The following is a 51,363-nucleotide window of genomic DNA, read 5'->3' as shown; positions in this document are numbered from 1 at the left end:
GCGGTACCACGATCACCACGGCGTCGGCCTGCGGGATCGCCTCGGCGTAGTCGGTCGTCGCCCGCAGCTGGCCCGCCGGGACCAGTTCGCTCAGCTTCTCCTGCAGCTGCGCCTCGCCCGGGAACGGCTCTCTCGCCTGGTTGATCAGCTCGACCTGGCGGGGATTGGTGTCCACGCCGATGACCTCGTGCCCTGCATCGGCGAACTGCACCGCCAACGGCAGCCCGATCTTCCCCAGAGCCACAACAGCAGTCTTCACGATGAACCTCTCGATCCGTGCAGTCGGTACGCACAAGCAATGCCAGCCCGACCATACTGTGTTCGCCCCGTTCCACTGCGCACAGGCGCCCATTGGCAGCAGTGGAGCGACACGATGATGCAGCTGCCGTTCCTGAGCGACGTGGGCCCTCGGGCCGCCGCGCGCCGACAACCGACCCGTTCCTGCGTGAGGGATCGAGCCGCCGCCCAGCGGTGCAGCCATCACGCCCCGCTAGGGTGAGGACGCGTGAACGACCTCTTCCCATCGCCAGGGCCTCGGCACGAGCCGGACACATCACCGGCTCCGGGGCGACGCGTTGTCGGACTGGCCGCGTACACCATCGCGGCGATCCTCGTCGCTGTCGTCGGGACACTCGCGGTCGACAGGCTCGTGGGCCAGGGCACCGGTGACCGGGCCGCCGGGATCGGCCCGTACGACTCATCCGGTGCTGCGGACCGGAGGCCGAGCGAGGTGCCTCTGACGTTCGGTGCGCAGGACGTCGTCGTCGATACGGTCACAGTTCCCGCCGCGGAGGCCGGCAGTTCGTCGCTGCTGTACTTCGATGTCGGTGTGGGCGCGGTTCCCTCATCGAGCGCGCTCGCGGCGTTCGTGTCATTCCGAGTCAGCTGCACGAGCGGAGGGGAGCCCGCCGAGATGCAGACGGACGGCAAGCTCGGCACGAACCTCTTCCTCGCCCGTGGCGGCGATGTCTCGGGCCAGGCGCTCGCACCGGGCACCGGCGAGGAGCTCGAGTGTTCGCTTCTCGCCTCGGCGCCTTTCCTCGAAGCCACTGACGACGGCGTGAAGGCACTTCCGCTCCAGGCCGATCTGCGGATCGAACCGACTGACGGGACTCATGTCCCCGCTCTGCACCGGCTGGATGACGCGACGCTGCTCAAGCCCCGCACGGTCACGAACGTCTTGAGCGTGCAGATCGATGATCCCGCCAGGCTGGACACGATGAGCACGACGGTGCGTCTGACCTCATGCACTGTCGTAGGTGGATCGCGGGATACCGGCGAGAACAAATGCCGGGCTTCGATGACCGGCAGGGAATCGTCCACCGTGCGCGTCCGCGTCATCGCCCGCTGGCTCGACGCCGAGGGGAGCATCATCTCCACGTCGACCTACTGGGACGAGACCCTCGCCGTCGACTACAACACCCATCACGTGCCCTGGACCCTGCGACAGCAGGGAATGGCAGAGAAGGTCCCGGGCGACGCGGAGGCCGTGGTGCTCGTCGTCCAGGTCGAGAACCTTGCGGGGACGCCGGCCGTCGTCCACGCCGACGGCACGGATTCCGTCATCACGACCCGTGCCCGATGAGCGGCCAGATCATCCGATACCGGCACGATAGTCTTCCCAGGACCGATTGCAGGGATGGGCGTCCTCCCCCAGAGAACGGCGAAAGAGAGCAATGGACCACGACTCCGTACCGTTCGACGTAGATGGCCCGACCAGTCACAGGATCGCCGACGTCCGTGCAGCTTACGAGAAGTTCGCCCGCCGAGGTCTCGACGTGATGAGCGAGAAGATCGCGAGCGAGCCGGCCTATGACTCCAACGAGCAGGGACACTTCGCCTGGGACGTCTCCTTGCTCATCCGTGCTGCGTGCCTCACCTGGCGGGTGACCGGGGACCCCGCGCACCTTCGTCAGGCCGCCACGTGGGCTCAGCACATGGTCGAGCGGACCGACCAGGCATTGGGACGCAAGAACTGGCGAAAAAGCACCGTCCCGGCATGGTCTGCAGGCCCCCGCTACACCGCGGGAACGTCAGCTATCGGCACTATCGGCGGTGCCACCATCAGCCTGCAAGCAGCTTCCGAGCGCGTCGTCATCGAGCGACCGACCGATACCACGGCGATCATCCATTCGATCAGAGATGACGGCAGGACTTGGTCGTCGCCTGAAGGTTCCCTCCTCCCACACGATGCGGACTATCTGCCCGACCTGCTGGCCCGACGGAGCTCGATCCATTCGGTCCTTATGCGCGGCCTTCCGGCACCAATCGATCTCACCTTTCTATCGGCCGGCGAGTTCGAGGTTCGCCACCAGTACGGTGCCCATCTCGTCCATACCGGCCTTATCGCCCGATCTCTGCTCGCTGCCGCCGAAGCGATCGAGGCGGCAGGCCCAGAGACCGTCAGCACCGGCATCGCGGCCGATGACCTTTACGAGGCTGCGCGGAACGCGCTATTCCTTCATGATGACGAGATCCGCACGCGCTCCGGACAGGCGTGGTATATCACGCTCGAAGACTTCCCGTCACGCCGACTGGGGCTAGAGGTCCCGCACAATCATGTTGTCGATGCCGCCACGTCGTTCCTCATTCTCGGAAGGCGAGACAAGGACAAAGGGCTCCTCGGCCTCGGGGCCTCATTAACCCGACGATTCCTCGGCGAGATCGACGCCTATGAGGCCGGAGAGCTGCGGCACCCTTGGTACTACTACCCTGTGGACAGCGACATCTTCTTCGGTGTGACCCGCGACGAGCCGATGGCTGAAAGATGCATTTCTCCCGTGCAACGCGGCGAAGACGCCTCGCATGCCACGATGCGCGTGCGGGCGCTCACCGAATGGAAGGCGATGGACTCTCGGCTAATCCCAGATAGGACACTGAGCACTGCCGCCCTGGCATTCAGGCGGTTCTACCTGGGCACGAAGCATGGGATCTCGTCGATCAGATGGCTTCCTGGCGACAACAACGACGCACCGAAGTTTGGTCAGGCGGATACATACTCCGGCGCATGGGGCTCACTCGCTCCGTGGGACTCCACCATTAAGCGTCGAGTCAACTCCCTGGCTTTCCGACATCCTCCGGAAGCGATTTTTGGCGCAACCGTGCTCTCCGCGGCGGAGATTCTTGCGATGAACACCGGTGGCTCTACTTATGCCGCTTCGGATCGAAGCGCTCCAGCGTGATTCGCGAGTCTGCATACTCGGACAGATCGGTCCATCGGGACGGGTATTGACGCCACTTGTCGCGGTAATAAGCGAGAAGGTCACTTCCGGTTTCCTCAACGATCTTCCCCAGCGTGTCCACATGGATCCAGTGATACTGATTGAACTGCCTATCCGCGATAGCCTTTCCGAAGCCTGTCGGATACGCGACAAGTTCCGCGTCGGTCCAGGGAACGGCCAATTCGATCTCATTCTCCCCCTCGTCCACAGGGAACGTACCGAGCTCGCGGAAGTACTCCACTGGCAGGTTCTTGGTCATGGGGGAGTACGGACCATCCCCTATCCCGAGGCTGACCGCGCCGCTCCCGGAAGCGCGAACGGAGAGAAGCACCTTGTTCGGTGCGGGCCACGTCAGGCGGCTCAAGGAGAGAACAAGAGTCTCTGCCGCCCCGTCCGAAATCTTCCGCGGTCCCGCCTTGAGCGCCTCGCCAGCGGGATCGCCCGCCACATTCGCTTTGTAAACGCCGCTACCGGGCATGTGCACCCGGCAATCCGTGATCTCAAGATCCGCGCCGACGGCCTTCGCCTGTATTGAGGCAACCCCTGTAAGGCGGTATCGCGAGTTCGCCAGTTCAGGCACATCATAGACCGGGATCAGCCGCTCGAGGCCGCGGACCGACCGATGGAAGATATCCCAACCTTCGTCGCTCTGCGTGCTCCGTGCATAATCGCGAAGAATGCAAGTGGCCGTCGTCCACCCATTCAAGGTGCAGTCCGGAGCCTGCGACGGGTACTCCTCGATGATCAGCCCGTCGTCATCGGTAGTCCTGGCAACGCCGCCCTCCTCGGCAGGGATCAGCAGACTGCGCACAATCGCGAGTAGCGGCGCCTTGAAGCGCTCCGTGCCTGGCAACGTCACAAGGTTGCGGAATCCTTCGATGTACCGCGACTGCGTCAGCCCACTATAGAACGTTCCACCTCTCGTCGAGACGGCAGTGCTCTTCGGGTTATACAAGAAAGCCAGTCCGTCACCTAGGGGCGTCATCTGCTCGACTGCTGCATCGGCCACCCGCTTCGCGGCATCAAGGAAGACATCGTCCTTCGTGCGGCGGTACTGCGCGATGTAGTCCGCGATAACGTAGGGGCCGTAAATTGGGTGGGCGTATAGAACGTCCCCGGTCCGACGCCCCGGGTAGCCGTTTCGCAGGAACTCAATTCGATAATAGTTCCACACCGTTCGGCGCGATGCCTGCAACGGAGGCAGGCCGACCTCGGCCTCGTTTGTGATGTACTCGACCTCAGCGGTCACACTTCCCCCTCGCTCTCGCGAAACCTCGCGGCGCCTCCCGCCCTTTCCGTCGACCATCGGGGGCCGACGTCACCGAGCTACTTCTCGGGACGCGCTGCACTGACGTTCGCTCGGACCTCCTTGACTCTGCGTAGAGTATCAGAAGCGAGCCGTGCAACTTCTTGAGCATATTCTCTGAAGCTCAGCTCCCACATCGCGCGCGAGAATACGAGCTCGAAGCGAACATTACCCTTGCCCGCCTCGGCATCCTCCACGAACTTTCTGACGGATGGCTCAGAAAAGGTATCCAGGCCCGAGACCCCGTCCAGGATCGTCTCAGAGAGTTCGCTCCAATCCTCGTTCTCCCACATCCACGGCGTTGCACGCGTTTTCGCCGACCCCTTGTAGAACGGGACCTGCGACCACTCCGGCAAAATCTCTCGCAAGATGTCCCGATGGAGCCGCCCGTATTCGATCGAAGGTTTGAACATCGCCGATATCACGCGAGGGATCATCTGCGGAGCGTAGAAGGGAAGCAGCGTGCTCTCGGTCGCCTGCGGCATCGACCAATACGGCATCTTACTGAAGTTGTAGAAGAAGTCGACGACCATGAACGACGTAGTCATCCCGAGACCCTCGGCCTCGTCGGCAAATCGCAAGGACGACTGGATCGAGTCGTCTATACCATCGCTTGTCACGCCAGGTCCGCCCGATTTGATCATGGCGGCGAGTCGCTCCCGACCAAGCTCAGGGCCCTTGCCCTCCAGTTTTTCTCGCCAACCTGGACTGAGAAGGGTCATGCCCTGGACGGCCTCGCCTCCGAGCCCGTTGATCCGTGGAGCGGAACTCGGCCTGAATCCCTCGAACTGATTGGTACGATACGCGGAACGCGCGTTGTATGCGCCTTCCCAGGCCCTTTGGAAGGATATATATCGATCGAGAACCCGGCCCTTTGGTTTCTTCGGCTCCAGGACCTGGTCGACGCGATGCTCCACCGGGAAGTCAGTCAGCCGCAACAGTTCACGAGCCGTTTCCACCTCGCCCGAGTCGGTATTGACCGTCCTGACGGCATCAATGACACCCGCGCGAAGGGCAGCTGCAGCGGTTACTCGCGAGTCCTTGCCCCCGGAGAGATCCGCGATCGGCTTTCCGGCCCACCATGATGCAGAGGCAAGTGAGCGCAACATGCCATGCGCTCCTTCTGCCAGGGTCGGGATGTCACCGCTGCCCGTCGAATGGATCCAGCGATCACGGTCGCTCGTCGTCGACGTGGTGCCATCAGGCGCGACGTGGATCCTCGTACTGGCGGTCAGCTGACGGCCGTTGCCGAGATGAGCGCGCCCCTCACTCGACCAACCGAGCGTCGCCATGTCGTTCCACGTCGATTGCTCGAACCTCGGTGCCAGCCCGCCGAAGACATGGGCGAGCCCTGGCCTGCTGCTCCAGACGTGACCAAATCCTGGCACGTCGAAGGAGTAGAGGCGCACCATTCCGAGTCGGTCGTTGACGATCTTCAAGCCGGCGGAGCGCGTCCAGTGGAACGCGGCGCAGGGGGCGCCCATCTCGACCGGATCCGCGGTCCCGTCCGCGAAGTTGCGTGCGAGCATTATCGGATCCACGGCGCTATCGGCGCCGCCCGCAGCGACAGGTACATGCAGCCAGGCGGCAGCTTCGTCACTGCGTGACGCGACCATTGCCCAGTCAATCCTGGGCGCACGATGCTGCCAGACCAGGAACCCTGTGCGGCCGTCTCCGATATCGACTCGGTCGAGCGGCCCAGCGGCCACGTCTTGAATGAATCGGGTCGCGGAGTCACGCCTTACCCGGAGCTCATCCAGCGACATCGCATCATGGCGATCACAGGCATAAGCGAGAATAAATTGGCTGCTGGACAATGTCGGTCACCGCCTTCGGAAGAATCGGACGAGGTTGTTCCTGAACGAGGCTGGTTCGGGTTTGACGATGCCGAATTCCTCGGCAAGCTTCAGATGCAGACCGGTGAGGCGTGCCTCGTAGTTCTGCCAGTTCTCCGCAGCGGCATAGGTTCCACAGTTGAGTCTCATCTGTTGCAGATCTGCGTCAGAAAGAGCGTTGACGGCTTCGGCAATCTCCTCTGGGTCGAGGCGACGGTTAACCGTCAAGCCGATTTGGTATTGCTCAATCTTCTTCTTCATCTCCGGCATGTTGCTGGCCAGGATCGGCACGCCAGCCGCAGGATACTCCCACAGCTTGTTCGGCGAACAGTAGAGATGGTTGAGGCCGGTGTTCTCGTACGGGATGGTGCCGAGCGTAGCGCCGGCGGTCCACATCAAGAGCTCGTCGTGGGGAGCGCTCGGGACCATGGTCACTGCGGCGCGACCTGCGGGACGGTCCGCTCCGGTATCGAGGTACGCACGGATGTCGTCCTCGAGCTTCCCCCACCCCATGAACACCAATGACCAGTCCTCGCGGAGATGACGAGAGGCCTCGAGCAGCGCGGATATTCCTCGATGAGGGGAGTATCCGCCTTGGAACAGCAAAATTTTTTGATCCCGGTTCAAACCAGCCTTCTTGTGGAGACGACCGTCATAGGTTGTCTGCGCAACACGCTCGACCGCATTGGGCACCAAGACCGCGTCTGGCAAGGACGGGTACTTCTCCCGATAGAAATCGGAGATGCTCTGATTCAAAGTTATGAATCCGTTCACGTATCGGACATTCTCACGGATGATCCGGGCATTGACCGCAGCGCGGACGTCCTCAATGCTTGCCAGGTCTTCGTAGATTTCGTGGGCATCCCAGATCAATGGGCAACCGAAAGCTTCCTTGTATTTCGCTGCGGCCGCTAGTGCGAGATGGTCGTGCATATGAACGATATCCGGCTCGAAATCGTCTCTCACGCTCTCGAAGATCGTCTCGCCTTGAATGCGAAAAGAGGTCCAGATCGCGCTTTCGCGGCCGGGGGGGAGCTCTTCTCGTTCCATGCGTGGCTTCTGGTCCGAGAGATCCCGGTGCTGCAGGTGCACGGGTACCCCGTTCGGCAGGACGAAGTCCTCCGTCTCGTCCGCGGTGAGTCCGAACAGGCGCACGTCATGCCCCTGCGCCTTCAGTGACGCCGCGCCCTTGAGCACTCTCGCGTCGTGCTTGACCCCGTTATGGACGACGGCAGCAATGCGCATGGTGCTCCACTCCTCGTACGTTGTTCGGTCGCGAGCAGTCCGGACTCGGGTCAGCCCCCGTCATAGTAGCGACCTCCTGCGTCGCGCCGGGTACCGTCCGCGTCCCGCCAGGCCCGCCCAGCCCAAGGCAGCCGCCGAGCTGATCGCACCCGGCAATGGGGGGCTCACTTCGGCAGCTGCGAGCCCGCCAGGCGACGGATCTCCGATACCAGGATCTCCCGCTCGCTCGTCCACGTGTTCTCACGACCGAATCTCTCCGCATTGCACCGATACGTCCAGTGACGTGTCCGATCGAGCACTGTCCTCACCGCAGCGGCGAGCTGCTCCGGGTCGAAGGGGTCGTAGACCTCTCCGCAGCGCGCCGCCTCGACGATCCGGCGGAGCTCCGGCAAATCGGAGGCGACGAAGGGGACCCCGGCTCCCGTGTACTCGAACACCTTGTTGGGCAGGGCGTACCGGTTGTTGCGGGAGACCGGCTGATACGGGATGAGGCCGACGTCTGCGGCGGCCGTGTACGCGGGAAGCTGTCCCGGTTCGACGGCGGGGAGCCAATGCACCCTATCCGTGACGCCGAGGTCTCCGGCGAGCTGCTGCAGCTCCTCGAGGATCCGGCCCTTGCCGATGAACACCAGGTGGACCCCCTCAGGGAAGTGCTGGGCGGCCCGCACGCAGACGTCGAGGCCTCGCCCCGCCATCAGTCCGCCCTGGTACAGCACCACCTGCGAGCTCTGGGGGATTCCGGCCAAGGAGCGGATGTTCAAGGGGTTGGCTCGTACGTCCGCCGGGATGGCTGGCGCACAGTTCCGCAGCACCGTGCCGCGCACGCCGTAGCGCTTCTCGTACTCGTCCCGGATGGTCTCGTTGACGACCACCACGGAGTCCGCACGCCGCATGTACGTCTTCTCGACCGACCACAGGAGCCGGCGCTCGTAGGGGCGAAGCGTCGTGCTCTCGAGATAGAGCTCATGGCAGTCGTGCAGGTGCGGGACACCGAGCCTCTTCGCCGCGATGCTCGCTCCGACCAGCCCGGGCAGATCGGAGCTGACCACCAGATCCGGCTCGTGCGCTGCGATCCGCTCCGGGGAGAGCCGCCAGAACTCCACGAAGCGGTTGACGAGGTGGACCCGCTTCAACTGATCCCTGATTTGCAGGTCGCGCCGGTTCCGCGTGGTACGTGCGAACTTGGTGAGTCTCTTGTCGGCTCTCTCCCAGGTCTTTTGGATCCGCTGGCGCGCCTCCCGGGTCGAAGGGGCGGTCCACCCGCGGTGGATCATGGCCACGCCGGGAAGATTACCCGTCATCCACTCGGGCGCGTCCTTCACCGGCTGCCGTGCCTTCTCGGCGCGGTCCTGCTTCACCTGGTCCCACTTCGCCTGACGCTTGTTCTTCTGTCTCGTCATCCGAGCCTGGTACCGGACCGCGAGCGAGCGGACCTCGACGAAGTCCGCGGACAGGTTCGGGTGGTCGATGCCCTGGAAGAAGTCGTCACGGGGCGTCGTGTTCACCACGGTGACCTGCGCACCCAGCTCGAGGAGTGTCAGGATGTTGCGGCGGATGCGGCCGGCGATCTGGGGCTTCATGGCGACCACGACGACGCGGAATGGCTTGTCAGCACCGGTCGCCGTATCCGGAGGAGGGAGTACGGCGCGTTGTCCGCCCTCCGATGGCGAGGAGTCCGTGCGGGATGCCTCCCGGGATGCGGCGCGGGCGCGCTGGGACGGGACCGCCTGGGCTCCCGTCTCACGGGCGCGCCGTTCGAGCTCCGCGCCGACCACACGGTCTGCGGGTCCTCGGTATCCGAGCTGTCGATAGACGCGGTAGTACTCGGTGACGTTCGCATCCCAGGTGCGCTGGGCACGGACCCAGCGGGCGGCGCGCACTCCGAGGTCACGCCGCTTCAGCGGGTCCTTCACGAGCTCCACGAGCTTGCGCCCGAGGTCGCGGTGGTACCCGGCGCGGAACGTCTCGGCGACGCCGGACTCGTCCGCGATCTCCTGCAGGGCATCGACATCCGAGAGGACGACCGCACGACCGGTGGCGAAGGCCTCGAAGGGCTTGAGGGGGGTGACGAGATCCGTGACCGCGGACTCCTTCCGAGCGACGACGAAGATGTCGATCAGTCCGTAGTAGCGGACGATGTCCTCGTGCGGGACCGCACCGGTGAAGATGACGTTCGCGATGCCGGCCTTCTCGACTCGCTGCTTCAGCACCGGCAGATGGCTTCCGTCGCCCACCAGGAGCAGGTGGAGGGGCACGGTGACTCGTCCCGATGCCAAGTGGAAGGCATCGATGAGGGTGTCGATGCCCTCGTATTCGACCATCGAAGAGATGTACCCGATCGTCACGGCATCCTCGGGCAGGCCGAGGTGTGCCGCGAGATCGGGGTCCCGGTCCTGCATGGGGAAGTCCTCCGCGCTCACGGCGTTGGGGACGATCGAGAGCTGATCGCTCGCGGCGCCGCCGGATTCCAGGATGTGGTCACGCATCACCCCCGCGAGCGTGAAGTTGTGGTCCGTGAGCGTGCGGGCGATCTCTTCGGCGTGCCGGCGCAGAGTGTAGGCGGCGGGGTGACCGTAGGTGGCGAAGATGCTCTGCGCATCGCGCTGCCAGTGCTGAGCGGTGATCACCCGGCTGAGGTAGGACTCCTCCCAGAACCCCCGTGTCTCGTACACGGTCGGGATTCCGTAGGCGGCGCCTACGGCGTGCACGATGCGCGCGTTGTAGAAGTCGGAGTGGGCGTGCAGGATGCTCGGCCGGAGCTCCCGGACGAGAGCGGCGAACTCGGCGATGTTGGTCCGGAGCCACTCGTCGACGAGGCCGTCACCCCGCGCGGGACCGGGCAACAGGTAGTAGTCGATACCCTGGTGCGTGTAGCGGGTGGTTTTCTTGACCTCGCCCTCGGTGATCCCGGACTGGCCCACGATGGCCACCGGCAGTCCTCGGTCCGCCTGCGCCCGCGCGGTGTAGTGCGTGCGCAGCGTGTACCCCGACTGGGTCTCGGGGAGAACCTTGCCGACCAGATGCAGAACGGGACCGGCCGGGTCGTGGGCCGGGGACCGCGGCAGGTCCACCCTCACGGACGTCGGATTCCTGAAAACGGCGATCTCGTGCTCGAGCTTCACGACAGCGCTGCGATCGCTGGCCAGGCGTGACTTCTCCGCGATCTTTCGCAGCACCAGGACGGCCTGATCCCAGTATCCCGAGGCCCGGTAGAAGCGATAGAGCTTCCGCAGCGTGCCCAGGTCCAGGCGCTTGAGCAGGTCGTAGCGCATGATCAGGGGCGCGATCTCAAGGAGCTGGTCGTGTTCGAGGTAGTGGTCCAAGAGGTCCGCGGCCTGCTGGATGGTGAGGAACGAGCGGGGGTGCCGTCCGAGCTGGATCGCGGACTCCGTGCTGAGATGCCAGGCGCCCTGCGCTACCCGATCGATGCGGGCGAGGTCGGCCTCCACTGGCTTGAGGAAGCCCTCCGGCACCCGGCGACGGAGGATGCTAGTCGTCCTCTGCAGCGTCTTCAGCTCGTCCTCGATCGCCGTCAGTTGCCCCTCGCGCACCCGCCGATTCAGCACGGTGATGCTCTTGCGCATCCCGGCGAGATCCGCCTGCAGTGCCGCGATCTCCGCCGCTTGCGTGCGGTCGGCTTCCGCGATCTCCGCCGTCTGTATGCGGTCGGCTTCAGCGCGTTCCGCCGCCTCGCGAGCGCCTTCTGACACGCGCCGCTCGAGAGTGCTCACGCGGGTCGCCGCCGCAGCATTCGCCCGGACGAACCGGTCGGCGACGCGGAGCGCGGCGACCGCGAAGACCGCCACGAGAGCGACACCGGCGACCGCGGTGACCCCGGCAGCGATCCACGAGCGGGTCACCGCCGTCACGACGAGCAGCAGGAGGACGACGACCATCGCTCCCCCGCCGAGAATCACTGCTGTCCGCATCGTCGCGCGCATCGGTGCATCCCTTCCTGTTCCTCCCGTGGCCGTGGTCCTCACCCGGCACGGTGTGTCGGATGATCAGTCGGCGAAGTCGTCCGGTCGGTCGCCTTCGGTGAACTTCCACTTGATGGCACCGATCGTCCGCTCTGCGGCTCGTCCGTCCCCGTACGGGTTCACGGCGTTCGCCATCCCGGCGTACGCCTCCTGCGAGTCCAGGAGCAGCGAGACCTCATCCACCAGGCGCTGGCGGTGGGTGCCGATGAGCTTCACGGTGCCGGCGACGACGGCTTCGGGACGCTCCGTGTTCTCCCGCATCACCAGCACCGGCTTCCCGAGGCTCGGTGCCTCCTCCTGCACCCCGCCGGAGTCCGTCAGGACGATGTCCGCCAGGCTGAGGGCGCGTGTGAACTCGGCATAGGCGAGCGGCTCGATGAGGATGACGTTGCCGAGCCCCTCCACGGCCGGCTGGATCGATGCGCGGACCTTGGGGTTCTTGTGGATGGGGAAGACGACCGTGAGGTCCGGGTACTTCCGGGCGAGATCGGCGACGGCCGCGCCGATGTCCTCCATCGCCGTGCCCAGGTTTTCGCGGCGATGCGCCGTCACGAGCAGCACCCGGCCGGGCTCACCGGCGTCCATCGCCCGCTGGAGTTCCTCGAGCCGGGGGTCGTCGAAGGTCACCTCGAGATGATTCGTCGCGAACAGGAGCGTGTCGATCACGCTGTTGCCGGTGACGACGATGTCATTCTCGCTGACGTCCTCGCGGGTCAGGTTCGCTTTGCTGGTCACGGTCGGAGCGAGATGCAGAGTCGCGATCTGGCTGGTGAGCTTGCGGTTCGCCTCCTCGGGGAACGGCGAGTTGATGTCACCGGATCGCAAGCCCGCTTCGAGGTGGATGACGGGCACCTGCCGGTTGAAGGCGGCCACGGCCGCTCCCATCACAGTCGAGGTATCGCCCTGGACGATCACCGCGTCCGGCTCCTCGCTCTCCAGGAGTCCGTCCACGCCGGTGATGACCTTGGCGATGATCCCGTTCAACGTCTGGCCTGCGCTCATGATGTCGAGATCGTGATCGGGAACGATCTGGAAGATGGTGTTGACCTGGTCGAGCATATCCCGATGCTGACCGGTCACAGCGACGACGCTCTCGAGGCCGGGGTCCGTCTCGATCGCCTTGATGATTGGGGCGACCTTGATGGCCTCGGGCCGGGTGCCGTAGATCGTCATGATGCGCAGAGTCAACGCGTGCTCCTCGATGTGCTGGTGGTCATATCAGTCCCGCTCATCGACGGATGAGACCGCGGGGAAGGGTTTCTTCGGGGATTGCGAGTTTCGATCGTAGACCCTGGTGAAGGGATCGGGCTCCAGCTCAGGGGCGTCTCGCCTACCGCCGCGAGCCTTTTCGTCGGTCCGCTCGGACGGAAGGGTGAGCTGCGCGGCCTGGCGCTGCTCCTCCCCCTCCTGCACGGCGTCGCGGAGGAGTCCCGCGGCTTTCTCGTCCTGGCCTTGGGCGAGGTTGTGGGCGAACCAGCGATACTTGCGTGCGACTTCCACCGCGTCCCCGTCGAGGACCACCTGCCCGCGCTCCATCCAGATGGCGCGCGAGCACATGTTCTCGATGGTCTGGGCAGCGTGGTTAACCAAGAAGACCGTGCCGGCCTTCTCAAGCATCTCGTCCATTGCTCGACGCGAACGCTCTGCGAACGTGGCATCACCGGTCGAGAGCGCCTCGTCGATCATGAGGATGGACGGGTCCGCCGCGAGGGAGATCGCGAACTTGAGCCGCGCCCCCATGCCGGAGGAGTACGTGCGCATCGGCAGATCGATGGCGTCGCCGAGAGCGGAGAGCTCGACCACGTCGTCGAAAATCTCCTCGGCGCGCTCCGGCGTGAGCCCCATGGCCAGGGCACCCAGTTTGACGTTCTCAGCCCCGGTGAGGTCCGGGAGGAGCGCGGCGCCCACACCGAGGAGCATCGGCTTCGCGGACGTCATGACGAGCCCGGAGCTCGGCGGCTCGAGCCCCGCCAGGATCCGCAGCAGGGTCGACTTCCCGGACCCGTTGCGGCCGATGATCCCGATGAACTCGCCGGACCTCGCCGTGAACGAGACGCCTCTCAGGGCCGACACGGAGACCATCTGCTTCCTGCGGAACTTCCCGAAAAGGTCCTTCCGCGGCCCGCGGTCCGTGCGCAGCACCTTGTACCGCACCCGGAGATTGTGGGCGACGACGGTCAGCGGCGACTCGACCGGGGCGACCCAGCGCTCGCTCTCAGTTCTGCTCTCCGCCATAGGTCTCCTCCCCTCGCCAGAAGAAGACGAACCCGAAGACCGACAGGCCGAGCGCCCACGCCCCGAGGATCAGCCAGTGCTCGGCGGACGGCACGACGCCGTCCATGAGCACTTCTCGATAGAGGACGAGCATGTGGTAGATCGGGTTCGCCTGGATGAGCATCATGGCCACCGGATGCTCGAGGAACCGCTCGATCGGGAAGATGACGCCCGAGCCGTACATCAACAGACGTCCGGCGAATGACATCATCTGGGTCAGGTCGGGGAAGTGGAAGCCGACGCGCGCCATCACGCACGAGATGCCGAGGTTCAGGAAGAACTGCAGGAGGAATATGACCGGGACCAGCAACCAGGCGAGCTCCGGGAGCTCGTGTTCGGGCACGACCATGATCATGATGACGACCATGGCCACCGTGTAGACCATCTGCAAGGCGTCGCGGATCTCCGCCGATATCGGAAGCGCCGCTCGCGGGAACGCGAATGCCCTGATCATCGCCTTTCCGGAGTGCAGGACACTTGGGCCTTGACTGATCGCTCGCATCGTCGAGCGGAACATCAGCACCCCAATGATGATGAACGCGGCGTAGTTTTCCATGCCCCGGTCCACCTGCAGGATCAGCGCGAAGATGACGTAGTACATCGCGGCATCGAGGAGCGGGCGGAGCACCAGCCAGAGGCTGCCCAGGCGGTTGCGACTGTTCTGCGTCGCCACCCGGTGCCGGGCATCCATCCAGATGAAATGGCGCCGCTCCCACAGCTGTCCTGCGTAGTCGGAGAGGGACGGACGGACGCCGACCGGCTTCAGGTCATCGGGCTGCAGCCCACGACTCTCGAGAGCCTGGCGGACCTGGTGCACGGACTCAGCGCTCTGCGTCATCCTGTCCTCCTCTCGTCTCGTCTCGTCATCGCCCGCGCGTACGCGTCCGAGTACCGGCGGACGAGGCTCGGCCACGTGCGCTCGGCTGCCAGACATCTTCCGGCCTCTACGAGGCCGACCGTCATGCCGGGATCGTCGTGAAGCCGGGCGATGGCCCCGGCGAGTGCCACGTGATCGTCCGGCGGCACCACTATGCCGCATGACGTGCCGTCTTCGGCCGTGATGGTCTCCCGGAGCGCAGGAAGATCCGAGATAATCACAGGACGTCCCAGCGCCAATGCCTCCACCGGCTTCTGAGGTGTGACGAACCGCGCCACCTCGACGTCACGACGAGGGACGACCACGGCGTCAAGGGCTTGCACCCAGTCACGCGCGCTGCGTCGCGGGACGCGTCCAGGCAACACCACGCGGTCGCTGATGCCGAGGGAGCGCGCCAATGAGCTCAGGCCAGGGGCTGCCGTGCCGTCTCCCGCCAGAACCACCACAAGCTTCTCCCACAATTCGGGTCGACCGCAGCGCCCGTGCACGATCTCAGCGGCAGCCCGGAGAAGCGTGTCGAAGCCCTCGTAATCGACTAGAGCGCTCACGGCGCCCACAACAAATGCATCGGATCTATCAAGCGCCACGGAACGACGTGCTTCAGCAGGGCTCAGATGCCGCTCCAGCAGTTCTGCATCCACACCGTTGGGGATGATCGTGATCGCCCCCGGCTCCACTCCCCGCGCCACGAACTCACCGGCCATCGTCCGACTTAGCGTGACGACGGCATCTGCGGAACGGGCGAGCTCGCCTTCCCGTGCCGCGATCAGGCGTGCCCGTTGCGACCGCTTCGCCTCCGCGCGTGCGGACTCAGAGAATTGGGATGCGACCCAAGTCTTCTCCATGAGTCCGCGGGCTTCTAGGATCCACGGCAGGCCTGTGGCCCGAGCGACGGCCTGCCCTACCAATGCATTGCGATAGTCTGTTGTCGTGTGGATTATGTCCGGACGGAACTCGCGGACCACAGCCAACGCCTCATGCACTTGCTGCAGCAAGCGCTGCTCGGGAGTTCGCGCAAGGAATAAAGGCAGCGTCCGTCGGTAATTAATTCCGTCAACGGAGTCCTCGCGTGCGGCACCAACTTTACCAACCATTACCGGATACCCCGTCCGGGTGAGCGCCATCGATCGCACTCCGGCATCGGTGAGCGCGCGAAGTATGCGATGAGTACGCAACGTGTACCCGGACTGGGTGTGGGGCAGCGAGTTGGTGACCACGTGCAGAACGCGCAGTCCCTCGAACGGAGCCGGCTTGGCATTCGTCGAGGACCGATCGGGCAGACTCAATCCCGCCGCCAGCGGCAACCGACGGCCCGTTCGGAGCAAGTCCAGCTCGCTACGCAATAGGAGGGCATAACCGTCGCCATTCAGGCAGGCATCCCGCAAGATCTGGAGGGCGCCTTCAAGGTCTCCCCGCGACCAAGCCGCGCGCGCCCGGGTACGCGCGGGCGCGGTGTCACCCACCAAGTCGGTGCGATTCAGCAGGATGGCGATCTCGCCCGCAAGACGCGATGGTCGGCCTGCCTCGAGGACTTCACCGACGAGCCGACGTGCATTCAACATGTCTCCGGCCATGACCGCGCCGAGGGCTGCAACACTCGGCAACGCGGCTGATGCACTCTCCAGCACTCCACCCATCAGCATGCGCGCCCCGAGCGGCAATCGCCGACTTATCTGGACGGCAAGCAACGCGGGATCGGCGAAGGCGTGTTCCACCATCGACTGACCCACGATCACAACGTTTCGGGCGACATCGCCACACCGTTGCCACATACGGCCCCGCGCACGGGGCATGGACAGTGTCTTCACTGTTTCACAACTTCATTCCGCAGCACTCGCGGCCGCTTTACACAATTGGCGACACCTTCTGTCCATAGTCCCGACGCGAAGCTGTGCCGCCAGAAATGATCGTGAGCGAAGTGTGGAACCCCACCGCCGCCGACGCTTCCTCGCCCCATACTAGCGAGTCGTCACGGGCGAGCGCTCCAGTGGCGCTCACGGCGACGCTCAAGTTTTGCGGCGTGTTCCGGAATGGCGTCGACAACGAAGGCCTTGTTGAGGGTCGACTCATGCATCGTCGCGGCAGTTTCAGCGTGCACTTCCTGCTCCAGCTCGAGCATTTTACCTTCATCAAAAGCGCCCTTCCACTCGTCCCTTTCATGAAGAAGGTACTCCATGGAGCCCGGGGAGGTGTTCCAAATTCTGTTCGCCTGGACGATCTCTGAGTTCTTGAAGTCCGAGACACCGCCTTTGAAGTACGGCATATCCGACCATTGTGGCACCAGAGCTACGGTCAACGCGTCCTGCAATTCGCGGTTAACCCTCTGTTCGGGCGTCATGTCGATTGCCGCACGCACGAATACCGGATTGAGGAGCAGCACGAACGCGCTCCCGACGAGCTGTGAATTCGGCCAACGTCGGAATTTCGCCATCATCTGGAACACATTGAGAGCGGTAGCATCCAACTGACCGATCGAGCACATGACGTCGACCTGCCCGTCGATGTAGCGATTCGTGCTCTCGGCAGCACGTACCGTGTTCCACTTCGGAGGTAGCGCTTGCGGCACCCGTCGGAGCGGATGCTCCATAGCTCGTACGCTTTTTAGAATGTGGGGAGTCGAGTAATAGAGGGGATGCATTACTTCACCATTCCCACCTCCTACACTGAAGGCGCTTCGGCGGGGCGGTCGCACAATGGGCGACTTCAGATTCAGGTGGGCAAAATCGCCATCCCACTGCCTCATAGCTGCTTCGATCCGCTCTTCGATGGAGAAACCCGCGGCCCGGCGCGGATCCGAGCGGACAACCTGATGCTTGAGTCCTCTCCCTTCGAGAAACTCCTCGGTCCCGAGAGCCTCCACGAGCTGGACGGCAATGTCAGCTTCTCCCTGAAGATTTCCGAGGGTATGGATCAGGCCAGGGCGTCCACCAGCGATCCACGCCGCTGCAGTGAGGCGCGAATCCCGCCCTCCTGAGAGATCGACGCGCGGACGTCTCGACATGATCGCGCCGATGTTGGCGGTAGATATCGCGAGTGAATGGGCGGCTTCCTCGATATCGGGATGTCGCTCTCTGTATTCGAAGTGGTCCGAGAGATGGCCGTATTGACGGATACTCACCTCGTCGTGCGTCCCGACCGCGACGACTTCGGCAGCACCGAGACGCCGAACGGCCGTGAGCGGCGAATTCTCCTCTGGCCAGAACCCGAGCTGGGCGAATACGTCCGCGCCAAACTCGTCTGCCTTTAACGGGGTCGCGGAGAACATTGAGACCATTCCGATGTGATTGCCGACAGCGGCAAAGTGATCGTTGGTAACCACGTACGCGCGAGCAAACCCGAAGATATCGTTCCACATCTCCATGCCACCGTTCTCCCAATGGGAGATCCCGAAGTACCCGGGATGCACGGTTCGGCGCCCCGGATCTTCCCGGAGCGTGTCCAGGGCCCAGCGATGCCAGGAGGACTGCGCGATCTCGGTCTGGAATGAGATCGGCGGCTGCGAGAGTGAGAGTGCGCCATGCTCATCCTGGAGCCAAGTCGGAGCTTCCCAAGTCTCGTCTAACGCGCGAGCATTGATCGAAGCTCGCCCCGGCGTTCTCTTGACGGCAGCAGTGTTCAGGTCATACGCCTCTCCGCCGATACGCAGGGCCTCTTCCCAGAGGGCCGGAAGCAATTGACGTCCGCGCCCAGAGAGCGCAGCTACGCCGAAATTGATGTTCATGGGTTTAGATTCCTCTTTCGTCCTCCGGACGGCCACGAGACAATCGATAAGAACCGTGGACGGCATCGGGTGCATGGATCACCGCTCGATCGCTCCCGCGACCTTTTCCCGCAACTCGATGAACTCCGGCAGGCGGCGCATCTCCTCACCGAGCATGTGCCCGGCGTCGGCCGAGAGGGTGACGTCCTGGTCGAGCACCACGCGCCCGGGGCGAGCGCTCATCACCAGGACGCGATCCCCGAGGAACACTGCCTCGTCGACGTCGTGGGTGATGAAGAAGATGGTGCGGTGCTGGGCGCGCTGCAGCGCCAACAGGTCGGCCTGCAGGCGGCCCCGGGTGATGGCGTCCAGCGCTCCGAAGGGCTCGTCCATGAGGATCACGTCGGTCTCGTTGGCCAGCACGCGGGCGATCTGGGTGCGCTGCTGCATGCCGCCGGAGAGTTCGTACGGTTTCGCGTCGCCGGAATCGCCGAGGCCCACCAGTTCGAGGTACTCCTGGGCCTTCTCGGTGCGCTGCTTCTTGCCCACCTTTCGCATACGCATCCCCAGGGCGACGTTCTCACGCACCGTGAACCACGGGTACAGGTTCGGCTGCTGGAAGACGACACCCCGCGCTGCGGCCGGACCGGTGATCTGCTTCCCGCGGTAGTGCGCGGCCCCACCGGTCGGCTCGAGGAATCCGGCGAGGATCTTCAGAAGCGTGGTCTTCCCGCAGCCGGAGGGGCCCACCACGCAGATGAACTCGCCCTCGGGGATCGTTAGATCGGTCTCGGCGAGGGCGTGGACGACGTCTCCGGAGTCGGTGACGTAGCGCTGCGAGACGCCATCGAGCGAGACGACGGCGCTCTGCGCGGCTCTGTCGGTCGCGTTCTGGGTCGCGGTCATGTTGAGGCCTCCTCGATCGCCTCGGAGTAGGGCATCTCCTGGTAGTCACCGTCCTCGGCGAGCGCGTCGATCTCCTGCTGTCCCTCCAGGAACTCGGCGGTGCTGCGGAAGTCGTCTGCGAGCCCGCCGCCGAAGTAGTCGGGGCCGGCCTGCTCCTCCAGGGTGGGGAAGATGTACCCCTCCAGGAGCTGCTCGGCGTCCTCGGGCGGAATGTCCAGCTGCACCGCGATCGAGGTCGCGGCTGTCTCCGGCTCCTCGGTCAGCAGCCGGGCGCCCTCGCCCTGCACGAGTGTCCACATCCGCATGAACTCGGGGTTCTCGGTGACGAAGGAGCCGGTGCCGGCGACCATGTCGTACGTCGGGGCGCCCATCTCGGCGCTGTCCTCGCTGGAGAGGATCGCGTGACCGTCCTCGAGGAGCTCCGCCTGGGTGGGCTGCCAGATCCAGGCGGCGTCGATCTCGTCGCGCTGCCAGGCGGCCAGGATCGCATCAGGCGCAAGATTGATGACCCTCACCGCGTCGCCGAGGCCGGCTTCATCCAGCGCCGTGAGCAGCGAGTAGTGGGCTGTGGATCCGAACGGCACGGCGATCGTCTTGCCCTCGAGGTCGGCGAGCTCTTCCACGGCCGGGTCCTTGGCGACCAGGGATTCGGCCTGGCCGATGACGTCGCTGATCCAGATCGCTTTGATGTCCTTGGACAGCGGCGGGGAGGCAGCTTTCACAGCGGGGCTGGAGCCGACCTGGGCGATGTCCAGGGAGTCGGAGCCGAACGCCTGGATGACGTCGCCGCCCGAGTTCATCTTGACCCAGGAGATGTCTGCCTCGGGCATGCAGGCCTCCAACAGCTCGAGGTCCTTGATCACCAGGTCCCCGTTGGGGATCGCCTGCCACGCGATGCGGGCGGAGGTGGTGATGCTCGGATCCGGCTCGACCGGGCAGGCGGTCTCGCCCTCGAAGTTGTCGGGGTGGCTGGTGCGGCCCGATTGCACGCAGCCGCTCAGGGCCAGCACGAGACCGAGCGAGGCCGCGGCGATCCGCAGCGGGGTGCCCGGGCGGCGATGGCCCGTAGACGGGCGACCGAGAGCGGGGGGCGTGGTGATCATCGGTCAGACCTTTCCCTGCCAGGGCACCAGGCGGTCGCCGATCCAGCGGATGCAGCCGTCGAGGGCGACCGCGACGAGACCGATGACGATGATGCAGGCGATCGTGAGCGACGTGTTCAGCTGCGTGCCGGAGATGTAGGCGAGGCCGCCGATCCCGGGGATGCCGTTGTTGAGCTCTGCGGCCACCACGGTGGTCCAGGCGAACCCGACCGCGAGCCGCACGCCGGAGAAGATGGAGGCGGTAGCGGCCGGCAGCACGACGAAGCGCGCTATCTCCGGCGGCCCGGCGCCCATGCTGCGGGCCGCGGAGATGTAGTCCTCGCGCACGCCGCGGACTCCGTCGATGGTGGCGATGACGATCGGCGGGAAGGCGGCCAGGAACAGCAGCAGGAACTTCGAGAGATCGCCGATGCCGACCCAGACGATGATCAGGCCGATATAGCCCAGCGGAGGCAGCGCCCGCAGGAAGTTCAGGTAGGGAGCGAGTGCCGTGTTCGCCGGTTCCCACATGCTCATGAGGAAGCCGAGGGCGATTCCGGCGACCGCAGCGAGGGCGACGCCGACGCCGATGCGCTGGAGGGAAGCAAGCAGGTGCTCCCACAGGTAGTAGTTCTGCACCCCGCACACAGTCCGGCCGGAGGCCTCGTCGACCACGAGGCACCGGTTGGCGTTGATGAAGGAGCCGAGCACCGACTGCGGACTGGGCAGGTACAAGGGATCGATGAGTTTCAGTGCGGTGATCAGCCACCAGATCGCCAGCACGGCGACCAGAACCCCGGCCTGCAGCAGGCGGTTGCGCCGGATGCGCCGGGACCTGCCGCGGCGCGCGGCCTTGACGACCTGCTGGGAGCTGGCATCGTCCGCGTCGGATCCGGGTGCAGCGGACGCCGGGACGGTTCCTGCCGCGCTGTCTCCGTCACTCATACGTCGTTGCCACTCCATCCCGTCTGCCACATATCGCCGGTGCGCTGCTGGGACAGTACCGCATCGCCGCAGGCGGAAACGGCCCCGCGCCGGACTATGCCCCGACTGGGCGCCTGTGCGGCACACGACAGGGAATATGGTTCCTGATTGTTACGTCAGCGTTCATTCGCGAGGCGCGGCGGCGCCGACGGCAAAGCCCACGGACACGATAGCCTCCGACCCCACGACGATCAGACCCCACGACGATCATTCGCGCCCCGCTCCCCGACCCACAGCGTCCGCAGCGGGACGACGACAAGGAGTTCTCCCCGTGTCAGCGCTGTTCGGCCTGTCCCTCATCGGTGCCTTCTGTCTGATCGGGATGGCGGTACGGCGGTGGGTTCCCGCCTTCCGCAGCAACCTCGTACCGGCATTCGTGATCGCCGGGTTCCTCGGTGCGATCGCCATGAACCTCGGCCTCTCCGGAGTGTTCGACGGCGTGGACAGCGCCATGTTCGCCACGCTCACCGCCGAGCTTTTCACCCTCTCCTTCATCTCCATCGGGCTCACGCCCCCGCCCCCGGGCTCGGGAGGGGGCGGGCAGACGCAGAAGGTGCTGCTGCGCGGCGCGTGGGCGATGGGCCTGACGTGGACCCTTGTGTTCGCCGTGCAGGCGCTGCTCGGGGTCGCGATCGTCGCGACCACCGGGCGCTTCGGCGGCATGGACGCCATGTACGGCTTCATGGTGCCCTTCGCCTTCGCCCAGGGGCCCGGCCAGGCCGTCACGTTCGCGGGGATCTTCGAACAGCAGGGCTGGGACAACGCCGTGGACGTCGGGCTGGCGTTCGCCTCCGTCGGGTTCGCCGCCGCCTTCCTGGTGGGTGTGCCGCTGGCCAAGTGGGGCATGAACCGGGGCCTGGCCACCCACTCGATGGGCATCTCCGACTCCGTCGGCAAGGGGTACTTCCGGGACGAGGAGGAGACCGAGACGATGGGCTCCGAGACGACGTTCTCGGGCAGCATCGACACCCTCACCTTCCACTTCGCCATGATGGGCGTCGCCTACATCCTCGCCCACGGCCTCTCATGGCTCTTCGCGTTCATCCCCGGCTTCTTCGGCGACACCATCAGCGGGATGATGTTCATGAACGGGCTGCTGTCCGCCTACTTCCTGCGCTGGGTGCTGCGCCGGCTGAACGTCGAGCACCTGATGGACCGCAGGCTTCAGGCCAAGATCACCGGCTTCTCCACCGACTTCGTCGTGGTCGCCTCCTTCATGGCCGTCCAGGCCGCGGTCGTCGCCGCCTGGATCGTGCCGATCCTGGTCACCGTGGTGCTGGTCATCGCTGCCACCGTGGTGATGGTCTTCCTGATCGGCCAGCGCTACGGCAGCGACCACGATTTCGAGCGCACGATGGGCATGTACGGCACCCTGACCGGGACCACCCCCACGGGCCTCGCCCTGGTGCGGATCCTCGACCCGCGCATGCGCACCACCACCATGGCCGAGATGGGCCTGATGAACCTTCCCGAGATGCTGTACATCCCCGCGATGCTCACGATCTCCGCGGCCTTCGCCGGCGAGCTCGGCCTCCCCGCGGCGCTGGGCATCATGGCGGCTCTGACTCTCGGCTACTTCCTGATCATGCTCCTGACGCGCTCCTTCGGCTCCCGCACCTGGAGCCTGCGCGGCACTGCCCAGGGAGCCGCTCCCGACACCGATCAGGACGCGGCCTCGGTCACCGGCGCCTGATCTCCCTCCTCCGCGCGGCACGCCCCGCCGTGGCACGATCGCCAGCACAGAACCGCTCGAGAGAAGGACCCACCCCGTGGAGACGCTTTACCGTTCCGGACGCATCCTGACGATGGTCGACCAGGACGACGCACCAGACTCCGTGCTGGTCCGCGATGGCCGGATCGCGTTCGTCGGCCCGCTCGCCGAGGCCCGTACGCAGGCAGGCGCCGACGTCACCGAGGTGGACCTGGCCGGACGCACGCTGATGCCCTCGTTCATCGATTCGCACGGTCATCTGCTCCAGCACGGGGCGCTCTCCGCGCTGGTCGACCTCGAGCACTCCGGCAGCATCGCCGACATCGTCGCCGCGTTCCGCACGCGTCTCGCCGAGCGCGATCCCTCCGACAGGTCCCCGTTGATCGGCGCGAAGTACGACCCGAACCTCCTGGCCGAAGGCCGCCACCCCACCCGATACGACCTCGACCAGGTCGCCACCGACCTGCCCGTGTTCGCTCTGCACCGCAGCATGCACGTCGCCGTCGGGAATTCGTTCCTCGTGGAGAGTGCAGGCCTGACGGCTGAGACCCCGGATCCCGAGGGGGGCCGCTTCGGGCGCGGCGCCGATGGCACCCCGGACGGGTACGTCGAGGAGCATCCCGCGATGGCGGCCTTCGCAGCGATCCTCTCCCCCGGAGGCAGCGGTGGTCTGCTACCTGGCGGCGCGTCCGACCCGGCCCGCTCCGTGCGGCTCGCCGTCCAGGACTACCTGCGTCATGGCATCACCACCGCGCAGGAGGGCGCTGCCGATCCCGCCACCGTCGACGGACTCGCCGCGGCCGCCCGCTCAGGAGGCCTCGGGCTGGACGTGGTCGTCTATCCCGTCGTCCAGTCCGAGACCGTCGCCTACGACCGGTATCCGGAGTTCGCCGGGGACTACGTGGGCCGGCTGCGCCTGGGCGGGTACAAGATGATCCTCGACGGTTCGCCGCAGGCCCGATCGGCCTGGATGAGCGAGCCCTACGAGCCGGTCCCGGGCGATGAGAACCCCGGCTGCGCCTACCCGATCCATACGCCCGCTGAGGTCGAGGAGTTCACGCGCACCGTCGCCGAGCAGGGGCGGCAGCTGATCGTGCACTGCAACGGTGACGCGGCCGCGGAGCTGTGGGTGAGCACCGCCGAGCGCGTTGGCGCCGAATATCCGGACTGGCTCAAGACCCGCCCGGTGATGATCCACGCCCAGACGGTGCGCGATGATCAGCTGGAGCGGATGGCGCCGCTGGGCATGATCGCCTCGATCTTCTCCGTGCACACCTGGTTCTGGGGCGATGTGCACCTGCGCAACTTCGGGCCCGTGCGCGGCCGGCGGGTCTCCCCGGCGCGTTCGGCGCTGGACCGCGGAGTTCGGGTCACGCTGCACCAGGACTCCCCCGTCACGCCGCCGGACATGCTGCTGTCGATTTGGGCGGCCGTGAACCGTGTCAGCCGCACCGGCCGGCCCGTCGGCCTGGAGGAGCGCATCTCCACCTGGGAAGCGCTGCGCGCCGTGACGGCCGAAGCGGCCTACCAGTACGGCGAGGAGCACGACAAGGGATCGCTCCGCGCCGGCATGCGCGCCGATCTCGTGATCCTCTCCGGTGACCCGCTGACCACCGCTCCGCAGGACCTCCGCGATCTCGAGGTGCTGGCAACGATCAAGGACGGGGAGCTCGTCTACGAGGCGTAATGCCCGTGACGACGCAGGACTGCGGGCCTCGGCGCGGCCGCTAGGGTTGTCCCGTGCAACTCCCTGACCATGGCCTGGACCCGTCGGCGATCCGCGGAAGCTGGTCGGCCGCCACCCGAGACGACGTCGACTGGCGCGGGGGCCGCGGCTGGTCCCTGGTCTACGACTCCCCGGACTGGCACCAGCAGCTGGTGGATGAGGCCTCTGCCCTGTTCGCGCACGAGAACGCACTGTCTGCCTCGGCGTTCCCGAGCGTGCAGCAGTTCGAGTCCGAGACGATCGCGATGGTCGCCTCGGTGATCGCACCGGAGTCCGAGGCGTTCGGCGTGTTCACCTCCGGCGGGACCGAGTCGATCATGGTGGCGCTGAAGGGGTACCGCGACCTGCCCGGCAACGAGACCCGTCGCCGCCTGGTGATGCCGGTGACCGCGCACCCGGGCTTCTGGAAGGCCGCGGACTACCTCGGCTTCACCGTGGAGCTCGTGCCCGTCGGCCCGGACGGTCTGCCCGCGCCCGCCGACGTCCTTGCCGCCGTCGATGACCGCACCGCCGCCGTGTGCCTGTCGGCCCCGTGCTTCCCCTTCGGCGTGGTCGACCCCATCGCGGAGATCGCAGGCCACCTGGCCGGAACTGGCGTGGGGGTCCACGTCGACGCCGCCATGGGCGGGCTCTTTCTGCCGTTCCTCGATGCCGCCGGGGTGGAGCCTCCGCAGTTCGGCCTCGATGTGCCCGGAGTGATCTCGGTGTCCGTGGACATGCACAAGTACGGGTACGGGATGAAGGGCGCCTCGGTGCTGCTGTTCGCGAATCCGGAGCTGCGGCACGCCAGCTACTACGTCTCCACCGGCTGGCCCGGCGGCGCCTACGCCGCCTCCGGCGTGATCGGCACTCGACCCGTCGGCCCCGCCGCGGCCGCCTGGACCGCGCTGTCCGCTCTGGGCCGCTCAGGATATCGCGAGCTCGTGGCGCAGGTCATGACCACGGCCCGCACCCTGCAGGCAGGGCTCGCCGCGAACGGTCTCGAGGTGATCGGGACGCCGCCGATGGGCGTGTTCGCCGCCACCTCCGCCGGGCCCTCGATTCCGGCGATCGCCGGAGCCCTCGGCGAGCGCGGCTGGTGGATCGACACCCAGGAGGACCCGCCGTCCCTGCACGTGGTCACCTTCCCCCGGCACGGGGAGGTCGCCGAACAGTTCCTGGGCGACGTCGCCTGGGCCGTGGGGAAGGCATCGGCTGACGATGCCCCGCACAGCGCGGGCGCCTCCTACGGGGTGATGGTCCGTGGCGGCTCGATCGACGACCAGGTTCTGCGTGAGCACCTGGACGAGCGCTTCACCGTGCCGGACTGATCCCCGCCCGGCGGAGGGTCTCTCGGGCGAGCTCGTCGAGGGCGTCCACGACCATCGACCGCGGCGATTCCGCGATCAGGACGGAGAGTTCCGTGCAGGCGACGAGCACGCCGTCGCAGCCGCCCCGCAGCTGGTCATCGATCACGGCGTGCAGTCGTTCCCGCAGCGGCGCACGGTCCGCACCCGTCTTCACCGCGGCGATGATCTCGAGGACCTCCGCCTGCTGCTCGGCCGGCGCGGCGGCCTCCACCCCGTGCGCGGCCAGGGCCCGCTCGTACATGCCGTGCTCGAGCGTCGCCGCGGTCGCCAGCACGCTCGCACGGGTTATGCCCCGGGCGGCGACGGCCCGCCCCGCCTTGTCGATCATGTCGACGTAGCCGCTCTCCCCCAGCACCTGCGGCAGGAAGGGATGGACGGTGTTGCACGGGACGGCGATCACCGCGGCTCCCGCGCCGCGGAGCACCTCGGCTCCGCGGCGCAGAGCCGGCACCGGAGACTCCCCGGTGCCGCGCAGGGCGGCGACCCGGTCCGGGATCTGCGGATCGGACCACGAGATGGTGGTGGGATGGTCCGCATCGCGCTGGGCCGGGGTGAGCTGGACCAGCCGCTGCTGGAAGTGGACGCTGGCGGCCGGCCCCATCCCGCCGAGCACACCGATCGTGGATGTGGTCATGCCGGGACGGTCTCCTTCGTGGCGCTGTAGGTGCGGTTCCAGCCCGTCACGGCCGAGAGGATGATGACGGCCAGCAGCGCCCAGGCGTACGGGTTCAGGAATGCCGCACCGATTCCGGGGGCGGTCAGGTCAGAGGTCGCCCCGACCGTGGTGACGGTGGCGAACCAGGCGATCACCGCGTTGTGCCAGGGCAGCATGTAGAACAGAGTGCAGGCACTGCAGTCCAGGAGGTTCGCGCGGCGTGCCGGGCTCAAGCCGTACTTCTGGCCGAGCGGCTTCGCGATCGTCGGCCCCACCAGCAGGATCGCCGGGGCGTTGGCGCCCAGCGGCACCGTGAAGATCAAGGTGACCACGATAATGGTGAGCTCGGCGCTGCGCACGCCGCGAGCGGCGGCATTCTGCAGCTTCGCGAGCAGCGATTCCATCATCCCGCTCTCGGCGAGGACACGAGAGAAGGCCATGATCAGTAGAACGAGCAGGATCAGTCCGGTCACGCCACCCATGCCGTCCTCCAGCAGACCCGTGGAGTCACCGCGTTCACCCGGGATCGAGAAGATGGCGCCGATCTGCAGCTGGCCGGTGACCAGCCCGATCACGACGGCGCTGACGATGCCCCATGTCAGCGAGACGAACAGGTGGCGGCGCAGCAGCGCGAGGGTGAGCACGAGTGCGAAGGGAATGATCTGGATCAGTCCGATCGCCCCGGTGGCGTTCTGGTCGGCCTCGGTCACGTCGCCACCGCCGCCGAAGATCGCGAACACCACCAGCGCGACCGCCGCTGCCGACAGTGCGAGAGGAAGCCGGGACCGTACGACGGAGCCCAGCTCGGCGTCCTGCGTGAAGGACGAGGTCACCGTGGTGTCCGAGATCGGCGCGATATTGTCGCCGAACGCGCCACCGGCCAGGATCGCGACCGCGAGCATCGTGGGGTCGGCGCCGAGCAGTACGCCCGCGGGGTACAGCACGGGCACCATCGCCTGAACGGTGCCCACGCTGGTTCCCGTGCCGGCACCGAAGACGCAGGCCAGTAGGAAGGCCAGCACCGTGAACCAGGAGCCGGTCAGGCCCGTCTGGAGGCCGAGCCAGAGCAGGCCGTCCACCAGCCCGGCCGCTTTCATGATGGCCCCGAACACGCCGGCGAAGACGAACGCGAGGATCACCATCGCGCCGGTCCGGTCCGTCAGTCCGCGCACGATCGTCTCCGCGTACCGGGTGCGGTTGCGGGCCAAGGCCATGCCGATGACCAGGGCGAGGAACCCCCCGACCCAGAACGCCGAGATCGAGGCGCGTTCGGTGATGGACAGCCACGACATCACCGCGATGAGGACGGCGGCCGGGATCAGCCCGGCCCAGCGGCCTCCGTACAGTTCGAGCCGGTCGTTCGGAAGCAGGGAATCGGGCTGGGCATCGGGGTTCTGCCCTGGGGGAACCGACATGTCGATCCTTCCGGGATCGTGCACAAGGGATGGTGTGAACGCACGTTACCGGAGGGACGGAGATGATCAACGATCACTCGGAGACGACGTCACCGCCCATACGCCCGCGACGGGATCTGCGTGGCCAGCTTGCCGCCGGAGACGTCCAGCAGGGTGCCGGTGATGTAGGAGGCCTGGTCGCTGGCCAGGAAGATCAGCAGGTTCGCGACGTCGTCCGGGGTCTCCCAGCGACGCAGGGAGAGGGTGTCCAGCAGCCGGTCCTGCGCCTCGGTGGGCATCTCGGCGAAGCCGTTCATGGCGGTGGGCACCATGCCGGGGGCGTAGGCGTTGACAGTGATGTCCCACGGCCCCAGCTCGGAAGCGAGCACCCGGGTCAGCTGCACCACGGCGGATTTCGAGGCGGAGTACGCGGCGCTGGCCACGCTGGGGACGATCGCGGCGAACGAGGCGGCGTTGATGATTCGTCCGCCGCCGGCGGCCTGCATCAGCGGCGCGACGGCCTGGCTCATGAGGAACGCCCCGCCCACGTTCACGTCCATGCAGGCCTTCCAGCGCGCCCACTCGATGTCCGCCACCGCGCCCTCGACGTTGATGCCGGCATTGTTGACCAGCACGTCGATGGTGCCGTGGCGGCCGGCCACCTCGTCCACCGCCGCCTGAACCGACTCGGGATCGGCGACGTTGCACACGACCTGCTCGACGGGCAGCTCCTCGCCCTGACCCTCCTCGACGCCAACTCCGTCCGCGGGGTCGGGGAAGGCGAGGTCGAAGGCGATCACCTTCGCGCCCTCGGCGGCGAAGCGCTGCGCGATGACGGCTCCGATGCCGCGCGCCGCGCCGGTGATCACGACCACCTTGTTCCTCAGATCCAGCTCCATCGCGTCGTCCTCTCCGCGGCCCGTCGCCGCTGGCTCGCTCTCGGCATGCCCCGTCGGCAGACCGTCCCAAAAAGCATACTATTGAGATCGGGCGGGCCACCGGAGTCGCCTCCGCGGCGGCCATGCCCGATCCGCACAGCCCCTGAGCAGCCACATGACAACGGCACAGCCCTGATGACGACGGCACGACGAGGAGACCTCATGACTGGCACAAACGCACCCGCCCTGTGGATCACCGGCGGAGGCAGCGGCATGGGCCGCGCCGTGGCCCGCGCCGCGGCAGCCCTGGGCTGGGCCGTCGCTGTCAGCGGGCGCCGCCGCGAGGTGCTGGACGAGGTGGTCGCCGAGATCGCCGCCGACGGCGGCGAGGCCCTGGCGCTGCCCCTGGACGTGCGTGACAAGGAGTCCGTGGCCGAAGCCGCCCAGACCGTCGCGGACCGCTTCGGGAGCCTGGACGCCCTGGTGCTCGCCGCCGGCCAGAACGCGCCGCAGCGCCGCTGGGACGATCAGGACATGGGCGAGTTCGAGCAGATCGTCGGCACCAACCTCACCGCGGTCGCCACCGTCATCGACGCCGCCCTCCCCCACCTGCGTCAGAGCAGCGGCATCGTTGTGGCGATCTCCTCCTACGCGGGCTGGAGCTTCCAGCCGGGCGCGGGCGTGGCCTACTCCGCGTCCAAGACGGCCGTCTCCTCCCTGATCCGCACCCTGAACCAGCAGGAGGCCGCCCACGGTGTGCGCGCCTGCCACCTGTGCCCGGGCGATGTGGCCACCGACTTCCTCGAGCAGCGCCCGCAGGTGCCCGACGCCGCCGCCCGCGCCGTCATGCTCACCCCGGAGGACATCGCCCGCACCGTCAGCTTCGTGCTCGAGTCCCCCGCGCACGTGCGCATCGACGAACTGGTCGTCTCCCCCGTCTCCCAGGCCTGAGCAAGCCGGGATGACCGCGGACTCCACCGCCTTCGAACGCGCCCTGGATCAGCTGGGTCGCGAGATCGTCGCCGGCGAACTGCCCGCCGGGCACGGCGACACCATCGACGCCCTGGTCCAGCGCACCGGCGCCTCCCGCAGCGTGGTGCGGGAGGTGACGCGGGTGCTCGGCGCGCTGGGCATGCTCAGCGCCGGGCGCCGCGTGGGCCTGCGCGTGCTGGGCCGCGAGCACTGGGACGTGCTGGACCCGCGCGTGATCCACTGGCGGCTCGAGAGCAGCGAGCGAGACCAGCAGATCGAGGAGCTGCGGGCCCTGCGCCTGGCGATCGAGCCGGCCGCCGCGGCCGCCGCCGCCCGGGCCGTCCGCAGTGGATCGGCCAGCACGGACGAGCTCGAACGGGCCGTGGCGGCGATGCGCTGCGCGGCGAGCGAGCCCGAGGCGACGGCGTTCCTGCAGGCAGACCTCGCCCTGCACGCCGCGGTGCTCGACCTCTCCGCCAACAGCATGTTCGCCCGGTTGCGGGCGGTGATCGACGAGGCCCTGCAGGAGCGGGCCGTGCGGGAGCGGGCCCACCTGCTGCCCGATCCTCACGACCTGCAGCTGCACGTCGAGGTCGCCGGTGCGATCACCGCGGGCGAGGCGGAGGAGGCGGCGGCGGTGATGCACCAGATCGTCGAGCGCACCTCGCAGGAGGCGGCCGGCCGTACAGGGAGCCCGGCCGGTCCCGCGAGCTGACCGCCGCCTGGGCTCACTCCCGCGCGAACAGCCCCACCGCGTCCCACGCGACCCAACCACCCTCGACCAGGTGCAGGTCAACCACGTTCTCTCCCGCCTGCAGCGCATCGGCCGGGATCGCGAACTCGTGGAAGGAGCGCAGCAGCGTCGAGCCGGGCACGGTCGCATCGCCCTCCCGCGAGCCGCGCGTGGCACCGGTGGGCAGCTCGATGTCGCGGACGTGCTGCCCGCCCACGCTGACCGCCAGGGTCCCGCCGAGGCGAGTGGTGTCCACCAGCCAGATCGCCAGGTCGTGGTCCTCGGCCGGCGCCTCATCGAGGGTCACGGTCCAGCGGGCGCGGTAGCCGTGGTTGCCGGCCCAGCCGTCTCCCGGGCCGGGCAGCAGGTAGGGCCAGGCGCTGCCCGGCCCGTCGGCCCCCTGGGCGTACTCGATGACCGCATCGGGGTACTCATCCGGGATGCTCGAGTAGGAATCCGGGGCGAAGCGGAACTCCAGGGTGCGGCCATCGAAGCTGCCGATGGTGGCGACCTCGCGGCCGGTCGCGGTGACCGAGGGCTGCGAGGTGGCGGTCAGCGGCTGGCTGGGCTTGCCGCGCGCGCCGGCGTCGGAGACGGCCAGAACCGTGTAGGTCCACTCCTCGCCGGCGGCGTCCAGGCCGTCGTGGACCAGGCGCGGGTACACGGTCTTGGCGAGCAGATCCTTCTCACGCGGGGCTCCGCTCGCGCTGCTGCCGCGCACGGCGTAGACCCGGTAGTGGTCTATCAGCGGCTCCCAGGCCAGGGGCTCCCAGGTCAGGGTGATGGTGGCCAGGGCGGGCTCGGCGTGCAGACCGGTGACGATGGCGGGTCGCGGGCTCATGATGCTGTCTCCTCTCGGGCCCGGGTCACGCCGGGATCAGGCGGGGGTCGTCGGCCGGGGCGGTGAAGCGCGCCGAGAGCTGCTTGGGCGCAGTGTCGTCGGCCTCGATCCACTCGACGATGTAGAAGCTGGCGGTCAGCTCCTCGGGCGTCAGGCGCACGTGGAGGTATCCCCGTCGGCCGTCGTAGTGCTTGACGTACTCGTGCTGGGTCCAGTCCGAGGTGTAGCCGTCGGTCTCGGCGCCGTCCCCGTCGGAGGCGATGGAGGTGCACACCAGTTCCACGCCGATGGTCTCGGCATCGGGGTCGGTGAAATCGGCGTGCAGCTCGGCGGCGACGTGCTTGTGGATGTCGCCGGTGAGCATCACAGGGTTGGAGCTGGCGGCCATGGCATCCAGCAGCCGCTGCCGCGCGGCCGGGTAGCCGTCCCACATGTCGGTGCGGTCCTCGCTGATCGCAGTGAGCACCACGCCGTTGGCCAGCAGGTTCCACGTCGCCTCGGACTCCTCGAGCCGCCCGGTGACCCACTGCTCCTGCTCCGCGCCGAGGATCGTGCGGTCCTCCGCGTACTGCTCCTCGGCGCTCTCGGGCACGGGGTCGCGGAACTGGCGGGAATCCAGCAGGGAGAAGCGGGCCAGGGAGCCCACGTCGAAGCCGGCGGTGATGTCGGTGTCCGGCCCGTCGGGCAGTGCCGTCAGGTCCAGCGGCATGTTCTCGTAGAAGGCGCGGTAGGCCACGGCGATGCGGTAAGTGAACAGCTCCGGCGGGATCGCGTAGGCGGATGTATCCGCGATGTAGTTGTTCTGGACCTCGTGGTCATCCCACACCGCGACGGCCGGCACGCGGGCGTGGACGGCCTGCAGGTGCGGATCGGACTTGAACAGGGCGTAGCGCAGCCGGTACTGCTCGAGCGTCTCGATCTCCACGCCGTGCGCGGCGGAGACCGCGGCGCCCTGGCGCCACAGGTTCGACTCGGTGATGCCGTACTCGTAGATGTAGTCGCCGACGAAGACCACCAGGTCGAGGTTCTCCTCCGCGGCCAGATGCTTGTGGGCGGTGAAGTGGCCGTGGTACCAGGCCTGGCAGGAGACCACGCCGAAGGAGAAGGACTCCACGTCGGCGCCGGCCGCGGGCAGGGTGCGCAGGCGGCCGACGGGGCTGATCTGCTTCCCGACGAGGAACCGGTAGAAGTACTCCGTCGCCGGCTCGAGCCCCTCGACGCGCGGGTGCACGGAGTGGGCGAGCTCCGGCTGGGCGAGGGCCTGGCCGCGCTGGACGATGTCACTGAACTCGGCATCGCGGGCCACCTGCCAGCGCACGCTGACGTTGCGCAGCGGCATGTCGCCGTGGCCGTCCTCCGCCAGCGGCTCGGGGGCCAGGCGGGTCCACAGCACCGCGCCGTCGGGCCGGGGTGCGCCGCTGGCCACGCCGAGGCCGAAGAGGTCCTCCCGGTGCGGCAGCGGCTCGGCGTCGGCCTCGGGGGCGCTGATGCCGAGGGCGAGCAGGGCGGCCGAGGCACCGCTGGCCTGCAGCAGGCGGCGGCGGCTGAGCGAGGTGGGCGGGGCAGGTGCCGGCATAGGGTCTCCCGAGCTGGTGTCGTCGTGACGGTGTGACATCACAGTCAAGCACCCGACGGTTGCTCGCAGTTGAACACCGGAGGACGCGTGGGCGACGCGGCGCCAGGTGCGCCTCGAACCCCCCGTGCGCCGTCCGGGTGGTGCATGAGCGAATCCGGCGGCTTGGCCCAGGTCAGGGCTGATCGGTGGGGCGGATGACGATCTCGTTGACAGCGACGCGCCGCGGGTTGGTGACGATGTAGCCGACGGCGTCGGCGACATCGTCGGTGTGCAATGCCTCGACTTCACCGAATGCGGCGGTGAAGTCGGTGTCGGAGTTGGCCTTGTGCTCGAACAGCTCACTGGCGGTGCGGCCGGGCTCGATGACCGAGAAGCGCAGGTTGCGGGTGGTGTACTCCTGGCGCCAGGCTTCGGTCGCGCCGGTCACTGCGAACTTGGTCGCGTTGTACAGAGCGACGGTCGGGGCAGCGAACCTGCCGGCAACAGAGGAGATGTTCACGACGTCGGCAACCGAACGAGGGCCATGCTGCGCCGCCACCAACAGGTGAGGCAGAGCGGCTTTGGTCACGTACATCAATCCGCGCAGGTTGATGTCGACCATCCGGTCCCACTCGGACAGTGGTGTCTCGTCAGAGGCGCCGTTGAGCATGACGCCTGCGGCGTTGACCAGCGTGTCCAGTCGGCCGAGCGCGGTGACGGTGGTCTCGACGGCGGCGGCCGCCGTGTCGGCGTCGGTCAGGTCAGCGGCGACGACCAGGGCGGTGCCACCGTCGGCGCGCAGCTCGGCGGCAAGCTCTTCGAGCCGGCCGGCGCGCCGGGCGACGAGGGCAACGGAAGCGCTCGCGCCGGCGAGGCGGCGGGCCGCGGCGCGGCCGATGCCGCTGGAGGCTCCGCTGATCATCGCGACGGTTCCGGTGAGGTTCTCAGTCATGGTCGTCCTCCTACGTGGGTGGCATCGGGGAACAGATGCCGGTCTGATTGGTGACGACATCCATGCCATCAGCACGCAGGGGCCAGGGGAACCAGATAGCACGCCCTCTGGCAACTGGTACTCGCACTACCTGCTACACCGGCCAGGAGCTTGAGCGCGACGGCAGACTGGGAGGATGACAACGCTGAACGGATTGCGCGAGTTCCTGACTTCACGCCGGGCACAGATTGATCCGGAGGCTGTCGGTTTACCGCCGTCGCCGGTTCCGCGCCGGCGCCGGGGGCTGCGCCGCGAAGAGGTGGCCGCATTGGCCGGGGTGAGCGTCGACTACTACGCGAGGTTGGAGCAGGGACGCATCGGCGATGTCTCGGACCAGGTCCTCACTGCTATCGAGGACGCGCTGCGGCTCGACCCGCTGGAACGGCAACACCTGCGCGGCCTTGTCAGCCCGCAGCCTGCACGCCCGCACACGCAGCGAACGGCCAGGTCGCGGGTGCGGGGCGGGATGCGTGCACTGGTCGACGCCATAGACCCTGTTCCGGCGCTGCTCCAGGGACCGCGCATGGAGATCCTGGCCTGGAACCAGGCAGCCACGATCCTGCTGGCGGACTTCGCCGCCATGCCGGCGCGCGACCGGAATGTTGCCCGATGGCTGTTCCTCGACGCATCCAACCGCACCCGGTACCCGGACTGGGACGAGGTCGCCGGACCCACCGTTGCCGCGCTGCGGGCGGCTCACAACCCCGCCGAGCCAGATACGGAGTTGGAGGAGCTGGTCGGCGAGCTGTCGGTGGCGTCGCCGGAGTTCGCCCGGTTCTGGGCGGACTACCGCCTGTTCAAGCACGGGCACGGCACCAAGCGCATCTTCCACCCCACCGTCGGGGTGATGACACTCAGCTACGAGACCCTGGAGGTCCCGGAGTCAGGAGGGCAGTTCCTCTCCACCTACACCGCCGACGTCGGCTCGCCCGCGGCGGAGAAGCTCAGCATCCTGATGAGCTGGGGGCGCGGAGCCACCGAGCCCTCTGAGTCCGCCACGCAAAACACTGATGAACAAGACACCTGGCAGTCCTAGTGTCGCGTTGCTGAAGTGGTTGGACGCTTGGCTTTCGTGAGGATCTGACCTGAGGTTGCTGGCTGGGCGCTTCCAGGCGCGGTAGGTCCTCGCAGCGATCTCCAGGCCCTGCTGGCGCAGGACGCGGAGGATCGACTCGACTGCGTAGCCCTCGGCCCTCATCTCGTCGATGAACGCGAGGATCAGCGGCCTCGGGGGTCGAGCTCCCCCGCGAAGAAAATCGAGGCCCGCCGGAGGATCTCGTTGTCCTCCCGGAGCCGCTTGACCTCCGCCTTCAGTCGCTTGACCTCGGCAGACTCCTCACTGGTCACGCCCGGCTTCGTCTCGTTGTCGACGTCAGCCTGGGCCAGCCAGCGCCGCACGGACTCCCGCGAGACGCCTTCCTGGCGGGCGACCGCGGCCGTCGCCGCGGTCAGGGTGGGGTACTCCTGCTGGTGCTCGCGCACGAGCCGCACGCACCTCGCGCGCAGCTGGGGATCGATCTTCTTCGGCATGCTGTCCATCCTTCCGGACTCAAACAGCAGCAGCATCAAACCTGGGCCGGTTCATGACCCTCATGGACTCCAGCTGCACCTCGAGGTCACCGAGGCGATCCGGGCGGGCGATGCGGCCCGGTCGCCACGGTGATGCGGCGGGTCGTGGAGTGGATCCCGCAGAGGTGGCCGGGACAGGATCCAGATTCTATAAGGCACTAGCGCGCGTGCAGACCCTGTCTCTAGAAGGGATCTGGAGGGAGGGCGAGGCCGTAGATGGGGCTTGTTCAGCCGTCCGCCGGCGTGATGAAGGCAGCCAAGATTGCGGATTTCAACCGGGACTGCTGCACGGATAGGTGACATCTCGAGGTGCGCCGTCTTCGGATGACGGACCTCAATCAGCCCGTCGATAGTGCATGGCGACCGCGCCGTTGCTGAGCGGCTCCGCCGAGTTCAGATCGAGTCGTCGGGTGCTGGGCAGTCCGTCCTGGTACAGGGTGGGGCCGTGGCCGGCGATCATGGGATGGACGAGGAACGTGTACTCGTCGATCAGATCCAGTCGGTCCAGCTCTGTCGCAAGTTTGCCGCTGCCGACGAGCACGTTGGCCACGCGGCTCTTCGGGAAGCGGCGCTCTGCCGAGGCCGTCTCTCGAGAACGAGCGGCGTTCCGAAATCGGATCCGGTACTCTTCAGTTAGATGAGAACGGACCTCCAGCGGGGCGGGACTGCCTGCCCTCTGAAGCTTCGTGGCAGGTCACCCGGCAGGCGACAGACAGGCTGAAGCATTGAGCACCGTTAAACCGACGACTACGGATCGTGCTGAGCATCCAGGTGGTTCTCCCAAGCGGGAAACGCCTCTGAGCAAGCTTCCACCGGCCGACGCGTCTGAGCCTGCAACGCCGCCACGGTCACCGGGAGCGACGGACCGCAGTCGCCCAGCAGGTGCCCATCACACCTCCCGCGGGGAGGAGGTTCTCGATGGCGCCGCGGAGATGTTCGCCGAGCACGGGTACCACGCCTCGAGCCTGCGAGATATCGCAAGCCATGTGGGTCTGTCTCACCCGGGAATGCTGCATCATTTTGGGTCGAAAGAAGCGCTCTTGAATGCTGTGCTGGATCGGTTAGAAGCGCGCGCGCAGAGTGCCCTCGATCATCTCGACGAGTATTGCACCGACGGTGACGCGCTGCTGCGGGCACTGGCAGAGGTGTGGCATCCGGCGTCTCACCCGATCCAGCTCCTGGCCACTTTGGATGCCGAGGCCGTGAGCAAGGATCTTCCCAGCCGGTTTCGGGTGGCTCGGTTGCATCGGGTGCATGAACACGTGCTCGAGCAGTGCTTTGCCCAGCTCGACGAGAAGTGTCTCCTCCGGGACGGCATCGACCCGCCATTCGCCAGTCGGGCGGTGCTCGCCTTGGTACTTAACCTCGCTGCTCGTGAGGAGACTGTGCGCGCCATGCAGAGCAATCCGCACGACGATGCACCGATGAACGATCTCGCCAAGCTGGTTCGGGCCTTCCTCAAACCTGCCCACGGGGAAGATCCGGCCTCCATCAGCACACAGGCCTGAGCGACGCTGCGGTGACCCGGTGACGGCCGCAATCAGCGCATCAGGTCCGTGCTGAGAATGCTCCTGGGTGAGTCCTGACGTTCATTGCCCCGTCCTGGTCTTCTCGTAGGTGTCGAAGAGCTCACGCCGCTCGTGATACCGCTGGCTGTAGGTGGCCAAGCGCACCGCGTCCTCGTTGTCGAAGTTCGACCCCAGTGCACCTGCCAGAGTGCCCAGAGACGCCGTCAGCCATGCCAGGTCGATGTAGTCGCCCAGGCCGATCGGGTGCATCAACTCGCCGCGGAGATAGCCCGCGTCGATGAGCGCCAGCGACAGCGCGAGCATGACGGCGAAGAGGATGAGATACATCAGCACCACGCTGACTCCCACGGTGATGATCGTGGAGATATTATCCAGGCGCGTCTGCCATATATCGCTCTGCTGGGGCTCACGGTTCCACAAGTTGTTCGACACGATCAGCCAGCTTGTCAGAGCGCCGATGACGAGGACGCTGACCAGCAGCAGGCGGAGGCTCGACAGGGGATCGGCCACGCTCGCCAGGGTCCCGTAGAACACGCCGAAGGCGCCAGATGCGACAGCCACGGTGAAACTTCCGGTCATGGCCGGCAGCAAACGACCCGGGCGGTTGCTGCGCAGCATCCCGGCCAACATGCGCACCGCGCGGAAGCGTCCCGTCAGCATCGTGATCATCAGGTCGTTCTCGTCGGAGGACGGACGCTGCTCGACCTTCACACGACTGACTGCAGCCTCGATGGCCGGCGCGTCCGGGCTTGCAGCGGATGAGGCCGCCCCCACCAGCGTGATCAGCAACTCACGAATCCGCGGGGCAACTCGTACCGCGCCGAGCGGGGGCAGCGAGATCAGCGCGGCGCGGGCATCGGTACTCACTTGGAGCAGCACCGGGTGATCATCAAGGTACCGCGGCAGATCGGTGAGGTAGACGAAGGACTCCCATCCGTGCTCTGCCAGCAACCGTGGCGCGTGCTCGAGCAGCTGAATGGTGCCATCGGGGGCCAGCGGCAGCGCTTCTTCGCTGACCTCCACCCGCCACCGCAGACCAGTTTTGCGGAAAAGCTGTCCGGTCAAGTCGTCGGCGATCGACGCAGCGACACGCTCCGGAACGCCAGGATCGGCACATAAACCAAGGATCGGGGTCGTCGAGTCCATGCCCTCAGCATCGCATCGACACAATTGTCCGCAGCGAGACGGTCCCGGTCCCAGACCCCGCACACGCAGAGGCCCACGCCGCCCGGCATTCCGTTCTGTCGTCGCGATGTCGTACCTACCTCACGGTCGGTGACCATGAACGCGTCGACGCCCGCCTGCACAGCCAGCACCGTACGGTGGGGCTGTCGGCCTCGGGTCGTCACCGGCGGCGGCCAGTCGCCCACCCTCGAAGGACGGACCTCTTTCTCCCTCATGACTCACAACATCTCCGTGATCGTCCGCGCCGAGATCGATAGTAGAGCGATGCGGCTCGTCACCACGGGCTGCCTCACCGAAGAATCCCAGCAGGCGCTGTTCTCCCTGATCCTCAAGGCACGCGATATGCATCCCGCGGGTCAGGTCACCGTCGACCTGACTGAAACGCTCCACATCGACACCACTGGACTGAACCTCCTGCGCGCCGCAGTGGACCACGATGAACACGTAAACCCGGGAGAACCCATATTGTTCCTCATCCCAGACTCCTTGCCGCCCTGCCCAGAGGCTCACGACCTGGAGCCCGTGGGTGTGAAGTAGTGGCTTTCAGCCGCCCACGGACCCCAGTGCTGGAGCCGGGGCCTCCGGGCGCGGGCCTACCAGGGCTCATCGCGGAGGTCTGTCCCGTGGCACGCCCTTGTCCAAGGCCTTTACCGCCAGTCGGGCCTTCATCCGGTCGCTGATGGAGTAGCCGAGGATCCCGCGAGAGAACACGTCCTTGATCGCGCAGAGGTAGAGCTTGCCCTCGTCGGTCCAGTGCTCGGTGATATCGGTCAGCCACAAGAGGATTTTCCCGGCAGGTTCGCCTGCGAGAGGTAGGCGGCCGCGCGGCGCAGGACCTCGTTCTCCTGCTCCAGCGGCCGGATCCGCCGACGCGCATCACCCAGCTCGGAGGACTCCTCGCGGGCTCGAAGGCGGTGCCGTCGCCGATGGCCAGGAGGATTTGAGCGGCGGTTTTGATGCCGATCCCCAGCATGCTCATCAAGACCGAAGCGAGAGCGAAGTCCTCCAACGTTGCCTCGACCTCCCGAGCCACGGTGGCCCGTTGCTCCTTGAGCTGACCAGCAACCCGTGGGACCACCATCTCCACCGCCGCGGTGGCGGGAACGACCACGGTCTGCTCGCCAAGTGCACTGAAGGTCTGGTCGACCAGCGCTTCGGGACCGCGCCGGGAACGGGAGCGGGCGAACCGCAGCACTCTGCCGCGCCCCGCAGCCTTCAGCCCCGTTGGGCCGCCGAACTTCTCCAGGAGGTCGAGGACCAGCCCGTGGCCAGGCTCCCACCGGTGACGACCCATTCGAGGGCGGGATGGATCTGCGCCAGCAGAGAGCGAATCCGGTTCAGAGCCCTCGTGGTCTCATGGGCGAGGTCCTTATCGCAGCCCGCGAGGACCTTCAGGGAAGAGAGGACCTCGCTGTCACGGTCCACGCTGCGAAGGGTGTGGGGCATGGTGCGAGCGGTGTCGGCGATGATGAACGCATCCCGCGCATCGGTCTTCGACCTGCCCGGATACAGGTCCGCGGCCTTCCGCATCGCCAGCCCCGGGAGATAGGCGACGGTGCAACCGACGTCGCGGGCGACTGCAATCGGCAGCGCACCGATGGTGTTGGGGTTGGGCTGGCCGACGACCATCAGCACTTCGCCATGGTTCTGCAGGCTGGTGAACAGCTCTCGGCGCTGGGCCTCGTCCTGCGGCAGAGGCTTGTCGAACAGCCGGTTCCCGTCGGGGTCCAGAGCGCAGGCGTGATGCTCGCTCTTAACCACGTCCAAGCCGACCACGACCGCACATCTCGGTTCCATGATGCTGTCCTTCCCTGGAGCATCACTGCTGGTCGCAGCCACGACACCCGGTGCCGGCACCCACGTTACGAAGAGACCTCAGACTACTCGTGCTGGGTCCAATCCGACGTGTAGCCGTCGTTCTGGGCTCCGTCCCGGTCGGAGGCGACCGAGGTGCACACCAGCTCCACACCGATGGTCTCGGCAGCGGGATCGGTGAAATCGACCCGCAGCTCGGGCTCGGGGTCGCGGAACTGGCGGGAATCCAGCAGGGAGAAGCGGGCCAGAGAGCCGATGACGAAGCCGGTGGTGACAGGCGGCGACGGCCGTGCGGCGTGGCCGGGACGGATGCCGGGATAGGGCCTCCCGAGCCGGTGTCGTTGTGGCAACGTGACGTCGCAGTGAAGCATCAGGTGGTGACCCACCGATAAATTCAGGCGGCCGAGTCCCGCTGGCCTGACGGCCGCGGGAACTAAGCGCCCGCGCAGGTGAAGGGCCCCCATACGTGCGGGCGACTTACCCTGTCGTGCGAGGTTCTGAGAGTCTCGTAGCCTGCGGACATGACCTTCGCCGGGATTCTCGCGTTCTTCGGGCTGGCCGTGGTCACGGTGGACGTGCTGGGCGGCGTGATCGCGATCAGCGTGCTGCTGCGCGGAGGTCGCCTGCGCCATCTGCTGGCTTTCCACGGCGGCTACGCCACGGTGATCATCGCCGCCACCCTTTTCCTGCACCCGCTGCTGACGCTGCTGGAGCGCTGGCTGCGGCCGGTCCTGGAATCCAGCGACGCGATCGGGGCGATCGAGGTCGTGGCCGGCCTCGCTCTCGCGGGCTTCGCCGTGCACCAGGCGCGCGAGGCCGGGCGGCCGCCCACGCCGCACGGCCCGCTGCAGAACCGCAGCTCCCCGCAGCGCCTGGGCGCCGTGCCGCTGGTCATGGCCGGCGTCGCGTTCGCGGGCACCGCCCTGGCCGACCCGGGCTTCGCGATCTCCGTGGGCATGGCGGCCCAGGAGCCGCGGCTGGCGGTGCGCGCGCTGCTGCTGGTGCTGTGGAACCTCGTCTACCAGGCTCCGCTGGTGGCGGTCACGATCGCCGCAGCCGTCGGTCGGCACGAACGCTTCGCGGAGCGGGTGATGGAGCTGATCGGGCCGCGCCGCCAGTTGCTGCAGGGCGCGCTGGCGGCCGTACTCTCGGCCGGCGCCCTGGCCGTGCTCGGGGACGGGATGTTCGCGTTGCTGGGCGAGCACGTGCCGTGGCTGCGCCAGCTGATCCTGCTGCGGTGAGGCCGGGCGTCGCCGCGGTCGTCCCGTGTCACCACAGGCGGGCCGGCCGGTTTCGCTCCGTGCGCCGATTCCGCGGGGGCCGAGGTGCCTGACTCCGCGCGCGCCATCGCCGCCGGGTCGACCCGTCTCACTCGGCGCGCGCCATTTCCGCCGGGGACTCGGTGGAGTCACCGATGCTGCGCAGCCGGTACTTCTCGCGCTGGCCGTAGGCGACCTGCCGCACGGACTCGTCGGACTCGAAGCTGGAGCCGACCGCGCCGGCGAGCACGCCCATGGTCGAGAAGCCCTAAGCCAGCGACATGTACGTGCCCAATGCGGCCTTGTGTATGAGCGTGGTCTCCAAGTACTCCTGGGGCACCAGGAACCACGCCACGTCGAGGTTCAGCACGAACAGGGCCACGTACAAGGTGGCCACGCTGATCGTGACCGTGATCAGAGTGGTCAGGCGCGCCGACGGTACAGACGCGTATGCCACCAGGTCAGCACAGAGATCCTGGCGAGGCGTCGCGGCCCTGCTATGCGCTCGGCATTCGCTCGCGATCGTGGCATGGGCAACGAGCGGGCGCACCCGATATCCGTCGTCGGACCACACGGTGGTGACCGCCGCCGGCAGCTATCGCCACCCCTGTCTCAGGCCTTCCGAGGCTCAGGGTCACCTGGCTCAGGGATGGGCAGGGCCAGGGTCACGGGGCTCCGGGCCGCTCCCGGCCCAAGTCACGGGGCTCAAGGCAGCTCGAGTACCCGGACCACCGACGCGGCGATCTCCTCGGCAGGGATGCGCTGCTGTTCCGGACAGGTCACGTTCAACAGCAACAGCCCGTCGACCAGGGCGAGCACGTCGCGGGCGCGGCGTTGCGCCTCGGCATCCGAGGCCGCGGGGAACAGGGCCGCGACGCGTTGGATGACGCGGGCATTGCCCTCCGCCATGGCGCGCTGGATCTCTGGACGTCGCGCGGCCTCCAGCACCAGCTCGTAGCGGGCGAGAGTGCGGCGCCGGCCGGCTCCGTGCAGCGCGTCGTGGAGGATGGCCACGAGTTGCTGGTGCTGGTCGCTGCCGTCCAGCGCCCAGACGTCGAGCTCGGCCAGTCGGGGCACGGCCGCGGCGAGAAGGGCCGCGCGGGTGCGGAAGTAGTAGGAGGTCGAGCCCGTCGGCAGCCCCGCCACCTCGTCGACCGCCCGATGGGTCAGGCCCCGGCTCCCGCGCTCGGCGAGGACGTCGATGACCGCGTCCGCGATCCGTTCCCGGCGCTCATCCACAGCCGACATGGCCCCTCCTCTCTCGTGCTCGCCCTTGCCACGCATGCCAGATCCTCCGCTCTCGGTGCCTACTCGGAGCAACTCGGTTCCGAGAGGTTCCACCTGGTGGGACCTTTTGGGAACCTACCCCGCTGAGCGGTCCGGTTCCGCGGGGAGGCGGCGCCTCAGATCGGCCGGCGGAGGTCCTTGATCAGCGGGCCGACGACCTGCTCCATGGTGGCGTGGCGCAGGGCCTGGTCGCGGGCCCAGGCCGCGACCGGTGAGCGGACGAACATCAGCGTCGCCAGCCGGCGCGACTGAGTCTGGGCGCCCTCGACCCGCCGGCGCCGTCGGCGTTCGTAGAGCTCCAGCGCCTTGGCCACGTACGTCTCGTCAGTGCGGGAGAGCTCGTCGGCCAGGGCGGCGGCGGATTCCAGTGCCATGGACGCTCCGATGCCGGCGGTGGGCAGGAACGCGGCGGCCGCGTCGCCGACCAGGGCGATGCGGCCGTCGGTCCAAAGCGGTGAGCGCACGTCGGCCATGCGCCATAGGAACAGCGGCTCGTCGTCGGCCGGGAGGTCGGCGAGGTAGCGGTCGACTGGCACGCCGTAGGGCCGAAGCAGAGAGGCGAGGCGGGCGGCGCGGCCGGCCCCGTCGGCGCGGCCGACCCCGTCGGCCGCATCGCCGCGGAGCGTCTCCAGCGGCGCCCCGGCGATGACGCACAGTCGGTCGCGGCTGGGGTAGGTGCCCAGGAAGCTGCCGGCGCCCCAGCGCTCGGTGGTCTCCCCCGGGGCCGCCAGGTCGGCATCGGCCCACCACACGTAGCAGCCCCAGCCGGTGTCGTGGTCGGGTATCCGCCGGCCGAGCATCAGCTCGCGCACCCGGGAGTGAATCCCGTCGGCGCCGACGACGAGGTCGAAGCTCGCCTCGGTGCCATCGCTCAGCTCGGTCTCGACCTGGTCGCCGCGCGGGGTGAGGCGCTCGATGCTGACCCCGTCGCGGAGGTCGAGCTCGTCGGCGGCGCCGCGCAGGATGCCCAGCAGGTCGCCGCGGTCGATGATGCCGAGGTGGCCGTACTCGGCGATGCTCTCGGGCATCGACGAGGAGGTCAGTTCGGTGCCGGCCCCGTCCCGCGCGACGTAGCGGCTCATCGGTTCGCTGCGTTCGGCGAAGGCGTCGTGGACGCCGAGGGCGTGGAAGACGCGGCTGCCGTGCGGCCACAGCGCGAGACCGTAGCCGAGGTGGGCGTCCTCATTGCGGCGGTCGATCACCGTCGGCGACTCGCCCTGGCGCTGCAGCAGCGCCGCGAGCGTCAGGCCGGCGATGCCGGCGCCCACGATCAAGATCCGCATGGTCCATCCTCCGTACGCCACTCACTCCCTACAGATGTAGAGACACTACATCTGTAGAGCGCTGCTGGAAAGGCCACCCGGGTTCTCGCATATCCGCGCCCGAACCACTGTCGCCCCCGTCATCGAGGAGAGCGCGACGTGAGGTGTACGGATAACTTTTATCCTGACGCATCGTGGCGCCCGGGCGACGGAAAGGACCTATGTGAACGCGCATCACTCGATCGGCACCGATCCGGACGGCACCGCCCGCACGCAGTGGCTGCTGCCCATCAACCCGGCCGCCCATCTCGAGCACCAACCCGGTGACTGGCTCGAGAGGCGCGATGCCACCGCCGTGTGGGAGGCGATCGCACGGTCGCAGCCGGTCGAGCGGTGGTGCCTGCGCAGCGGGTTCCGCACGATGCAGATCGGCGACCTGATCTGGGCCTACCTCTCCCGGCGACAGGAGATATGTGCCGTCGGGGTCGTGCGGGACGTTGCCCATGAGGAGGGCGGCTGGTTCGTGCATGTCGACTGGGACGAGGCCCGCACTGCTCGCCTGTGTCGCGACCCCGTGCCGCGCAGTTCTTTCGAGCAGGTGCCGATGTCGACGTGCCGGGCCGACGCCCACGCCGCCGAGGTCCTGTCGCAGCAGTACAAGAACACAGGCTCGGCATATCCTGCCCTGATGCACCTCCACGCCGATGACGTCCGGTCCCTGCCCAAGGTCGCCCTGCACGACCACCTCGACGGCGGCCTGCGCCCCGAGACCGTGCTCGAGCTGTGCCGCGACCACGACATCGACCCGCCCGGTCAGAGCGCGGAGGAGATCGCCGAGTGGTTCCGCGCCACCGCCGATTCCGGCTCCCTGCCGGCCTACCTCTCCACCTTCGAGCGCACCCTCGCCCTCATGCAGACGGCTCCCGAGCTGCGCCGCATCGCCCGCGAATTCGTGGAGGACATGGCCGCCGACGGGGTCGTCTACGCCGAGACTCGGTGGGCTCCCCACCAGCACACCGGCGCCGGGCTCACCCTCGATGAGGCGGTCCAGGCCGTCCAGGACGGGCTCGACGAGGGCGTGGCGGCTGCCGCGGCCGGCGGGCACCGGATCGTCGTCGGCCAGCTGCTGGCCTACCTCCGTCACCTCGAGCCCAGCGATGACCTGGTCGAGATCGCCCGCGCCCGTCGCGATTCCGGCGTGGTGGGCATCGACCTCGCCGGGCCCGAAGCCGGTTTCCCTGCGAGCCGGTTCCGCGCCCAGTTCGACCTCGCCCGGCGCCACGGGGTGCGGGTGACGATCCACGCCGGCGAGGCCGACAGGCCCGCCTCGATCGCCGACGCACTGGACTGCGGGGCCGAGCGGATCGGGCACGGCGTGCGGCTGATCGAGGACATCTCCGATGACGAGCTCGGGCCGACCGCCGCCCGCATCCACCGCGAGCAGGTCTGCCTCGAGGTGTGCCCGAGCTCGAATCTGCAGACCGGCGCGGCGACCGATCTCGCTGGCCACCCTGTCGGTCCCCTGCACCAGCACGGCTTCGCGGTGGCGATCAGCTCGGACAACCGGCTGATGAGCCGCACCAGCACCTCCCGGGAGATGGCGATCTCCGCGAGCACCTTCGACTGGAGCCTCGAGGAGCTGGAGCAGATCGTGCTGACGGGCCTGGATGCGGGCTTCGCCCCCGCGGAGCAGCGGCGGGAGCTGCGCGAGGAGGTCGTGCTGCCGGCCTTCCGTGCCGCGCGGGAGGAATAGGCGCGCGGGAGGGGTAGGCGCGCGGCGCACGGAACAGGCGCGCTCGCTGCAGCGCGGGGCGGCGGGCCGACTCCTGCTGAACGGTACTCACACGACCAGGCGCGGCCATATATGCCGCGTCGGGACGCTGGAGTACCGCCGAGCAGGTCGAAACCGGTTCTCGCCCAACTCTCCTCCGCCGGCGCGGCGGGCGCTGGCACGAACCTGTAGCTGACCGACCCGTGCCCTTCTCTCAGAGGGGTCGCGTGCCGCTGTGCTACACCTTCGTGCCAGATGCCCGATGCCACCCGGGTCCCACTTTCTTGCCAGGTGCCCGATGCCACCCGTGCCCCACCCGACGCAGGCACCGACCGACCACTCGGACCAACCGTTCCCCTGCGCGTTCCCGCCACGTACCCTGCGGTGCCAGCGACCCGGACAGGTCGACGGAAGGAAGCGCACATGGGACACGTCGTCGTCTTCGCGCCCGCACCCGTGCTCACCGTGACGGTGGAGGGGCAGCACGGGGAGCCGGAGATCCACATCCACGCCGGTGGTCAGGGAACCTGGCATGCACGGATGCTGCGCGCCCTCGGCGTCGAGGTGACGATGTGCTCCGTGATCGCCGGCGAGACCGGCCGCCTGCTTCGCCACCTGATCGACGATGAAGGGATCGAGCTGCTCGCCGTCGACGGCAGCGCGCACAACGGCGCCTACATCCACGACCGCCGCGACGGCGAACGGGTGAGCATCGCCGAGGCCGGCGGAGACCGGATCACCCGCCACGACCTCGACGAGCTCTACGGCCTCACCCTCAAGGCCGGCATGGACGCCGGGACCGTGATGCTCAGCGGCGCGGTGAGGGAGGACATCGTGCCCGCGACGATCTACCGCAGACTCGCCTCCGACCTGAACACCGTGGGCTGCCAGGTGATCGCCGACCTCTCGGGGCAGCGGCTGAGCATGGCACTCGCCGGCGGGCTCAGCGTCGTCAAGACCGCCCACGATGAGCTGGAGGCCGACGGGCGCGCCGCGAGCACCGACGTGCCCGAGCTGGTCCGCGCGATGCAGCAGCTGACGTCGGAAGGGGCCTCCCATGCGATCGTCACCCGCGCGGACGAGCCCACCTTGCTGCTGTCGGACGGGGAGCTGAGCGAGGTGCAGATGCCCACGCTCGAGGTCGTGGACACCCACGGCGGCGGCGACTCGCTCACCGCCGGGGTCGCGGCCGCGATGGCCGACGGAGCCGACTTCCAGGAGGCCGTGACGCTGGGCGCGGCCGCCGGGGCCCTGAACGTCACCCGTCACGGACTGGGCTCGGGCACCCGCGAGACCGTCCACCGGCTGCGGGAGCTGGTGAGCATCCGCCCCCTCGACTCCGTGGGAGACGAGTAATGGAGCGGGCGCTCACGGCGCTCGTCACCAACGACGACGGCATCGACTCCCCGGGGCTCCACCGCCTCGCGCAGGCCGCCCTCGACGCGGGGCTCGAACTCCTCATCGCCGCCCCCGCCTCCGAGGCCAGCGGCAGCAGCGCCTCCATCACGGTGGCGCAGGAGGACGGCCGCATCCTGTACGAGCGACGCGAACTCGCCGGTCTCGACGGTGTGACCGCCTTCGCCGTGGAGGCCGGCCCCGGGCTCATCACGCTCCTCGCCGGCCATGGCACCTTCGGGCCGACGCCGGATCTGGTCCTCTCCGGCATCAACCGCGGCATCAACGTCGGCCAGGTCGTCCTCCACTCGGGAACGGTGGGGGCCGCCCTGACCGGAGGCGTCAACGGGCTGAGAGCGCTGGCCGTCTCGCAGGAAGCGCCCACGGAGTCCGAGGAGCTGGACTGGACGGCGGCGTCCGCCCTGGCCCGGCAGGTCATCCCCCGCCTCGCCGAGCAGCCCCGCGGCACCGTCCTGAACCTCAACGTGCCGATCGTCGCCGGGGATACCGTTCCCGAGCTCCGGGCGGCGACCCTGGCCGAGTTCGGCGTCGCCCAGACCACGGCGACCGAGAGGGACGAGGGGTCCGACGACCATGTCCGTCTGGCCGTGTCCTCGCCCTCCGCTCGGCCGCGTCCGGGCAGTGACGCGGCCCTGCTGGCGGACGGCTATGCCACTCTCACCGCCATCCGCTCCATCACCGAGGACCCCGCTGTGCCGCTCGAGGACCTGGTCAGCCGAAGCCGCGGATAGCGGCGTGGCGGCACACGCCGCCCTCACAGACTCGAGCCGCGCACCTCCAGGCGGGGCGTGAGGACCTGGCGCCGGGGCGGCTCGTCCTCGCCCTCGACCAGGTCCAGCAGGGTGCGGCCGGCCAGCCGACCCAGCTCCGTCAGCCCCATGTCGACGGTGGTCAGCGGGGGCCGGGAGGCCAGCGCCATCACGTCCCAGTTGTCGAAGCCGGTCACCCGCACCTGCGCGGGGACATCGATGCCCCTCTCGCGCAGCCGGTCGGTGACCCCGCGGGCGATCTGGTCGGAGCCGCAGGAGAAGCCGTCCACGTCGGGATGGGAGGCCAGCAGCATGTCCACCGCGTTGCGGCCCCACTCCTCGGACCAGTGCCCGAACAGCGGCGGCGCGATCAGGGACTCCCCCAGCGACTCGGCCACCGCGACCGCGCGGGAGGAGGCGGAGTGGTGGCGCTGCGGCCCGGTGACGTGGACGATGCGGCGCGAGCCCATCGAGGCCAGGTGCTCGGCGGCCATCGCCGCGCCGGCCCCCTCGTCGGCCACCACCGCGAAGTCCTCGGGGTCATCGGACGGCGAGAAGGCGTAGACCGTCGGCAGATCCAGGCCGATCGAGGGCCGCGGATCGGTGGTGCGGCCGGTGATGATCAGGCCGTCCACCCGCCGCTCCTGGAGGGACTGCAGGTAGTGGCGCTCGCGCAGCACATCGTCCCGGGTGTCGCACAGGATGATCGCCATCTTCCCGGCGGCCAGCGCATCCTCCACGCCCATCAGCAGCGGGATCGTGAAGCGCCCGAAGCTGTCCGTGGTCAGCAGGCCCACGGTGTACGTGCGGGTATCGGCCGGGCCGCGGCCGTTGGCCCCGATCACGAAGCCGAGCTCGGAGGCCGCCTCCTTGACCCGCGCCCGGGTGTCCGCCCGCAGCTGTCCCGTCTCGTTCAGCGCCTTCGAGGCGGTGCTGACCGAGACCCCGGCGAGCGCGGCGACATCGGCGATGCGCGGCATCGGCTTCGACATGTTCTTCACGTGACCTCCTGGCGTGCTCCCGGGCTCCGCCGGGGTCGGCGGGGTGGACGGCGGGGTTGTGGCACCGCGGGAACGCGTGCCATTATCTCCACAGAAACGCGATTTCCGCACTTTCCGCAACGACGCACACAGTGAGGCTCGTCCCAGATGACCCATGCATCGACCTCCGCGCCCGCCCCCGCGAGCGGCTCCGGCCCCGCCGACGGCGCATCCCCGACCGGTGACCGCCAGGCGCACGACGCTCCCCCCTCCGAGTCGCTGACCTCCGGTTCCGCCGGGAGACACCTCGCCGCCCCCGCCGTCCCGACCGACTCGGCCCGTGCCGTGCTGCGTCCCCTCAGCCCGGGCGCCGCCCGCATCACCGGCGGCTTCTGGCACACCCGCCAGCAGCGCAACCGCACGGCAGCGCTGCGGTCGGGCTACGAACAGCTCGAGGCCTCGGGAACGTTCCGCAACTTCCGGATCGTCGCCGGGACCGAGCAGGGCGAGGCCTCGGGGATGATCTTCCAGGACTCCGACGTCTACAAGTGGCTCGAGGCCGTCGCCTTCGAGCTGGGCCGCGAGGACGACGAGGCCCTGCGCGCGATGGCCCGCGAGGTGACCGCGCTGATCGCCTCTGCCCAGCAGGAGGACGGCTACCTCAACGCCGTCCACACCCTGCGCCACTCCCCCGCCGAGCGCTACACCAACCTCGCCTGGAACCACGAGCTGTACTGCTACGGCCACCTCATCCAGGCCGCCGTCGCCCTGGCCCGCAACGCCGGCGAGACGGAGCTGCTGGAGGTCGCGCTGCGCATCGTCGACCACCTGCGCACCATCTTCGGCCCCGAGGGGCGAGCGGCGACCGGCGGCCACCCCGTGATCGAGATGGCCCTGGTGGAGCTGTACCGGTACACCGGCCGCGAGGAGATCAAAGAGCTTGCCCGCTTCTTCCTCGACGTGCGCGGGCGCGAGGAGACCTTCCCCGGCGCCCGCCCCGGACCCGGGTACTTCTCCGCCCGGGTCCCGGTGCGGGAGACGACGTCGGTCGAGGGTCACGCCGTGCGCGCCCTGTACCTGTTCGCCGGCGCCACCGACCAGGCCATCGAGGACGGTGACGCCGAGCTTCTGGCCCGCACCGAGGCCGTCTTCGCCGACCTCCTGGCCACCAAGACCTACGTCACCGGCGGCATGGGTGCGCGCTGGGACTTCGAGGCCTTCGGCGACCCGTTCGAGATGACCACCGACCGCGGCTACGCCGAGACCTGCGCCGCCATCGGCGCCATCCAGTGGGCGTGGCGCCTGCTGCTGGCCACCGGCAAGCCGGCCTACGCCGACGCCGTCGAGCGGCTGCTGTACAACGCGTTCCTGGCCGGGGTGTCCCTGACCGGGACCGAGTACTTCTACGTCAACTCCCTTCAGCTGCGCGAGGGCGCGCTGGCCGACGAGGGCCGCTCGATCGCCCACGGCCGCCGCGGCTGGTTCGACTGCGCCTGCTGCCCGCCCAACATCATGCGCACGTTCGCGAGCCTGGATCACCTGGTGGCGACGGCCGCGTCCGACGGCCTGCAGATCCACCAGTACGCCACCGGCACCTGGAGCACCGGGGCGGGGGCGGCCGGCGGCTCGGACGAGCTGCGCGTCTCGGTCACCACCGAGTACCCCTACGACGGCCTGGTCCGTCTGCACATCGACGCGGCTCCGGGCTCGGCCCGTCGGCTCACCCTGCGGATCCCGCCGTTCTCCCGCGGCGCCGCGCGGCTGACGCTGCGCGGCCAGGACGTCCAGGTCCCCGGCGACGCCGAGCAGGTCGAGCTCGTTGAGGTCTTCTCTCCCGGCGACGAGCTGGAGCTGCAGCTGGATCTGACCCCGCGCTTCGTCGGCGCCCATCACCGCCTGGACGCCTCCCGCGGCGCAGTCGCCCTCGAGCGCGGGCCGCTGGTCTACGCCCTGGAGAACGCCGACCAGCCGGACGCGGTCACCGTCGACGACGCGGCCGTCGACCCCGCCAAGATCCCGCAGCCCGGCGCTGCGATCGCGGAGCTGGACGGTGCGGTGCCGCTGGCCGTCGACGGCAGCGTCGTCCAGGTCTCCGAGGCCGCTGCGGCCTGGCCCTACCCCGTCCACGGCAGCGCCGACGCCGCCGAGACCCGCACCGCGGCCACGTGGACCGCGATCCCCTACTTCGCGTGGGCCAACCGGGGCGTGGAGCCGATGCGGGTGTGGCTGCCCCTCGAGGAGGAATGATGCTCACCCGGCGCAGTCTCCTCCGCTCGGGGCTCGGCCTCGGCGCCGGCGCGACGGGCCTTGCCGCGCTCGCCGGGTG

The 51,363-nt window shown here is 67.9% G+C and carries 43 protein-coding genes and 3 pseudogenes (1 of these 46 running past the window's edge); 16 read left to right on the top strand and 30 right to left on the bottom strand.

What is annotated here, in order from left to right:
* The coding region (locus ACFQS2_RS11125; protein ID WP_377792824.1) for an NAD(P)-binding domain-containing protein at positions 1–259 on the bottom strand (259 nt) is incomplete at its 3' end.
* Positions 260–730: 471 nt separating this feature from the next.
* Here ACFQS2_RS11125 and ACFQS2_RS11120 point away from each other — a divergent pair.
* Positions 731–1,585, top strand: a complete 855-nt coding sequence (locus ACFQS2_RS11120) for a hypothetical protein (protein ID WP_377019613.1) — start codon at positions 731–733, stop codon at positions 1,583–1,585.
* Between the two features lie 91 nt (positions 1,586–1,676).
* Positions 1,677–3,182 (top strand): hypothetical protein, encoded by a 1,506-nt coding sequence (locus ACFQS2_RS11115; RefSeq protein WP_377793812.1) that lies wholly within the window; start codon positions 1,677–1,679, stop codon positions 3,180–3,182.
* On the opposite strand, the gene ACFQS2_RS11110 is transcribed toward ACFQS2_RS11115, so the two are convergent.
* From ACFQS2_RS11110 to ACFQS2_RS11055, 12 genes are all read right to left on the bottom strand, one after another.
* Complete coding sequence (locus tag ACFQS2_RS11110) at positions 3,145–4,470, bottom strand: D-glucuronyl C5-epimerase family protein (protein ID WP_377793811.1); 1,326 nt, start codon at positions 4,468–4,470, stop codon at positions 3,145–3,147. The genes ACFQS2_RS11115 and ACFQS2_RS11110 overlap by 38 nt on opposite strands.
* A gap of 77 nt (positions 4,471–4,547) precedes the next feature.
* On the bottom strand, positions 4,548–6,293 hold the full coding sequence (locus ACFQS2_RS11105; protein WP_377793810.1) for a hypothetical protein: 1,746 nt from the start codon (positions 6,291–6,293) through the stop codon (positions 4,548–4,550).
* A 57-nt stretch (positions 6,294–6,350) separates the two neighbouring features.
* Positions 6,351–7,607, bottom strand: coding sequence for a glycosyltransferase (locus ACFQS2_RS11100; protein WP_377793808.1), 1,257 nt, complete (start codon positions 7,605–7,607; stop codon positions 6,351–6,353).
* A 164-nt stretch (positions 7,608–7,771) separates the two neighbouring features.
* Positions 7,772–11,548: a glycosyltransferase gene (locus ACFQS2_RS11095; RefSeq protein ID WP_377793807.1), complete on the bottom strand. Its 3,777-nt coding sequence runs from the start codon at positions 11,546–11,548 to the stop codon at positions 7,772–7,774.
* A gap of 63 nt (positions 11,549–11,611) precedes the next feature.
* Entirely contained in the window at positions 11,612–12,775 is a 1,164-nt protein-coding gene (gene wecB, locus ACFQS2_RS11090; RefSeq protein WP_377793806.1) for a non-hydrolyzing UDP-N-acetylglucosamine 2-epimerase, read from the bottom strand.
* A 30-nt stretch (positions 12,776–12,805) separates the two neighbouring features.
* The gene (locus ACFQS2_RS11085) at positions 12,806–13,822 is read right to left on the bottom strand and encodes an ABC transporter ATP-binding protein (protein WP_377793805.1); all 1,017 of its coding nucleotides are present in this window, start codon (positions 13,820–13,822) and stop codon (positions 12,806–12,808) included.
* Positions 13,803–14,699: an ABC transporter permease gene (locus tag ACFQS2_RS11080; RefSeq protein WP_377793804.1), complete on the bottom strand. Its 897-nt coding sequence runs from the start codon at positions 14,697–14,699 to the stop codon at positions 13,803–13,805. Before ACFQS2_RS11080 ends, ACFQS2_RS11085 begins: the two co-directional genes overlap by 20 nt.
* Complete coding sequence (locus tag ACFQS2_RS11075; protein ID WP_377793803.1) at positions 14,696–16,468, bottom strand: glycosyltransferase family 4 protein; 1,773 nt, start codon at positions 16,466–16,468, stop codon at positions 14,696–14,698. The genes ACFQS2_RS11080 and ACFQS2_RS11075 overlap by 4 nt, the downstream gene beginning before the upstream one ends.
* Positions 16,469–16,707: 239 nt before the next feature.
* On the bottom strand, positions 16,708–18,459 hold the full coding sequence (locus ACFQS2_RS11070; protein ID WP_377793802.1) for a hypothetical protein: 1,752 nt from the start codon (positions 18,457–18,459) through the stop codon (positions 16,708–16,710).
* A gap of 78 nt (positions 18,460–18,537) precedes the next feature.
* Positions 18,538–19,344, bottom strand: a complete 807-nt coding sequence (locus ACFQS2_RS11065) for an ABC transporter ATP-binding protein (protein WP_377793801.1) — start codon at positions 19,342–19,344, stop codon at positions 18,538–18,540.
* Positions 19,341–20,447, bottom strand: a complete 1,107-nt coding sequence (locus ACFQS2_RS11060; protein ID WP_377793800.1) for an ABC transporter substrate-binding protein — start codon at positions 20,445–20,447, stop codon at positions 19,341–19,343. Before ACFQS2_RS11060 ends, ACFQS2_RS11065 begins: the two co-directional genes overlap by 4 nt.
* Positions 20,448–20,450: 3 nt before the next feature.
* A complete protein-coding gene (locus ACFQS2_RS11055; protein ID WP_377793799.1) occupies positions 20,451–21,371 on the bottom strand; it encodes an ABC transporter permease in 921 nt (306 codons plus the stop codon).
* 310 nt (positions 21,372–21,681) lie between these two features.
* On the opposite strand from ACFQS2_RS11055, the gene ACFQS2_RS11050 reads away from it, so the two are divergent.
* The 3 genes from ACFQS2_RS11050 to ACFQS2_RS11040 all read left to right on the top strand — a co-directional run bounded on the left by ACFQS2_RS11050 (position 21,682) and on the right by ACFQS2_RS11040 (position 26,157).
* Positions 21,682–23,103, top strand: a complete 1,422-nt coding sequence (locus tag ACFQS2_RS11050; RefSeq protein WP_377793798.1) for a sodium/glutamate symporter — start codon at positions 21,682–21,684, stop codon at positions 23,101–23,103.
* Between the two features lie 76 nt (positions 23,104–23,179).
* On the top strand, positions 23,180–24,808 hold the full coding sequence (locus tag ACFQS2_RS11045) for an amidohydrolase (protein ID WP_377793797.1): 1,629 nt from the start codon (positions 23,180–23,182) through the stop codon (positions 24,806–24,808).
* Positions 24,809–24,861: 53 nt separating this feature from the next.
* Complete coding sequence (locus ACFQS2_RS11040) at positions 24,862–26,157, top strand: pyridoxal phosphate-dependent decarboxylase family protein (protein WP_377793796.1); 1,296 nt, start codon at positions 24,862–24,864, stop codon at positions 26,155–26,157.
* Here the strand turns inward: ACFQS2_RS11040 and ACFQS2_RS11035 are convergent.
* The 3 genes from ACFQS2_RS11035 to ACFQS2_RS11025 form a co-directional block, all read right to left on the bottom strand.
* Positions 26,141–26,830 (bottom strand): aspartate/glutamate racemase family protein, encoded by a 690-nt coding sequence (locus ACFQS2_RS11035; RefSeq protein WP_377019631.1) that lies wholly within the window; start codon positions 26,828–26,830, stop codon positions 26,141–26,143. The two genes, ACFQS2_RS11040 and ACFQS2_RS11035, sit on opposite strands and share 17 nt — an antisense overlap.
* The gene (locus ACFQS2_RS11030) at positions 26,827–28,266 is read right to left on the bottom strand and encodes a Na+/H+ antiporter NhaC family protein (protein WP_377019632.1); all 1,440 of its coding nucleotides are present in this window, start codon (positions 28,264–28,266) and stop codon (positions 26,827–26,829) included. Before ACFQS2_RS11030 ends, ACFQS2_RS11035 begins: the two co-directional genes overlap by 4 nt.
* An 89-nt stretch (positions 28,267–28,355) precedes the next feature.
* The gene (locus ACFQS2_RS11025; protein ID WP_377019633.1) at positions 28,356–29,144 is read right to left on the bottom strand and encodes an SDR family NAD(P)-dependent oxidoreductase; all 789 of its coding nucleotides are present in this window, start codon (positions 29,142–29,144) and stop codon (positions 28,356–28,358) included.
* Positions 29,145–29,345: 201 nt separating this feature from the next.
* Between ACFQS2_RS11025 and ACFQS2_RS11020 the strand changes: the two genes are divergently transcribed.
* Both ACFQS2_RS11020 and ACFQS2_RS11015 read left to right on the top strand, forming a co-directional pair.
* Positions 29,346–30,074, top strand: a complete 729-nt coding sequence (locus tag ACFQS2_RS11020) for an SDR family oxidoreductase (protein ID WP_377793795.1) — start codon at positions 29,346–29,348, stop codon at positions 30,072–30,074.
* Positions 30,075–30,084: 10 nt separating this feature from the next.
* On the top strand, positions 30,085–30,810 hold the full coding sequence (locus ACFQS2_RS11015) for a FadR/GntR family transcriptional regulator (protein WP_377793794.1): 726 nt from the start codon (positions 30,085–30,087) through the stop codon (positions 30,808–30,810).
* A gap of 13 nt (positions 30,811–30,823) precedes the next feature.
* On the opposite strand, the gene ACFQS2_RS11010 is transcribed toward ACFQS2_RS11015, so the two are convergent.
* From ACFQS2_RS11010 to ACFQS2_RS11000, 3 genes are all read right to left on the bottom strand, one after another.
* Entirely contained in the window at positions 30,824–31,669 is an 846-nt protein-coding gene (locus tag ACFQS2_RS11010; protein WP_377793793.1) for a polysaccharide lyase family protein, read from the bottom strand.
* A 25-nt stretch (positions 31,670–31,694) separates the two neighbouring features.
* The gene (locus ACFQS2_RS11005; protein WP_377793792.1) at positions 31,695–33,245 is read right to left on the bottom strand and encodes an alkaline phosphatase D family protein; all 1,551 of its coding nucleotides are present in this window, start codon (positions 33,243–33,245) and stop codon (positions 31,695–31,697) included.
* Positions 33,246–33,417: 172 nt separating this feature from the next.
* The gene (locus ACFQS2_RS11000) at positions 33,418–34,176 is read right to left on the bottom strand and encodes an SDR family NAD(P)-dependent oxidoreductase (protein ID WP_377793791.1); all 759 of its coding nucleotides are present in this window, start codon (positions 34,174–34,176) and stop codon (positions 33,418–33,420) included.
* Between the two features lie 175 nt (positions 34,177–34,351).
* On the opposite strand from ACFQS2_RS11000, the gene ACFQS2_RS10995 reads away from it, so the two are divergent.
* Complete coding sequence (locus ACFQS2_RS10995; protein ID WP_377793790.1) at positions 34,352–35,251, top strand: helix-turn-helix transcriptional regulator; 900 nt, start codon at positions 34,352–34,354, stop codon at positions 35,249–35,251.
* Between the two features lie 66 nt (positions 35,252–35,317).
* Here the strand turns inward: ACFQS2_RS10995 and ACFQS2_RS10990 are convergent.
* A pseudogene (locus tag ACFQS2_RS10990) lies at positions 35,318–35,745 on the bottom strand (IS3 family transposase); the annotation flags it as partial.
* Positions 35,746–36,118: 373 nt separating this feature from the next.
* Positions 36,119–36,334 (bottom strand): dihydrofolate reductase family protein, encoded by a 216-nt coding sequence (locus ACFQS2_RS10985; RefSeq protein ID WP_377019647.1) that lies wholly within the window; start codon positions 36,332–36,334, stop codon positions 36,119–36,121.
* 136 nt (positions 36,335–36,470) lie between these two features.
* Between ACFQS2_RS10985 and ACFQS2_RS10980 the strand changes: the two genes are divergently transcribed.
* On the top strand, positions 36,471–37,292 hold the full coding sequence (locus tag ACFQS2_RS10980; RefSeq protein ID WP_377019648.1) for a TetR/AcrR family transcriptional regulator: 822 nt from the start codon (positions 36,471–36,473) through the stop codon (positions 37,290–37,292).
* A gap of 81 nt (positions 37,293–37,373) precedes the next feature.
* Here the strand turns inward: ACFQS2_RS10980 and ACFQS2_RS10975 are convergent, their stop codons facing one another.
* Positions 37,374–38,459: a hypothetical protein gene (locus ACFQS2_RS10975; protein ID WP_377019649.1), complete on the bottom strand. Its 1,086-nt coding sequence runs from the start codon at positions 38,457–38,459 to the stop codon at positions 37,374–37,376.
* 252 nt (positions 38,460–38,711) lie between these two features.
* Between ACFQS2_RS10975 and ACFQS2_RS10970 the strand changes: the two genes are divergently transcribed.
* Positions 38,712–39,035 (top strand): hypothetical protein, encoded by a 324-nt coding sequence (locus ACFQS2_RS10970; protein WP_377019650.1) that lies wholly within the window; start codon positions 38,712–38,714, stop codon positions 39,033–39,035.
* A gap of 69 nt (positions 39,036–39,104) precedes the next feature.
* Here ACFQS2_RS10970 and ACFQS2_RS10965 read toward each other — a convergent pair.
* From ACFQS2_RS10965 to ACFQS2_RS10955, 3 genes and pseudogenes are all read right to left on the bottom strand, one after another.
* Positions 39,105–39,278 (bottom strand): annotated as a pseudogene (locus ACFQS2_RS10965) (DDE-type integrase/transposase/recombinase); the annotation flags it as partial.
* 118 nt (positions 39,279–39,396) lie between these two features.
* Positions 39,397–40,295, bottom strand: a pseudogene (locus tag ACFQS2_RS10960) (IS110 family transposase); the annotation flags it as partial.
* A gap of 83 nt (positions 40,296–40,378) precedes the next feature.
* Positions 40,379–40,663: a hypothetical protein gene (locus tag ACFQS2_RS10955; RefSeq protein WP_377018611.1), complete on the bottom strand. Its 285-nt coding sequence runs from the start codon at positions 40,661–40,663 to the stop codon at positions 40,379–40,381.
* A 171-nt stretch (positions 40,664–40,834) separates the two neighbouring features.
* Between ACFQS2_RS10955 and ACFQS2_RS10950 the strand changes: the two genes are divergently transcribed.
* A complete protein-coding gene (locus ACFQS2_RS10950; RefSeq protein ID WP_377018610.1) occupies positions 40,835–41,554 on the top strand; it encodes a hypothetical protein in 720 nt (239 codons plus the stop codon).
* 127 nt (positions 41,555–41,681) lie between these two features.
* Here the strand turns inward: ACFQS2_RS10950 and ACFQS2_RS10945 are convergent, their stop codons facing one another.
* The 4 genes from ACFQS2_RS10945 to ACFQS2_RS10930 all read right to left on the bottom strand — a co-directional run bounded on the left by ACFQS2_RS10945 (position 41,682) and on the right by ACFQS2_RS10930 (position 44,142).
* On the bottom strand, positions 41,682–41,828 hold the full coding sequence (locus ACFQS2_RS10945) for a hypothetical protein (protein WP_377018609.1): 147 nt from the start codon (positions 41,826–41,828) through the stop codon (positions 41,682–41,684).
* A 12-nt stretch (positions 41,829–41,840) separates the two neighbouring features.
* Positions 41,841–42,029 carry a hypothetical protein gene (locus ACFQS2_RS10940; RefSeq protein WP_377018608.1) on the bottom strand — a complete coding sequence of 63 codons (189 nt, stop codon included), beginning with the start codon at positions 42,027–42,029 and terminating at the stop codon, positions 41,841–41,843.
* Positions 42,030–42,277: 248 nt separating this feature from the next.
* Positions 42,278–42,820: a TetR/AcrR family transcriptional regulator gene (locus ACFQS2_RS10935; protein ID WP_377793789.1), complete on the bottom strand. Its 543-nt coding sequence runs from the start codon at positions 42,818–42,820 to the stop codon at positions 42,278–42,280.
* A gap of 155 nt (positions 42,821–42,975) precedes the next feature.
* Entirely contained in the window at positions 42,976–44,142 is a 1,167-nt protein-coding gene (locus ACFQS2_RS10930) for an FAD-dependent oxidoreductase (RefSeq protein WP_377793788.1), read from the bottom strand.
* Positions 44,143–44,344: 202 nt separating this feature from the next.
* On the opposite strand from ACFQS2_RS10930, the gene ACFQS2_RS10925 reads away from it, so the two are divergent.
* The 3 genes from ACFQS2_RS10925 to surE all read left to right on the top strand — a co-directional run bounded on the left by ACFQS2_RS10925 (position 44,345) and on the right by surE (position 48,039).
* Positions 44,345–45,874 (top strand): adenosine deaminase, encoded by a 1,530-nt coding sequence (locus ACFQS2_RS10925; RefSeq protein WP_377793787.1) that lies wholly within the window; start codon positions 44,345–44,347, stop codon positions 45,872–45,874.
* Positions 45,875–46,315: 441 nt separating this feature from the next.
* On the top strand, positions 46,316–47,248 hold the full coding sequence (locus ACFQS2_RS10920; protein ID WP_377793786.1) for a PfkB family carbohydrate kinase: 933 nt from the start codon (positions 46,316–46,318) through the stop codon (positions 47,246–47,248).
* On the top strand, positions 47,248–48,039 hold the full coding sequence (gene surE, locus ACFQS2_RS10915; RefSeq protein ID WP_377793785.1) for a 5'/3'-nucleotidase SurE: 792 nt from the start codon (positions 47,248–47,250) through the stop codon (positions 48,037–48,039). Before ACFQS2_RS10920 ends, surE begins: the two co-directional genes overlap by 1 nt.
* 23 nt (positions 48,040–48,062) lie before the next feature.
* Here surE and ACFQS2_RS10910 read toward each other — a convergent pair whose 3' ends face one another.
* The gene (locus ACFQS2_RS10910) at positions 48,063–49,049 is read right to left on the bottom strand and encodes a LacI family DNA-binding transcriptional regulator (RefSeq protein WP_377793817.1); all 987 of its coding nucleotides are present in this window, start codon (positions 49,047–49,049) and stop codon (positions 48,063–48,065) included.
* Positions 49,050–49,205: 156 nt separating this feature from the next.
* Between ACFQS2_RS10910 and ACFQS2_RS10905 the strand changes: the two genes are divergently transcribed.
* Together ACFQS2_RS10905 and ACFQS2_RS10900 are read left to right on the top strand one after the other, a co-directional pair.
* Positions 49,206–51,284 (top strand): glycoside hydrolase family 127 protein, encoded by a 2,079-nt coding sequence (locus ACFQS2_RS10905; protein WP_377793784.1) that lies wholly within the window; start codon positions 49,206–49,208, stop codon positions 51,282–51,284.
* On the top strand, positions 51,281–51,363 hold the beginning of the coding sequence (locus ACFQS2_RS10900; protein WP_377793783.1) for an extracellular solute-binding protein. The gene runs 1,243 nt beyond the window's last position; 83 of the gene's 1,326 nt are visible here — the first part of the coding sequence; it begins with the start codon at positions 51,281–51,283; its stop codon lies beyond the right edge, outside the window. The genes ACFQS2_RS10905 and ACFQS2_RS10900 overlap by 4 nt, the downstream gene beginning before the upstream one ends.

This window comes from Brachybacterium sp. GCM10030267, assembly GCF_042666875.1.
GTDB lineage: Bacteria > Actinomycetota > Actinomycetes > Actinomycetales > Dermabacteraceae > Brachybacterium.
This window is presented reverse-complemented; position numbering and strand designations above follow the sequence as displayed.

What these genes read in the sequence shown, in the direction of transcription:
- ACFQS2_RS11105 (WP_377793810.1), bottom strand. Translation starts at nt 6,293, where the DNA reads ATGTCGCTGGATGAGCTCCGGGTAAGGCGTGACTCCGCGACCCGATTC.
- ACFQS2_RS10905 (WP_377793784.1), top strand. Translation starts at nt 49,206, where the DNA reads ATGACCCATGCATCGACCTCCGCGCCCGCCCCCGCGAGCGGCTCCGGC.
- ACFQS2_RS11060 (WP_377793800.1), bottom strand. Translation starts at nt 20,447, where the DNA reads ATGATCACCACGCCCCCCGCTCTCGGTCGCCCGTCTACGGGCCATCGC.
- ACFQS2_RS10910 (WP_377793817.1), bottom strand. Translation starts at nt 49,049, where the DNA reads ATGTCGAAGCCGATGCCGCGCATCGCCGATGTCGCCGCGCTCGCCGGG.
- ACFQS2_RS11025 (WP_377019633.1), bottom strand. Translation starts at nt 29,144, where the DNA reads ATGGAGCTGGATCTGAGGAACAAGGTGGTCGTGATCACCGGCGCGGCG.
- ACFQS2_RS10995 (WP_377793790.1), top strand. Translation starts at nt 34,352, where the DNA reads ATGACAACGCTGAACGGATTGCGCGAGTTCCTGACTTCACGCCGGGCA.
- ACFQS2_RS11030 (WP_377019632.1), bottom strand. Translation starts at nt 28,266, where the DNA reads ATGTCGGTTCCCCCAGGGCAGAACCCCGATGCCCAGCCCGATTCCCTG.
- ACFQS2_RS10930 (WP_377793788.1), bottom strand. Translation starts at nt 44,142, where the DNA reads ATGCGGATCTTGATCGTGGGCGCCGGCATCGCCGGCCTGACGCTCGCG.
- surE (WP_377793785.1), top strand. Translation starts at nt 47,248, where the DNA reads ATGGAGCGGGCGCTCACGGCGCTCGTCACCAACGACGACGGCATCGAC.
- ACFQS2_RS11015 (WP_377793794.1), top strand. Translation starts at nt 30,085, where the DNA reads ATGACCGCGGACTCCACCGCCTTCGAACGCGCCCTGGATCAGCTGGGT.
- ACFQS2_RS10920 (WP_377793786.1), top strand. Translation starts at nt 46,316, where the DNA reads ATGGGACACGTCGTCGTCTTCGCGCCCGCACCCGTGCTCACCGTGACG.
- ACFQS2_RS11055 (WP_377793799.1), bottom strand. Translation starts at nt 21,371, where the DNA reads ATGAGTGACGGAGACAGCGCGGCAGGAACCGTCCCGGCGTCCGCTGCA.
- ACFQS2_RS11095 (WP_377793807.1), bottom strand. Translation starts at nt 11,548, where the DNA reads ATGCGCGCGACGATGCGGACAGCAGTGATTCTCGGCGGGGGAGCGATG.
- ACFQS2_RS11085 (WP_377793805.1), bottom strand. Translation starts at nt 13,822, where the DNA reads ATGGCGGAGAGCAGAACTGAGAGCGAGCGCTGGGTCGCCCCGGTCGAG.
- ACFQS2_RS10935 (WP_377793789.1), bottom strand. Translation starts at nt 42,820, where the DNA reads ATGTCGGCTGTGGATGAGCGCCGGGAACGGATCGCGGACGCGGTCATC.
- ACFQS2_RS10945 (WP_377018609.1), bottom strand. Translation starts at nt 41,828, where the DNA reads ATGGGCGTGCTCGCCGGCGCGGTCGGCTCCAGCTTCGAGTCCGACGAG.
- ACFQS2_RS10970 (WP_377019650.1), top strand. Translation starts at nt 38,712, where the DNA reads ATGACTCACAACATCTCCGTGATCGTCCGCGCCGAGATCGATAGTAGA.
- ACFQS2_RS11010 (WP_377793793.1), bottom strand. Translation starts at nt 31,669, where the DNA reads ATGAGCCCGCGACCCGCCATCGTCACCGGTCTGCACGCCGAGCCCGCC.
- ACFQS2_RS11035 (WP_377019631.1), bottom strand. Translation starts at nt 26,830, where the DNA reads ATGACCACATCCACGATCGGTGTGCTCGGCGGGATGGGGCCGGCCGCC.
- ACFQS2_RS11065 (WP_377793801.1), bottom strand. Translation starts at nt 19,344, where the DNA reads ATGACCGCGACCCAGAACGCGACCGACAGAGCCGCGCAGAGCGCCGTC.
- ACFQS2_RS11115 (WP_377793812.1), top strand. Translation starts at nt 1,677, where the DNA reads ATGGACCACGACTCCGTACCGTTCGACGTAGATGGCCCGACCAGTCAC.
- ACFQS2_RS10950 (WP_377018610.1), top strand. Translation starts at nt 40,835, where the DNA reads ATGACCTTCGCCGGGATTCTCGCGTTCTTCGGGCTGGCCGTGGTCACG.
- ACFQS2_RS11100 (WP_377793808.1), bottom strand. Translation starts at nt 7,607, where the DNA reads ATGCGCATTGCTGCCGTCGTCCATAACGGGGTCAAGCACGACGCGAGA.
- ACFQS2_RS10975 (WP_377019649.1), bottom strand. Translation starts at nt 38,459, where the DNA reads ATGGACTCGACGACCCCGATCCTTGGTTTATGTGCCGATCCTGGCGTT.
- ACFQS2_RS11020 (WP_377793795.1), top strand. Translation starts at nt 29,346, where the DNA reads ATGACTGGCACAAACGCACCCGCCCTGTGGATCACCGGCGGAGGCAGC.
- ACFQS2_RS11080 (WP_377793804.1), bottom strand. Translation starts at nt 14,699, where the DNA reads ATGACGCAGAGCGCTGAGTCCGTGCACCAGGTCCGCCAGGCTCTCGAG.
- ACFQS2_RS11070 (WP_377793802.1), bottom strand. Translation starts at nt 18,459, where the DNA reads ATGAACATCAATTTCGGCGTAGCTGCGCTCTCTGGGCGCGGACGTCAA.
- ACFQS2_RS11005 (WP_377793792.1), bottom strand. Translation starts at nt 33,245, where the DNA reads ATGCCGGCACCTGCCCCGCCCACCTCGCTCAGCCGCCGCCGCCTGCTG.
- ACFQS2_RS11000 (WP_377793791.1), bottom strand. Translation starts at nt 34,176, where the DNA reads ATGACTGAGAACCTCACCGGAACCGTCGCGATGATCAGCGGAGCCTCC.